Source organism: Nostoc sp. (assembly GCF_036919615.1).
Classification (GTDB): Bacteria; Cyanobacteriota; Cyanobacteriia; order Cyanobacteriales; family Nostocaceae; genus Nostoc.
This window is the reverse complement of record NZ_JBALCN010000102.1, coordinates 1-57,671: the sequence shown is the minus strand read 5'-3', so window position 1 is coordinate 57,671 and position 57,671 is coordinate 1. Positions and strand designations below refer to the sequence as shown.

General features: G+C 43.4%; 58 protein-coding genes and 3 pseudogenes. 38 read left to right on the top strand and 23 right to left on the bottom strand.

Features of this window, described 5'->3' with window-relative positions:
- Positions 1-101: 101 nt before the first annotated feature.
- On the top strand, positions 102-494 hold the full coding sequence (locus V7K48_RS31885) for a hypothetical protein (protein ID WP_335078884.1): 393 nt from the start codon (positions 102-104) through the stop codon (positions 492-494).
- Positions 495-604: 110 nt separating this feature from the next.
- On the opposite strand, the gene V7K48_RS31880 is transcribed toward V7K48_RS31885, so the two are convergent.
- The gene (locus V7K48_RS31880) at positions 605-775 is read right to left on the bottom strand and encodes a hypothetical protein (RefSeq protein WP_335078882.1); all 171 of its coding nucleotides are present in this window, start codon (positions 773-775) and stop codon (positions 605-607) included.
- On the opposite strand from V7K48_RS31880, the gene V7K48_RS31875 reads away from it, so the two are divergent.
- Entirely contained in the window at positions 767-3,979 is a 3,213-nt protein-coding gene (locus V7K48_RS31875) for an nSTAND1 domain-containing NTPase (RefSeq protein WP_335078880.1), read from the top strand. The genes V7K48_RS31880 and V7K48_RS31875 overlap by 9 nt on opposite strands.
- 122 nt (positions 3,980-4,101) lie before the next feature.
- Here the strand turns inward: V7K48_RS31875 and V7K48_RS31870 are convergent, their stop codons facing one another.
- From V7K48_RS31870 to V7K48_RS31860, 3 genes are all read right to left on the bottom strand, one after another.
- Positions 4,102-4,698 carry a molybdenum cofactor guanylyltransferase gene (locus V7K48_RS31870; protein ID WP_335078877.1) on the bottom strand — a complete coding sequence of 199 codons (597 nt, stop codon included), beginning with the start codon at positions 4,696-4,698 and terminating at the stop codon, positions 4,102-4,104.
- 45 nt (positions 4,699-4,743) lie between these two features.
- The gene (locus tag V7K48_RS31865; RefSeq protein ID WP_335078875.1) at positions 4,744-6,798 is read right to left on the bottom strand and encodes a thioredoxin domain-containing protein; all 2,055 of its coding nucleotides are present in this window, start codon (positions 6,796-6,798) and stop codon (positions 4,744-4,746) included.
- A 169-nt stretch (positions 6,799-6,967) separates the two neighbouring features.
- Complete coding sequence (locus V7K48_RS31860) at positions 6,968-7,123, bottom strand: hypothetical protein (protein ID WP_334969608.1); 156 nt, start codon at positions 7,121-7,123, stop codon at positions 6,968-6,970.
- A 477-nt stretch (positions 7,124-7,600) separates the two neighbouring features.
- On the opposite strand from V7K48_RS31860, the gene clpP reads away from it, so the two are divergent.
- Positions 7,601-8,212, top strand: a complete 612-nt coding sequence (gene clpP / locus V7K48_RS31855; protein ID WP_335078873.1) for an ATP-dependent Clp endopeptidase proteolytic subunit ClpP — start codon at positions 7,601-7,603, stop codon at positions 8,210-8,212.
- A 381-nt stretch (positions 8,213-8,593) separates the two neighbouring features.
- A pseudogene (locus V7K48_RS31850) lies at positions 8,594-8,809 on the top strand (IS630 family transposase); the annotation flags it as partial.
- Positions 8,810-8,842: 33 nt separating this feature from the next.
- Here the strand turns inward: V7K48_RS31850 and V7K48_RS31845 are convergent.
- The 4 genes and pseudogenes from V7K48_RS31845 to V7K48_RS35290 form a co-directional block, all read right to left on the bottom strand.
- A complete protein-coding gene (locus tag V7K48_RS31845; RefSeq protein ID WP_335078871.1) occupies positions 8,843-9,370 on the bottom strand; it encodes a hypothetical protein in 528 nt (175 codons plus the stop codon).
- A gap of 210 nt (positions 9,371-9,580) precedes the next feature.
- Positions 9,581-9,652, bottom strand: a pseudogene (locus V7K48_RS35295) (hypothetical protein); the annotation flags it as partial.
- A 349-nt stretch (positions 9,653-10,001) separates the two neighbouring features.
- Positions 10,002-10,889, bottom strand: coding sequence for a hypothetical protein (locus tag V7K48_RS31840; protein ID WP_335078868.1), 888 nt, complete (start codon positions 10,887-10,889; stop codon positions 10,002-10,004).
- A gap of 529 nt (positions 10,890-11,418) precedes the next feature.
- The gene (locus V7K48_RS35290; RefSeq protein WP_442949502.1) at positions 11,419-11,781 is read right to left on the bottom strand and encodes an NmrA family NAD(P)-binding protein; all 363 of its coding nucleotides are present in this window, start codon (positions 11,779-11,781) and stop codon (positions 11,419-11,421) included.
- Between the two features lie 12 nt (positions 11,782-11,793).
- Here V7K48_RS35290 and V7K48_RS35285 point away from each other — a divergent pair, with 12 nt between their 5' ends.
- From V7K48_RS35285 to V7K48_RS31820, 4 genes are all read left to right on the top strand, one after another.
- Positions 11,794-11,970 carry a hypothetical protein gene (locus tag V7K48_RS35285; RefSeq protein ID WP_442949501.1) on the top strand — a complete coding sequence of 59 codons (177 nt, stop codon included), beginning with the start codon at positions 11,794-11,796 and terminating at the stop codon, positions 11,968-11,970.
- 802 nt (positions 11,971-12,772) lie between these two features.
- Positions 12,773-15,127, top strand: a complete 2,355-nt coding sequence (locus V7K48_RS31830; RefSeq protein WP_335078864.1) for a ribonuclease R family protein — start codon at positions 12,773-12,775, stop codon at positions 15,125-15,127.
- A gap of 17 nt (positions 15,128-15,144) precedes the next feature.
- Complete coding sequence (locus V7K48_RS31825; RefSeq protein WP_335078861.1) at positions 15,145-15,765, top strand: flavin prenyltransferase UbiX; 621 nt, start codon at positions 15,145-15,147, stop codon at positions 15,763-15,765.
- Between the two features lie 180 nt (positions 15,766-15,945).
- Positions 15,946-16,647: a LapA family protein gene (locus V7K48_RS31820; protein WP_335078859.1), complete on the top strand. Its 702-nt coding sequence runs from the start codon at positions 15,946-15,948 to the stop codon at positions 16,645-16,647.
- Between the two features lie 127 nt (positions 16,648-16,774).
- Here V7K48_RS31820 and V7K48_RS31815 read toward each other — a convergent pair whose 3' ends face one another.
- The gene (locus V7K48_RS31815; protein WP_334969594.1) at positions 16,775-16,969 is read right to left on the bottom strand and encodes a hypothetical protein; all 195 of its coding nucleotides are present in this window, start codon (positions 16,967-16,969) and stop codon (positions 16,775-16,777) included.
- A gap of 548 nt (positions 16,970-17,517) precedes the next feature.
- Here V7K48_RS31815 and V7K48_RS31810 point away from each other — a divergent pair.
- Positions 17,518-17,753: pseudogene (locus tag V7K48_RS31810) on the top strand (NB-ARC domain-containing protein); the annotation flags it as partial.
- A 203-nt stretch (positions 17,754-17,956) separates the two neighbouring features.
- A complete protein-coding gene (locus V7K48_RS31805) occupies positions 17,957-18,502 on the top strand; it encodes a shikimate kinase (RefSeq protein WP_335078856.1) in 546 nt (181 codons plus the stop codon).
- Between the two features lie 11 nt (positions 18,503-18,513).
- Here V7K48_RS31805 and V7K48_RS31800 read toward each other — a convergent pair whose 3' ends face one another.
- Positions 18,514-19,137, bottom strand: a complete 624-nt coding sequence (locus V7K48_RS31800; protein ID WP_335078854.1) for a Uma2 family endonuclease — start codon at positions 19,135-19,137, stop codon at positions 18,514-18,516.
- Between the two features lie 82 nt (positions 19,138-19,219).
- On the opposite strand from V7K48_RS31800, the gene argB reads away from it, so the two are divergent.
- The gene (argB, locus tag V7K48_RS31795; RefSeq protein WP_335078852.1) at positions 19,220-20,116 is read left to right on the top strand and encodes an acetylglutamate kinase; all 897 of its coding nucleotides are present in this window, start codon (positions 19,220-19,222) and stop codon (positions 20,114-20,116) included.
- 242 nt (positions 20,117-20,358) lie between these two features.
- Here argB and V7K48_RS31790 read toward each other — a convergent pair whose 3' ends face one another.
- Positions 20,359-20,790 carry a hypothetical protein gene (locus V7K48_RS31790; protein ID WP_335078850.1) on the bottom strand — a complete coding sequence of 144 codons (432 nt, stop codon included), beginning with the start codon at positions 20,788-20,790 and terminating at the stop codon, positions 20,359-20,361.
- Positions 20,791-20,959: 169 nt separating this feature from the next.
- Between V7K48_RS31790 and V7K48_RS31785 the strand changes: the two genes are divergently transcribed.
- The 3 genes from V7K48_RS31785 (at position 20,960) to V7K48_RS31775 (ending at position 23,102) form a co-directional block, all read left to right on the top strand.
- Positions 20,960-21,502: a tetratricopeptide repeat protein gene (locus V7K48_RS31785; RefSeq protein WP_335078848.1), complete on the top strand. Its 543-nt coding sequence runs from the start codon at positions 20,960-20,962 to the stop codon at positions 21,500-21,502.
- 176 nt (positions 21,503-21,678) lie between these two features.
- Entirely contained in the window at positions 21,679-22,581 is a 903-nt protein-coding gene (locus V7K48_RS31780; protein ID WP_335078846.1) for a DUF3153 domain-containing protein, read from the top strand.
- Between the two features lie 113 nt (positions 22,582-22,694).
- Positions 22,695-23,102 carry a hypothetical protein gene (locus V7K48_RS31775; RefSeq protein WP_335078844.1) on the top strand — a complete coding sequence of 136 codons (408 nt, stop codon included), beginning with the start codon at positions 22,695-22,697 and terminating at the stop codon, positions 23,100-23,102.
- On the opposite strand, the gene V7K48_RS31770 is transcribed toward V7K48_RS31775, so the two are convergent.
- The gene (locus V7K48_RS31770; RefSeq protein ID WP_335078842.1) at positions 23,099-23,452 is read right to left on the bottom strand and encodes a winged helix-turn-helix transcriptional regulator; all 354 of its coding nucleotides are present in this window, start codon (positions 23,450-23,452) and stop codon (positions 23,099-23,101) included. The genes V7K48_RS31775 and V7K48_RS31770 overlap by 4 nt on opposite strands.
- A 149-nt stretch (positions 23,453-23,601) precedes the next feature.
- On the opposite strand from V7K48_RS31770, the gene V7K48_RS31765 reads away from it, so the two are divergent.
- Positions 23,602-24,222, top strand: a complete 621-nt coding sequence (locus tag V7K48_RS31765; RefSeq protein ID WP_335078840.1) for an FMN-dependent NADH-azoreductase — start codon at positions 23,602-23,604, stop codon at positions 24,220-24,222.
- Between the two features lie 128 nt (positions 24,223-24,350).
- Here the strand turns inward: V7K48_RS31765 and pdxH are convergent, their stop codons facing one another.
- Complete coding sequence (gene pdxH, locus V7K48_RS31760; RefSeq protein ID WP_335078838.1) at positions 24,351-24,995, bottom strand: pyridoxamine 5'-phosphate oxidase; 645 nt, start codon at positions 24,993-24,995, stop codon at positions 24,351-24,353.
- 127 nt (positions 24,996-25,122) lie between these two features.
- On the opposite strand from pdxH, the gene V7K48_RS31755 reads away from it, so the two are divergent.
- The 3 genes from V7K48_RS31755 (at position 25,123) to V7K48_RS31745 (ending at position 28,827) form a co-directional block, all read left to right on the top strand.
- Complete coding sequence (locus V7K48_RS31755) at positions 25,123-26,208, top strand: AI-2E family transporter (RefSeq protein WP_335078836.1); 1,086 nt, start codon at positions 25,123-25,125, stop codon at positions 26,206-26,208.
- Positions 26,209-26,594: 386 nt separating this feature from the next.
- Positions 26,595-27,425, top strand: a complete 831-nt coding sequence (locus V7K48_RS31750; RefSeq protein WP_335078834.1) for a ScpA family protein — start codon at positions 26,595-26,597, stop codon at positions 27,423-27,425.
- Between the two features lie 232 nt (positions 27,426-27,657).
- The gene (locus V7K48_RS31745; protein WP_335078832.1) at positions 27,658-28,827 is read left to right on the top strand and encodes an NDP-sugar synthase; all 1,170 of its coding nucleotides are present in this window, start codon (positions 27,658-27,660) and stop codon (positions 28,825-28,827) included.
- A 227-nt stretch (positions 28,828-29,054) separates the two neighbouring features.
- Here V7K48_RS31745 and speA read toward each other — a convergent pair whose 3' ends face one another.
- Positions 29,055-31,073, bottom strand: a complete 2,019-nt coding sequence (speA, locus tag V7K48_RS31740; RefSeq protein WP_335078830.1) for a biosynthetic arginine decarboxylase — start codon at positions 31,071-31,073, stop codon at positions 29,055-29,057.
- Between the two features lie 394 nt (positions 31,074-31,467).
- On the opposite strand from speA, the gene ndk reads away from it, so the two are divergent.
- Positions 31,468-31,917: a nucleoside-diphosphate kinase gene (ndk, locus tag V7K48_RS31735; protein WP_335020212.1), complete on the top strand. Its 450-nt coding sequence runs from the start codon at positions 31,468-31,470 to the stop codon at positions 31,915-31,917.
- Positions 31,918-32,035: 118 nt separating this feature from the next.
- Here ndk and V7K48_RS31730 read toward each other — a convergent pair whose 3' ends face one another.
- The gene (locus tag V7K48_RS31730) at positions 32,036-32,761 is read right to left on the bottom strand and encodes a TerC family protein (protein WP_335078828.1); all 726 of its coding nucleotides are present in this window, start codon (positions 32,759-32,761) and stop codon (positions 32,036-32,038) included.
- 458 nt (positions 32,762-33,219) lie between these two features.
- On the opposite strand from V7K48_RS31730, the gene V7K48_RS31725 reads away from it, so the two are divergent.
- From V7K48_RS31725 to V7K48_RS31715, 3 genes are all read left to right on the top strand, one after another.
- On the top strand, positions 33,220-33,414 hold the full coding sequence (locus V7K48_RS31725) for a hypothetical protein (RefSeq protein WP_335078826.1): 195 nt from the start codon (positions 33,220-33,222) through the stop codon (positions 33,412-33,414).
- An 84-nt stretch (positions 33,415-33,498) separates the two neighbouring features.
- Complete coding sequence (locus V7K48_RS31720) at positions 33,499-34,572, top strand: hypothetical protein (protein ID WP_335078824.1); 1,074 nt, start codon at positions 33,499-33,501, stop codon at positions 34,570-34,572.
- A gap of 346 nt (positions 34,573-34,918) precedes the next feature.
- Positions 34,919-35,041, top strand: coding sequence for a hypothetical protein (locus V7K48_RS31715; protein WP_335078822.1), 123 nt, complete (start codon positions 34,919-34,921; stop codon positions 35,039-35,041).
- Between the two features lie 256 nt (positions 35,042-35,297).
- On the opposite strand, the gene V7K48_RS31710 is transcribed toward V7K48_RS31715, so the two are convergent.
- The 4 genes from V7K48_RS31710 to V7K48_RS31695 form a co-directional block, all read right to left on the bottom strand.
- The gene (locus tag V7K48_RS31710; protein WP_335078820.1) at positions 35,298-35,741 is read right to left on the bottom strand and encodes a hypothetical protein; all 444 of its coding nucleotides are present in this window, start codon (positions 35,739-35,741) and stop codon (positions 35,298-35,300) included.
- 67 nt (positions 35,742-35,808) lie between these two features.
- Positions 35,809-36,495 (bottom strand): hypothetical protein, encoded by a 687-nt coding sequence (locus tag V7K48_RS31705; protein ID WP_334969545.1) that lies wholly within the window; start codon positions 36,493-36,495, stop codon positions 35,809-35,811.
- A 93-nt stretch (positions 36,496-36,588) separates the two neighbouring features.
- Entirely contained in the window at positions 36,589-37,317 is a 729-nt protein-coding gene (locus V7K48_RS31700; RefSeq protein ID WP_335079182.1) for a Uma2 family endonuclease, read from the bottom strand.
- Between the two features lie 30 nt (positions 37,318-37,347).
- Complete coding sequence (locus tag V7K48_RS31695; RefSeq protein WP_335078818.1) at positions 37,348-37,992, bottom strand: restriction endonuclease subunit R; 645 nt, start codon at positions 37,990-37,992, stop codon at positions 37,348-37,350.
- A 772-nt stretch (positions 37,993-38,764) separates the two neighbouring features.
- On the opposite strand from V7K48_RS31695, the gene acs reads away from it, so the two are divergent.
- Positions 38,765-40,738: an acetate--CoA ligase gene (acs, locus tag V7K48_RS31690; protein ID WP_335078816.1), complete on the top strand. Its 1,974-nt coding sequence runs from the start codon at positions 38,765-38,767 to the stop codon at positions 40,736-40,738.
- Between the two features lie 125 nt (positions 40,739-40,863).
- Positions 40,864-41,550 (top strand): tetratricopeptide repeat protein, encoded by a 687-nt coding sequence (locus V7K48_RS31685; protein ID WP_335078813.1) that lies wholly within the window; start codon positions 40,864-40,866, stop codon positions 41,548-41,550.
- Between the two features lie 91 nt (positions 41,551-41,641).
- Here the strand turns inward: V7K48_RS31685 and V7K48_RS31680 are convergent, their stop codons facing one another.
- On the bottom strand, positions 41,642-43,126 hold the full coding sequence (locus tag V7K48_RS31680; RefSeq protein WP_335078811.1) for a hypothetical protein: 1,485 nt from the start codon (positions 43,124-43,126) through the stop codon (positions 41,642-41,644).
- 63 nt (positions 43,127-43,189) lie between these two features.
- On the opposite strand from V7K48_RS31680, the gene V7K48_RS31675 reads away from it, so the two are divergent.
- Complete coding sequence (locus tag V7K48_RS31675) at positions 43,190-43,969, top strand: Uma2 family endonuclease (RefSeq protein WP_335078809.1); 780 nt, start codon at positions 43,190-43,192, stop codon at positions 43,967-43,969.
- Positions 43,970-44,111: 142 nt separating this feature from the next.
- Positions 44,112-44,372 carry a MoaD/ThiS family protein gene (locus tag V7K48_RS31670; RefSeq protein WP_229483813.1) on the top strand — a complete coding sequence of 87 codons (261 nt, stop codon included), beginning with the start codon at positions 44,112-44,114 and terminating at the stop codon, positions 44,370-44,372.
- A gap of 162 nt (positions 44,373-44,534) precedes the next feature.
- Here V7K48_RS31670 and V7K48_RS31665 read toward each other — a convergent pair whose 3' ends face one another.
- Positions 44,535-44,885, bottom strand: a complete 351-nt coding sequence (locus tag V7K48_RS31665; protein WP_335078806.1) for an ArsR/SmtB family transcription factor — start codon at positions 44,883-44,885, stop codon at positions 44,535-44,537.
- 80 nt (positions 44,886-44,965) lie between these two features.
- Between V7K48_RS31665 and trxA the strand changes: the two genes are divergently transcribed.
- The 10 genes from trxA to V7K48_RS31615 all read left to right on the top strand — a co-directional run bounded on the left by trxA (position 44,966) and on the right by V7K48_RS31615 (position 55,562).
- Positions 44,966-45,289, top strand: coding sequence for a thioredoxin (trxA, locus tag V7K48_RS31660; RefSeq protein ID WP_012412473.1), 324 nt, complete (start codon positions 44,966-44,968; stop codon positions 45,287-45,289).
- Positions 45,290-45,672: 383 nt separating this feature from the next.
- Positions 45,673-46,467, top strand: coding sequence for an SDR family NAD(P)-dependent oxidoreductase (locus V7K48_RS31655; RefSeq protein ID WP_335078804.1), 795 nt, complete (start codon positions 45,673-45,675; stop codon positions 46,465-46,467).
- A gap of 218 nt (positions 46,468-46,685) precedes the next feature.
- Entirely contained in the window at positions 46,686-47,798 is a 1,113-nt protein-coding gene (locus V7K48_RS31650; protein ID WP_335078802.1) for an alkene reductase, read from the top strand.
- A 119-nt stretch (positions 47,799-47,917) separates the two neighbouring features.
- On the top strand, positions 47,918-48,349 hold the full coding sequence (locus V7K48_RS31645) for a YybH family protein (RefSeq protein WP_335078800.1): 432 nt from the start codon (positions 47,918-47,920) through the stop codon (positions 48,347-48,349).
- Between the two features lie 100 nt (positions 48,350-48,449).
- Positions 48,450-49,115, top strand: a complete 666-nt coding sequence (locus V7K48_RS31640) for a nitroreductase family protein (RefSeq protein WP_335078798.1) — start codon at positions 48,450-48,452, stop codon at positions 49,113-49,115.
- A 535-nt stretch (positions 49,116-49,650) separates the two neighbouring features.
- Positions 49,651-50,949 carry an MFS transporter gene (locus tag V7K48_RS31635; RefSeq protein WP_335078795.1) on the top strand — a complete coding sequence of 433 codons (1,299 nt, stop codon included), beginning with the start codon at positions 49,651-49,653 and terminating at the stop codon, positions 50,947-50,949.
- A 326-nt stretch (positions 50,950-51,275) separates the two neighbouring features.
- A complete protein-coding gene (locus V7K48_RS31630) occupies positions 51,276-51,965 on the top strand; it encodes an SDR family NAD(P)-dependent oxidoreductase (RefSeq protein ID WP_335078792.1) in 690 nt (229 codons plus the stop codon).
- A gap of 34 nt (positions 51,966-51,999) precedes the next feature.
- Positions 52,000-52,767, top strand: coding sequence for a class I SAM-dependent methyltransferase (locus tag V7K48_RS31625; RefSeq protein ID WP_335078790.1), 768 nt, complete (start codon positions 52,000-52,002; stop codon positions 52,765-52,767).
- A gap of 113 nt (positions 52,768-52,880) precedes the next feature.
- The gene (locus V7K48_RS31620) at positions 52,881-53,579 is read left to right on the top strand and encodes a glutathione binding-like protein (RefSeq protein ID WP_335078788.1); all 699 of its coding nucleotides are present in this window, start codon (positions 52,881-52,883) and stop codon (positions 53,577-53,579) included.
- A gap of 660 nt (positions 53,580-54,239) precedes the next feature.
- Positions 54,240-55,562: an MFS transporter gene (locus tag V7K48_RS31615; protein ID WP_335078786.1), complete on the top strand. Its 1,323-nt coding sequence runs from the start codon at positions 54,240-54,242 to the stop codon at positions 55,560-55,562.
- On the opposite strand, the gene V7K48_RS31610 is transcribed toward V7K48_RS31615, so the two are convergent.
- Positions 55,559-55,759, bottom strand: coding sequence for a hypothetical protein (locus tag V7K48_RS31610; protein ID WP_335078784.1), 201 nt, complete (start codon positions 55,757-55,759; stop codon positions 55,559-55,561). The genes V7K48_RS31615 and V7K48_RS31610 overlap by 4 nt on opposite strands.
- A 481-nt stretch (positions 55,760-56,240) precedes the next feature.
- Here V7K48_RS31610 and V7K48_RS31605 point away from each other — a divergent pair, with 481 nt between their 5' ends.
- On the top strand, positions 56,241-56,450 hold the full coding sequence (locus V7K48_RS31605) for a hypothetical protein (protein WP_335078782.1): 210 nt from the start codon (positions 56,241-56,243) through the stop codon (positions 56,448-56,450).
- A gap of 9 nt (positions 56,451-56,459) precedes the next feature.
- A complete protein-coding gene (locus tag V7K48_RS31600) occupies positions 56,460-57,308 on the top strand; it encodes a lysophospholipid acyltransferase family protein (RefSeq protein WP_335078780.1) in 849 nt (282 codons plus the stop codon).
- Positions 57,309-57,350: 42 nt separating this feature from the next.
- Here the strand turns inward: V7K48_RS31600 and V7K48_RS31595 are convergent, their stop codons facing one another.
- Positions 57,351-57,473 carry a hypothetical protein gene (locus V7K48_RS31595; protein ID WP_335078778.1) on the bottom strand — a complete coding sequence of 41 codons (123 nt, stop codon included), beginning with the start codon at positions 57,471-57,473 and terminating at the stop codon, positions 57,351-57,353.
- Between the last annotated feature and the right edge of the window lie 198 nt (positions 57,474-57,671).

The window sequence follows — 57,671 nt, the reverse complement described above, 5'->3', positions numbered from 1 at the left end:
TGCTTGGGTGTGCTAAAATGAGAGTAGCAAACCCTTTTGTAATATTCTTTAAACATTGAATAATAACTATTTTAGCTGCTACCAATCATTGAGGATTAACTATGGAGCCTATTTCTATAATTATTGCTGCTTTAGGTGCTGGTGCGATCGCTGCTACTAAAGATACCGCAGGAACAGCTGTTAAAGATGCCTATCAGGGTTTGAAGACTTTGATTAAGCAGAGGTTTGCTGACCAAGGTAAAGAAGATGATAGCAATATCGTAGACAAGCATGAGAAAAAGCTGGATTCAGAAGCAGTTAAAGCATTGCTTCAAGAAGAGTTAGTCAATCTAGGAGTTGATCAGGATGCGGAAATTATTAAGTTAGCACAGGAGTTACTGAAACAGGAAAAGCCAGAAGAGTCAGCAGCAGGTAAATATAACACAGTATTTCAAGGAGAAGTGAAGGGGATTCAGGTTGGCGATCGCAACACACAAGAAAATAAATTTGGCTAAAGCCACTGGAGTTTCTAGATGGCTGAAGAGAGTTCCAAATACCACTCAACTTTTCAAAATAAAGTCAAAGGTGCTGTAGTTGGTGAAGGAAACATTATCTACAACTACTTCTACTCTAGGGAAGAGGTAAAACCTGTTTTCAAAATAAAGTCAAAGGTGCTGTAGTTGGTGAAGGAAACATTATCTACAACTACTTCTACTCTAGGGAAGAGGTAAAACCTGTTGATTCTGCGATCGCTGTTGATGAATATCTCCCTTGTCCTTATCAGGGTTTGTTTCATTTTGGCCCCAATGATGCTGAGTTTTTCTTTGGGCGGGAAATATTTATAGAACAACTTTATAGTGCAACTAAAACCCATAATTTTATACCCGTGTTGGGTGCGTCGGGAAGCGGTAAATCTTCGGTGGTATTAGCGGGATTAGTCCCTAAGTTACAAAAAGAAGGTCACTGGCAGTTTACTCACTTTCGTCCTGGTTCTGACCCTTTTCATGCGATCGCTTTAGCTATTGTCCCGCTTTATACACCGAATTTAAATGAAACCAAACAAATTGCCCAAGCGCGAGAGTTAGCTAGTTACTTGCAAGATGGTGCTATTCCTCTCTTGGACGTTTTTGCTAAAATTCGGCAAAATCACCCTAATCATCGTGTATTACTGATTGCTGACCAATTTGAAGAAATTTACACACTCTGTAACAATCAGGAAATTCGCCGTAAGTTTCTCGACTGCTTATTAGCCAGTTTAGAAACTCCTATTTCTCTGTCTTCATCGGCTACGGTGTTGGTAGCCACGATGCGGGCAGATTTTTTGGGAAATGCTCTCTCCTATCGTCCCTTTTCTGATGTCTTGCAAAATGCTGATGTGAAACTGGGGCCAATGAATCGGGAGGAATTAAAAGAAGTCATTGAAAAACCTGCCCAAAAATTAGGGGTGACATTTGCAGACGGACTGGTAGAACGCATTCTGGATGATGTGGAAGACCAACCTGGAAATTTACCTTTGCTAGAGTTTGCATTAACAGAGTTGTGGAACAAGCGAACGGGTAAACAATTAACTCACAAAATCTATGAAGAAATTGGTCAAGTAGAAGGTGCATTAGCTCGCCATGCTGATGAAAAATATGGCAACTTGACAGATGATGAGAAGGAAAAAGTCCGGCGGATTTTTATTCAATTGGTGCGTCCGGGTGAGGGAGCAGAAGATACCAGACGCATAGCAATGAAAGCGGAATTAGGGGAGCAAAGCTGGTCTTTGGTAAAAAAATTAGCTGATGCTCGGTTGGTGGTGACAAGTCGCAATCTCAGCAGTCAAGAAACGGTCGAAGTAGTCCATGAAGCTCTGATTCGTAATTGGGGAGAACTGCGAGAATGGATGAATACAAACCGCGTTTTTAGAGCTTGGCAAGAGCGATTGCGGTCAGCAAAAAGACAATGGGAAGCAACGAAGCAAGATTCCGGGTCATTATTGCGTGGTGCAGCTTTGGCGGAAGCAGAAGAAAGACTGAAGGAACGCCCAGAAGACTTAATTGATGAGAAAGAATTTATTGAGCAGAGTACCCAAGAACGCGATCGCATCAGGAAGAATGGAATCAGAGCTATGTGGGGGATTGTGGTAAGTTCCCTGGTGGCGGTGGTGGTTAGCAGTGGATTGGGTTTAATCGCTTGGCAAAAGACAAAACAAGCGGAACTCAATCTTGCAGATTCTCTCGGTTCTTCTTCTTTGTCTCTACTCGATAGAAGAAAAGAGTTGGATGCTTTTGTCAAAGCAATTAAAGCGGGAAAAATCCTGCAAAACCAGCACGTATACAACTCAGTGGTAATGAATGCCTTGCAAAAAGCTCTTAATGAGAGCAGCGAACACAATCGCTTGCAAGGGCATGATAATGATGTCTGGAGCGTGAGTTTTAGCCCTGACGGCAAGACTTTGGCTTCTGGCAGTGCTGATGCGACAATCAAACTGTGGAATCTAGAGACAGGGAAGGAAATCCGCACCCTGACTGGGCATGATAACAATGTCAGAAGCGTAAGTTTTAGCCCCGACAGCAAGACTTTGGCTTCTGGCAGTGATGACAAGACAATCAAACTGTGGAATCTAGAGACAGGGAAGGAAATCCGCACCCTGACTGGGCATGATAACTGGGTCTCTAGCGTGAGTTTTAGCCCCGACGGCAAGACTTTGGCTTCTGGCAGTGCTGATGCGACAATCAAACTGTGGAATCTAGAGACAGGGAAGGAAATCCACACCCTGACTGGGCATGATAACTCTGTCTTTAGCGTGAGTTTTAGCCCCGACGGCAAAACTTTGGCTTCTGGCAGTGCTGACAAGACAATCAAACTGTGGAATCTAGAGACAGGGAAGGAAATCCGCACCCTGACTGGGCATGATAACTTTGTCTGGAGTGTGAGTTTTAGCCCCGATGGCAAGACTTTGGCTTCTGGCAGTGATGACAAGACAATCAAACTCTGGAATCTAGAGACAGGGAAGGAAATCCACACCCTGACTGGGCATGATAACTATGTCAGAAGCGTAAGTTTTAGCCCCGACAGCAAGACTTTGGCTTCTGGCAGTGCTGATGCGACAATCAAACTGTGGAATCTAGAGACAGGGAAGGAAATCCGCACCCTGACTGGGCATGATAACTGGGTCTCTAGCGTGAGTTTTAGCCCCGACGGCAAGACTTTGGCTTCTGGCAGTCGTGACAAGACAATCAAACTGTGGAATCTAGAGACAGAGAAGGAAATCCGCACCCTGACTGGGCATGATAACTGGGTCTCTAGCGTGAGTTTTAGCCCCGACGGCAAGATTTTGGCTTCTGGCAGCGGTGACGCGACAATCAAACTCTGGAATCTAGAGACAGAGAAGGAAATCCGCACCCTGACTGGGCATGATAACTTTGTCAATAGCGTGAGTTTTAGCCCCGACGGCAAAACTTTGGCTTCTGGCAGTGCTGACAAGACAATCAAACTGTGGAATCTAGAGACAGGGAAGGAAATCCGCACCCTGACTGGGCATGATAACTTTGTCTGGAGTGTGAGTTTTAGCCCCGATGGCAAGACTTTGGCTTCTGGCAGTGATGACAAGACAATCAAACTCTGGAATCTAGAGACAGGGAAGGAAATCCACACCCTAACTGGGCATGATAACTTTGTCTGGAGTGTGAGTTTTAGCCCTGACGGCAAGACTTTGGCTTCTGGCAGTGAGGACAAGACAGTCAAACTCTGGAATCTAGAGACAGGGAAGGAAATCCACACCTTGACTGGGCATGATAACCCTGTCTATAGCGTGAGTTTTAGCCCTGACGGCAAGACTTTGGCTTCTGGCAGTGTTGACAAGACAATCAAACTCTGGAATCTAGATTTCTGGAATCTAGACTTAGACACTTTAATAGGGCGCAGTTGTGATTGGGTACGCGGTTATTTACAGAATAATCCTAATCTCAGCGAGAGCGATAGGCACTTGTGCGACGGTATTAGCACACAAAAATAAAATAGACAAGTTAGACAAGCCGCAAGATGAGTAGATCCTATTGATGGGGATTATACCCGATCGCAGTTAATCTGCTACAAGCATAAGCTAATTTTAACGTGCGCCTCCGTTGGAGACTGACGTTAACTTAAAGCCAAGTCCTCTGGTGTATTACAGTTAAACAGCATTTCTGGTTCTGCTAAAGGCAAAACTTCTACAGAATATTGCCGCAGCCATTGCTGAAACGATCGCCCCCCTTGGTTGATAAACTCTAGGAGTTGTGGCAAACAGCGACGGCGATAGAAACCACACAGAGGTTCCCAGCCTTTCGGATGATCAGCCAAAGCTGCGATCGCAGCATCTCCCACGCTATCAAGTTTAGTTACCCAATCTTGCAAAACTTCAACCCGCAACCTCGGCAAATCGCAAGCTAGCAGCAGCACCCAATCTGTCTGTGCTTCGGCTAGCCCTTGGGCAAAACCAACTAGAGGCCCGTGGGCGAGAGATTCTCCAGACAAAGCTACTTCCCGAATAAACTGACAACCAGGCAAAAGCAAGTCTTGATAGCGTTCTGGCCAGGGAGTGACTACATAAACAACATCAGCACAGCTTTGAGCAATCCCACAAACTCGCTGCAACAATGGCACCCCTTGAATTGGAATCAGGGCTTTATCTTGACCCATGCGAGAACTCTTGCCGCCTGCTAAGACTATGGCAGTTAATTCGCTACGGGTCGTCATTGTCACTTCACCTAATTCATGGTTATGCGTCTAATCTTGCCAAAATTATCCTCTATTTTGACTTTGCTGCACTTGCTGCAATAAATGCTCTACGCTTTCTGCTGGTGCAAGACACTTCAAACCTTGGCAAACTAATCCAACGCTTCCCTCTGGTAAATCAGATGTTATCGCAAACACAGCCACTGGCAGAAACTTGGGGATCAAAGAGTTTATTTGCTCAGTTGTGCTGCGAATCAAGGTAGAATTCTGATACCAATCCAAAGCTGTAAATAAACTGGGACAAGCTTGGGGAGCGCCATGCATTACACTCCTAAAAGCTTTTAAGCCAAGTTCTGCTAAATCCAAATAATCTAGATTATCGGTGAGTAGGGCTAGACGCACAAGATTAGCGATCGCAATTCCATTGGCTGATGGTGTCGCATTATCCGCGTAACTCCGCTCTCTGACAATTAAATCTTGACTAGAATCAGTAGATGTGTTATTGTAACCACCTGATTCTCCACTCCAAAGAAATTCATTGAATTCATCTTGGATAGCGATCGCTTTTTCTAACCATTGCTTCTGCTCAGGGTTGGAAGCTTGTAAATCCAAGAGAGCTTTAATAAAAAAAGCGTAATCTTCAGACTGCGCTAAAACGGTTGGTTCTCCTTGATAGTTGAGTCGGTGAAAACGCCCATCGACAAACTGATTTTCCCAGATGAAATTCGCCGCTCGTACTGCTAATTCCAAATATGACGGTTGTTGGAAAACTCCAGCAGCCCTAGCCAGCCCAGAAATCATCAAGCTATTCCAAGCGACAATCATTTTCGTATCTGTCACCGAGGGAATGCGACCTGGCCAGTTAGTGGTTTTTGCTTCCTGGTTGTTACGAGCCGGAGGAAAAGTTTCTAGTGACTCAGAACTAACGCCATAACGAGCTGTAAACAGCTTACTTAGTATCGTTTCCAGCCTTGCACTCAGTTGACCTGGATGGCGTCTTTGCAAAACATTACGTCCTTCAAAGTTGCCCTTAAGCGTCACCGTAAACTGTTCTAATTCCGTTAGTTCTTCAAGCGTTAACAGTTGTTGTAGTTCGCTGTAACTCCAGACATAAAAGGTTCCTTCTTCTGGTTCTACTGCTGTGGGATCAGTGAAACTGTCGGCATCTTGAGCAGCATAGAAGTAACCTTCAGGCGCGGTCATTTCCCGCTTTAGCCATAGTACAGTACCAGCAACTGCCCTCTCAAACGCTGGTTCTTGTATTCCTGTACTCCACAAAGAAGCCAGATACTCCACAATCTGTCCATTGTCATAGAGCATCTTTTCAAAATGGGGTACTGTCCAAGTAGGGTCAACAGTATAGCGATGAAAACCACCACCCACATGGTCATAAATGCCCCCTAATGCAAGGTCTAGTCCTCGCTGGGTAGAAACTTGCTTGCCATCATCGCCAGATTCAAAATTCAATCGAGTTCCCCGCAGCGCTAATTCTGCATAGGGAATCATCGGAAAGCTATTGCCAGATTCCCTAGTAGTAATTACACCTGTGCTGGTTTCCCAACCTTGGCGGAGTAATTCATGGTCTTCAAGCTCGGTTGTTGTACCGGATTGCAACACCGCAGACGTGAGCAGAGACTCAATAATTAGGGCTTTGCGTTGCTGTAAGTCTTCTTTTTCTGTATCGTAATAACGGCGAAGGGATTGCAACACCTGCAAAAATCCAGGACGACCATAGCGCGGGTCTAAAGGGAAATAAGTACCAGCGTAAAACGGCACTAAATCTTCTGGGGAAAGAAAAATATTCAAAGGCCAACCCCCTTGACCGCTCATCATCTGCAAAGCCTGCATATAGATGCTATCAAGGTCAGGTCTTTCTTCCCTGTCTACTTTGATCGGAAGATAATTGGCATTCATGTACTGGGCGATCGCAATATCAGAAAAAGCCTCGCCTTCCATGACAGTACACCAGTGGCAACTAGAATAGCCAATCGATAGAAAAATCGGTTTATTTTGCGCCCTTGCAGTTGCAAGTGCTTCGTCACACCAAGGCCACCAATCAATCGGGTTTTCGGCGTGTTTGCGGAGATAGAGGCTCTTAGCTTCAGCAAGGCGATTAGTCATGATTAAACGCAAGTAGTTGCCTTCTTTGCTCAGTCTACCCTGTTCCCAGGAGTGTTAGCCTAGACAGCTATGTATATGCAAGAAACCCTACAAGCGAGTTACCCCTTGGGTAAGAAGTAGTAGTGCATGTCTTTGATATCGCCACACCTGTACAGTTTGGGAAATGTTTTTACTGAAAAGATTGCAATAGCAAGCTAACAATATTTGGTGGCGTTTCAGGCACAGGTGATGCTGTCTTTGTCTGAATTAAAGTATTTGGGCTAAGTCCTGCTATCAAGTGGAGCAAGAAGGTGATGATGGCAGCTTGTATAAGTTTTTCCAGCATGGCACGTCTCTCTCTGAGTGGATAGCATTTCAATTAGGACTGATTATTCTAAATACACCTTGTTTTATCGATTTACCGAATCTAACAAAATAACTTGATAATTGCTGAGGAAAATACTAAAAAAATGTTTAAAATGTTACTGGATATTTAACGTAATTCCCTAAGCAAGTCGGATTTCGGTTCTCGGTCTAATTACCACATCGCCAAGGTTGTACAGCAAAAGCCGAGACATGAGATTGGCGAAAGTTAGGTTTTTTGATTTATTCTTGCCTAAATGGGGATATTCTCTGAGACAGCTTTTGCGGCTAAAAAGTGCCCTTAGCGGTTAAATTTATTGCAAAATCATTTTTTGCACCCTTATTTAGAGAAGAGAAAACGAGAAAGATTCAATTTATCTGCTTGGGAACAGTAGAGATAAACCCCAGTTTCGTGCTGTCACCGATAAAATGTATTTAAAGTAGCCACAAACACGTTTCCATGATTCCTATCGTTATTGAACAATCGGGTCGAGGTGAACGCGCCTTTGACATCTACTCACGGCTGTTACGTGAGCGCATCATCTTTTTGGGACAACAAGTTGACAACAACATTGCTAACTTGATTGTTGCCCAACTGCTGTATTTGGATGCCGAAGACTCGGAGAAAGACATTTATATGTACATCAATTCTCCCGGTGGTTCGGTGACGGCTGGTATGGGCATTTTTGACACTATGAAACACATTCGCCCTGATGTCTGTACAATTTGTACCGGATTGGCGGCGAGTATGGGCGCTTTTCTCCTCAGCGCTGGTGCTAAGGGTAAACGGATGAGTCTACCTCATTCTCGGATTATGATTCATCAACCTTTAGGTGGCGCTCAAGGACAGGCGACTGATATTGAAATTCAGGCGCGGGAAATTTTGTACCACAAGCAGCGGCTAAATGACTATTTAGCTGAACATACAGGTCAACCAATTGAGCGGATTGCTGAAGATACTGAACGTGACTTTTTCATGTCACCAGAGGAAGCGAGGGAATATGGCTTGATTGACCAAGTTATTGACCGTCACGCCGCTGGTAGCCGTCCAGCAGTTGCTGTTCTTAATTAATAGTCACGGGCAAATGGTGATTTACCACTTTTAATTCCCTTAAACCCTAAAAATAACCCCTTTTCAGAAGTGAAGAGGGGTTATTTGATTTCAAAACTCGATTTAGAAGTTCAAAACTCGATTTAGAAGTTCAAAACTTGATTTAGAAGTTCAAAACTCGATTTAGAAGTTCAAAACTTGATTTACGAGTTGGAAATCAAAATCCTACTATTGGGTTCTGACTGGGGTGCATCCCAGTTTTTATTTTTTAATGAGAAAATAATTTTCATTGCGTTCGTGTAGCGTCTCGTAGAGAGAAGGAAGGACGTTCGCGCGGCGTGTCGCAGACAAGCAATCGCATGGACTCGCTCTCTCGTTGGAGGATTTTGTGATTACTTCTTGTGGTTAAAGCGCTTTGCAGAAACTGGAGATTTCCTGGCTAAACCGAATCAGTCGCGTGGTCATAGCCACAAAATCAGCGACTGGGAAAAATTTCGAGACTTTGTGAAAGTGTATGGGGATAAGACTCAAGCCCAGATGGCACAATTATAGGAAGGCAAGATTAGTGCGCGTACCATCTCCCGTGGGTTAGAGAAAATCGGTTTCACGAGAAAAAAAGACCTATTGTTACGCTCCCTTATAAATTTGTAGTTACTTGTGTTTGGGAAAAAACGCTTCCTTAATTGCCTGGGTGATTTGCTCTAGGTCGCTTTCATCCATCGGCAGTGGCGTTGCTCCTTCCTCAGGTTCAAGGGAAATTTCTCGCCATTCACTGACGGGGATCTTTTGTTTCTCCAAGCTCTGTAGCTCATCTAGCGTAGCGAAGACCATCCAAACCGAAAAGTCTGTGATCCGCAGTAACACCTCAGTGTCATTGACTAACTCATAGCTCCATAGTTGCAAAGGATGATAGCAGCTATCTTCCTCAAATTTTCCGCGTTCTCGGATGAGCGTTCTTGCTGCTGGTGTTAAAGTGCCTTCAACAATTATACAGCCCACCATTCCTGACCAAGGTTGTACAGACACTCCCTCAAGCGCTAAAAAATCTGGTCTGCTGCCACTTAACTCCTCTCCTCCTGGAAAGTACGCCCGAAACCTGTCAGCCTTTTTCAGGTAGAAGTCGAGGATGCCCTGCTGAATCTGTGGTGTGTGTTTAACTAGAAAACTTGAACGAGACATAAGAAGTGCTAAATAAGCAATGATGTAGTATAGCAGAAGTGTTGAAAGTTAGATTAAGCGTATGATTTGGTTGATGCGATCGCTATTAAGCGTGTCGCAGGTATTACACATGGTAGACACACCTCCACATTAGGTTATGCTTTAAAATCTTAAATCTTAAATAAGCAAAACCTTTCCCCGCCCCTTATAATTAATAGCGATCGCGGGACTCTACTGGGTGAGTGCTGCAATTAATTGATTCTTGTTCATCTTGCCGTAACCTTTGATTTTCGCTTTTGATGCCTGTTTCTGTAGCTACCTGATTGTCAGAGTACTTAAGGGTGAAGTCATGAAAGGACTGGGGACAGTAGCGTAAGCCTCCCTAATAATCAGCGCTGGCTCTAGTGTGCTGATTACTGGCTAAGTGAGCATTGACAAAGAACATGACAATAGCGGCATGGGAGCAGGTGTATCGGTTTGTACTCGGATTTGCAGCTTTGCAGAAACTGGAGATTTCCAGGCTATTCAATAGCCTACGTCTTTTGTCATTCACCCTTAGCAATTAAAAGGACAAATGACAAAGCGTAAAGTTCTGAGCGGAGGAAACCTCCGCTCAGAACTTTGTAAGAGAGGACAAATGACTAATAACTAATCAAAATCCCGCTAATGGGTCTGGTTCAGATTGGAGGTATTTGAGGAATCCATGCAATTCTTCTTCAGTCAGCAAAGTTCGCCCCCGCTTACCGTAGGTTTTAATCAGATGCTCCCGTCCCTGTTCTGGTGTCCAGCCTAAACGCTGAAGTTCGACATCTGTTTTAGCAATTACATCCGATAAATCCACGGGTTCAGCTTTCTTCTTTCTCTTTCCTGTCACTGACGGGGTGGCGACATTCTCTTGAGGGCTGTAACTCCGAGGTGTAAATGGTGTGACATTATTGGCAGAAATTCCTGGAAAAGTTTGATTTTCCACCTGGTTATCAAAGGTTATTTCCAAGTTTTCAACTGGAGAATCAAATTCTAGCTGGCGATCGCCAGTCACAGGAAAATTTTGATCTAAATCCTGGCTATAGGTATCGCTTTCTAGGGGCGCAGCATCGCTATAGCCGTACTGTTCGTTACTGGTTGTTACTACTTCTGGTTTGATGTTCCGGACTCTGGAAGGCGGGATAGATATTTCTTTGTCGCTGACCACTGACCACTGACTACCAACAAGATCCTCATCTTTTGTAGAGGAGTAGGCAGCCGGCTCATTCAATCCACCTTTAATGTTCAAGGGAGGGTTTAGCTCCGCTGGGGAAATTGGATTTGAGATAAATGCCACTGATTCTGGTGGCGCATTTGTAATACCCAAAACTATCAGCGCCCTAGTTCTGGCTTGGTCTTCTGCTGCTTCTACTGTTTCTGCTGCTGCCATACCCGTAGCACGGGTTACGCCTTCAATTTGCACGCTTGCCCGGACAATATATTTTCCTTGAAAAATTTGCACTAATTCAGAAATCAGACTGCCTTTGGGATACAAGCTCTGGAATTGAGCCAACATAATACTGCTACCAATCTAAATCTTTTTAATAACGGGGTCGATACTGCCTGTATGCTCAAGCAAGATCAGCTGCCCTTACTTTAATTTACATCCACTCGATACTCAGGATGCCTGCCAATCTTGCATTTCTTCTCTACCAGACGCTACGCGAACATTTTTAATTGCTTACCGAAACAGTGCTGAGTCCTGAGTCCTGAGTAAAGAAGTGGGGAATCTCACCTCTTTACTCAGGACTCGGTACTTGGAACTGAATTAACACTCGGCATCAAATTGGTCTAGAGCAAGAACATGGGGCATGAAGAATATTAAGATTTATGTCCTTGATTGCTTGCAACGAGACACAAATCTGACTTTTCACCGGATGTGGAAAAGAAAAATAATTCGCGGCTGTAATTAGCGAACCAACCGTTATGACGTTACCGCTGCAAAAATATCTCACGGCTGTCTGGCTGGACGATCCACCAGGCTTTTCAGGACTGTCTCCAGTTCGACTTCGCCCTTGATCTAGCCGGACTCGCCACTCTCAAACTCAATCCAGCCCTGGTTGAAACCGTTGAGCATCTGAATGCGCGGCTGCGGGTCGGCTGTGCCCTGAGACTTGAACAGCGACCTTGCCCGGACGCGCCGCCGCGATCGCCCGTGTTTCGGGGAAGCCCAGCGATGGCGCGAAGTTCGGCGGCAGCACCACAAAGACACCCTCGGCATCAGCAAAAGCCGCTTTCAGCGCGTTGGCGTCATTCATGTCCGCCAGAGCGACTGCACAGCCCTGTTCTGCCCAAGTGGTTCCTTTGTTGGCATCGCGGATTACAGCCCGTACAGACTGGTTTTCGGTCAGCAATTTGCGGGCGACTGCACTGCCAACCTGACCCGTAATTCCTGTAATAGCGTACATTTCCATCTCCCTGTGAATGGCAAACTACAGATATTGTTTGTACAGCTTTGGATTAATGCGATCGCAAATTCTTCCATCACCTGTACGACTGACTATAATATTCGCGTGCGAGTAGCATTGCTTACAAAATGTCCGCTTCAAGTCTCAGCACTCCAGAATATGTGTGATCAGTTTCTTGGTAGGCAATGAGCAGGTATAACTAACTCTATGCTCCGGCCCATGAAGGTAATATTTTTGCGTTGTCCCGTGTCCCAATTGTAGCAGTAGCTCTTTTTTGACGAAATTTTTGGCTAGTGCTAACTTACCTGGTAGTCTTGCCTGCAATGCTATACTGATTACCCAACTCAATATCTAGAACTATTTTCTGGAAGTGCGCTCTAAATCTACAATAATGAAGATAAGGTTCGCCCTCACTGCTTATTAAACTGCTCACCTAATTGTTACCGATTCTACATGTGGGAAAATTGGGTTCACGGCAGTTCCTCCTAGTTAAAAATCAGAGTCTAATGTCGTAAGATTACCTTCACTCTAGACAATCAAACACCTGTAGTTTCCACGCCACTTGCTCCACTTGGGGAGACCCCTCTGAGCGCAGTGGCTCCCCTGCATAGCCTTTTGGGCAGTATGGATTCTCTAAACCCAGCTTCTCAAAAACCCGTCGCATAATTACTTAGCGGGGCTAGATTTTAATCAGGCGTGCAATCTTAAGTTTGGTTAGGTGAAGAGACTTGAACGCAGGCGAACTCTGAGAGCATCGTGGAGTGAGAAGTTCGTAGACGCCCAGAGTTGTCCGTGGGTCGGCTTCCTTTGCTCGGAACTGCGGGAGTAGTTTCTTGCTCTTGCTGGGTCGGCTTCCTTCCCTTGGAACTTAGGAAGCCTTGCCTCAGTCAGGGCAGTTCGTTTCCAGCTTGTTTCTGTAAGCCGTGAGGGTATACAGGAAAGAACCAGATTAAACAACAAATGATGTTTTGACCAAAGGTCGGTTCACTGCATGGAATTTTCAATCGCTACACTCCTTGCCAATTTCACCGATGATAAATTGGTAGCTCGGAAAGTTTTGGAAAAGAAACTTGGTTGTGAAGATGAAAAAAGTTTACAAAAACTTCACATCGCTTTAGATGTTCTCGAAAAAATCGGTATTTTAGTAAAAGAACGGGGCAAGTACCGCCGTGTCTCAGAAGAGGGAATAATCGAGGCAAAACTCCGTTGTTCTAGTAAAGGTTTTTGCTTTGCTATTCAAGATGTGGAAGGAGCTGAGGATATTTACATCCGCGAAAGTCATCTGAGTAATGCTTGGAATGGCGATCGCGTTTTGGTCAGAGTTCTCAAAGAAGGCAGTCGCCGTCGCTCTCCCGAAGGGGAGGTGAAGCTGATTCTAGAACGTTCCAACCACACGTTACTGGCACGAATTAAGCAGGTAGAAAGCGGTTTCCGGGCTGTGCCCTTAGATGATCGATTGCTGTTTGAACTCAAGATCCAACCTAACGGGGCAAAGTTGGAAGAAGCGATCGATCACCTTGTGCATGTAGAAGTCTTGCGTTACCCATTAGCACAATATCCTCCCCTTGGTCGAGTCGTGCAAATCCTTGGTAGCGATGCCGAAGCCGCTGCTGATATAGATTTAGTTACGTGCAAACACGACCTTTCCCGGACTTTTCCTGATCATGTCCTAGAAGCAGCCGTCAAGTTACCCAAAAAGCTGCTGAAAGCAGACCTGAAAAATCGGTTAGATTTACGTAATTTGTTTACTCTCACCATTGAAGGGGTAAATGGCGATACCAAAGTTATAGAAAACGCTTTTAGTTTAGAAAAAAACTTAGCCGGAAATTGGCTTTTGGGCGTTCATATCACTGATGTTTCTCACTATGTCCAACCTGACGAACCCCTAGATAGAGAAGCACTCAAACGGGGCAAATCAGTGTATCTAGGAGAATTGGTGCTGCCAATCTTGCCTGCAACGGTGGCAGAACGCTGTTCTTTAGTACCTGGGAGCGATCGCTTAACCATCTCTTTTTTAATTACCATTGATCCCCAATCAGGACAAGTGCTGGAATGGGAAATTCAACCCAGTGTGATCAACGTAGAAACTGGACTGAGTACCGCCCAAGCCCAAGCAATTCTCACAGGTGAAGCGCAAGATCAATCCCCACAGGTTTCCCAAATCCTGCAAGACCTCCAAGCCTTGCAAACAGCCGTGAAACAGGTACGCTTGACTCGTGGTAGCCTCCAGTTGAATCTGCCGCCCAGTCAAAACGCCTACTATGATGAGGGGATTCTCGGGGCTGTGGTGGTGAATGATTTACCGGTGCGATCGCTACTCACAGAGTTGGTGCTGCTAGTTAATCAACTGATCGCAACTCATTTAAATGCCCTTGGTGTTCCTGCTATCTGGCGAGTCCAAGGCACACCTGATGTCGAAGATGTCCAGGAAATGCTGAAATTGGCAGTCAATTTAGGCGTTGACCTCACACTAGATCCAGAAGTAGATATCCAACCCTTAGATTATCAACATTTGACCACAGCTTTTGCCGAATCTCCCTCTGAGCAAGTTCTTACCTACTTATTGCAAGATACACTTAAGCCGTCTGCATACAGCACCACCAAAGGGTCTCACTTTGGTCTGGCACTACCGCAATATATCCACTTTAGTGCCCCCTTGCGGCGTTACCCAGATTTGCTCATGCAGAGAGTGTATTACACGCTACTGGAAAACGGACGCGATCGCCGCAATACCCGTGTTAGAGAACGTGTTAACCTGCGCCACTCCTCCAGCCATAAGGAAATTAACTGGAACGTTTTGCCCCCAGAATTACAACAAGAACTGCAAAGCGATTTAACTAGGGTAATTATCCAAATCAACGACCGAGAAAAAGAAGTCCAAGAAGCTGAAGCTGATTTAGCCGGACTGCAAAAAGCCCAACTGATGAAGCAGCGCATTGGTCAGGTATTTCAAGGGGTGATTACTGGTGTTCAGTCCTACGGTTTCTTTGTGGAAATTGAAGTACCAGCAGCCGAGGTGGAGTCTAGTAGTAATCCTGGTGTGCCTTTAAGGGTAGAAGGATTAGTACACGTCAGTTCTCTCAAAGACGATTGGTATGAATATCGCGCCAGACAACAGGCACTGTTTGGTCGCAAAAATCGTGCTTCCTATAGACTAGGCGATCGCGTCGCCGTGCAAGTAAAAAGTGTCGATTACTACCGTCAGCAAATTGATTTGGTAACAGTCGGCAGCGATGGTGTACCCAAAGGTTTAACTGGCAATGGTTCCAATGACGATCTCTTAGACCTATACTTACCAAATGACATTGAGCCTGATGACCTAGACTCTTACTCTGAGGATGAGTAAAATCCACCAAATGTTACGTGTCAAATAACACTAAGCCTTTAATTTTAGGCGTATCAGGCGCATCTGGTCTGATTTACGCTGTTCGCGCGATCAAATTTTTGCTAGAAGCGGAATATAGTATTGAATTGGTTGCCTCTAAATCAACTTACATGGTTTGGCAATCAGAACAGGAAATTCGGATGCCAGCAGAACCAACTGGGCAAGAACAATTCTGGCGAGAGCAAGCTGGAGTTGCGCTTTCCGGAAAACTCCGCTGCCATCCTTGGGGTGATGTTGGAGCCGGGATTGCCAGTGGTTCCTTTGTCACTCTCGGGATGATAATCATTCCATGCAGCATGAGCACAGTGGCAAAGCTAGCAGTTGGCTTGAGTTCCGATTTACTAGAACGGGCAGCAGATGTCCAACTCAAAGAAGGGCGAAAGCTGGTTATTGTCCCTCGTGAAACGCCTTTTAGCCTAATCCACCTACGTAACTTAACCTCTTTAGCAGAAGTTGGAGTGAGAATTGTCCCCGCTATTCCCGCCTGGTATCATAATCCCCAAACCATCGAGGATTTAGTTGATTTTGTAGTTGCTCGTGCTTTAGATCAACTAGATATTGATTGCATCCCAATTCAGCGGTGGCAAGGTCGTCGCTAACGCCCTCAGCGGATTTATCGTAGATTTCACAATAGTCCTAAAAGGGTAATGATAGAGATGGCTGATAGTGTCAGTAGTCAGTGAACAGTAATAAGTGAAGAGTAATCAGACTGATAACTGACAACTGACCACTGACAACTAACCACTGACAACTGACAACTGACAACTGACAAAATTGCTATGGCTGTAATTCGCTTAATTCTATTGGTGGCAGTACTGGGAGGACTAATGCTGTTGTTAGTCCAAAATTGGTCACCTGCCCTATCGCTAGTATTTTTGGGCGTGCGAACTCAACCATTACCACTAGCGATATGGATTTTGTTCAGTATTGCTACAGGTGCTTTCACATCTATATTGATTGCTACCTTGTTTAAATTATCCAATTATTTTGTCGGAGGACAACGCCAAACTCCTGACCGCCGAAGCGCAACTTCGCCTCGTGCGAAGACAACCCAAAGAGAAGAACCTACATCTCGTCCTGCCAGTTCTCCACCACCAGCTAGTAAAAAACAAGAGCCTAGCAGTGATGTATTTGATGATTGGGAGACAAATGGCAGTAGAGATGATGATTGGAACTTTGATGAAAAGTCAGAGGAAGTGCCTACCCCTAATCCTCAAGCTCAACAGTCTAGAGACTCAACAACTTACGAACGTCAATCAGAAGCCAAAAGTAGTTCTAGTTCTGGTTCAGTTTACTCCTACGGTTACCGTGAGCCAAAAAATACGGCTGCGGGAAAAACTGAATCCGTTTACGATGCTGATTACCGGGTAATCATCCCCCCTTATCAGCCGCCGACTACCAATCAAGCGGCTGATGATGATTGGGAATTTTTTGATGATGACGATGATTTTGAGGATGATGATAAACGCTCCCGTCGGTAAGATGTAGCACGCTAGTACGCCACAGCGTAAATAGAGCAACCATTTAAAATCCCTCAAAAGCCCATTCCATAATACTTTTGACTTTTGACTTTTGAATGACTGACTTCCGCCTTGCGGTACTAGGTCTCTACTTGATGCCACACCGCTCTCTAGACTCCTGCTTGACCTTACCAGTCATGGCAGCTTCCTGCAAAGTCATGAAAGCATTAAAATCTTCCAAGTCATATCGGGTAGCCAACAGTTGTCGTAGTTGATTTTCAGCTTCCACTGTCAAATAGCCAGTTGCTAAAGCTTTTTGGACAACGTCACGAATTCGAGTCATAGTTGACACCTCATTCATACTATATTTATTCATTCAGGCTTATTGGGGTGAAATATGCAGTAGTCTTTGTACCAAAACTTCAACTTTGCAAAGCTTTTTTGGGCGATCGTGGTAAAGAAGTCATAATTTACACCTTTATCAGAAACATTTAATTGAGCGAGGCTTGTTATAACTTAACTTTTAGAATAACGAGGTTGTGCTATTAAAAACACAGTATTGTGTATACTTAAAATTAACCACCAGAGTAAAAATCCTGATTATTTAGATAGACAGCAATTGTTTGAATAAAGTTTCAAACAAGCTATGTTAATTTTTTCATTAAGCATCGCAATCGCTATGCAGCAATTACCAAGTTACTTTCGGAAATGTTACTACATTCCTGAGAAATTCATCGTTTATTATTTATAGTAATTTCACAGAAAAATCGTTAATCTATTACAGAAGTTACTTTAAATACATTAATAACAGTAATAACAGCAGTTGATTAAACTCAAATAGAAGATGAATTTGTAGAAGATATAAATAATTAGGAGTTATAAAAGTTATAAGTAAATTTGATATCCGTAAAGGAAAAAGCCTTAAAAACCATTGAAAAGAAATTGATTAGAGGTTTACTTTGTGGTTCTAGTCCTGCGGAAATTTCTAATGGAGTTTATCAAAGTCGTAGTAGTATTACTGTTAGAGTTTATCTTTCTAATTGATTAATAAATACATAGAATAAATGCTGAGTAACCAAGTCAGATACTCAGTCAAGATAAAAAACTGGAGTTGCGTGACTCACTTATCCTCAGCAGTAATTTCCCAAGCTATGATTTAATACCAATTTTCTAAAATCCGGCAACAGATAGAGCATCAAGTATATACCTGTACCCAACAATTGATGCAATCAGAGCGGGAGCATCCCAAACTTAAACTCAGAAATTTAAAGTAGAGTAAAAAGTTAGGATTTAGAAGTTAAGAAAATTCATAATTGGAGCGAAGGGACTGGTGAGCAGCTTATTACAAGGAGTGAACTTGTACTTAATTGGTATTATGGGTGTTGGTAAAACGACAGTAGGGCGCTTACTGGCAAAGGAATTGGGTTATGGGTTTGTGGATACCGATAATGTCATTGCCCAAGCAACAGGTAAATCCATCAATCAGTTATTTGCACAAGTTGGTGAAGTAGGGTTTCGCCAGGTAGAAAGTGACGTGCTTTCAAAAGTTTGTGCTTTTACAAAATTGACTATAGCAACCGGTGGAGGCATTGTAATGCGGCGAGAAAATTGGGGTTACTTGCACCACGGTTTGATAGTGTGGCTAGATGCGCCAGTGGAGATAATTTACAGCCGTTTAGCTGAGGATACCACAAGGCCACTGCTGCGAGATGTTGATCCTAAAGGCAAATTGCGATCACTCCTCGAACAACGAACACCATTTTACTCTCAAGCCGATTTGCACATCACCGAGCGAGAGGGAGATACACCTGAAGACATTGCCAATCGAGTAATTGAGGCAATTCCTAGTGTTCTCAAAACACAAGTTTCTCATTAAGAAGACTCAAGTTACCAAATTTTGGCCATGCGTAGGACAAACCCTGGTAATTCAGGATTGCCAGTAACTGCTTCCGGATTTTCCAAAATTTCAACTTCTCGATTAGTCCGGTAAATGTAGACTTTTTGATTCTGCCGATCAATTAACCAGGCTAGTGATGCACCGTTATCGATGTACTCCTGCATTTTGTCTTGTAATTTTATCAGGCGATGTCTACGACGGGCTACGCCTACGCTAGAGGAGCGTAACTCAATCACAAAGCTGGGACAAATTGGTGCAAATGAGGCTTTTTGTGCATCTGTTAAGGCGTTCCAACGCTCCAGTTCAATCCAAGAAGCATCAGGGGAACGCATCACTCCATTGGGTAGTGTAAAACCTGCACTGGAGTCAAAGCCTATGCCAGTGCCATCTTGTTCAGTCCAATTCCCAAGCTGTGCAGCAATGTTAAAGTTACGGTTGCCCGTATCTGAAAAAGCTGGTGGCATAATGATGACTTCCCCATTGGCAGTACGCTCAATTCGTAAATCTCCATTGGCTTGACAAAATTCGTAGAACTGCTCATTTGTCATCTGCACAAGGGAGGGGAAATTTACCGTTAGGGGTGTGCTTTCAGTTTGAATTAGCAGTGTGGTCATTGGCAGCTATAAGATATTGTTACGGGTTACAAAGTCTTCTACACTGACTGAAATAGGTTTTAACTCTCAACGGCGGCTCCTCATGACGGTCAACGATTCTGAATACATCAGGCAAGCTGAAGCCACTCGTGTGCGTGTACTAAGCGAAGCACTACCTTATATTCAACAATTCGCCGGTCGCACTGTTGTTGTCAAATATGGTGGCGCAGCCATGAAAGACAGCACACTCAAACACAAAGTTATGCGCGACATTGTATTCTTATCTTGCGTGGGCTTGCGTCCAATTGTAGTCCACGGCGGTGGCCCAGAAATTAACAGTTGGTTAGATAAGCTGGGAATCGAACCACAATTTAAGAATGGTCTGCGAGTCACTGATGCCCCCACAATGGATGTGGTGGAAATGGTTTTAGTCGGTCGAGTCAATAAAGAAATTGTCTCCTTAATTAACCAAGCTGGTGGATTGGCTGTAGGACTTTGCGGTAAAGACGGTAATCTATTTACAGCCCGTCCCCAAGGTCAAGAAGGTATCGGTTTTGTGGGAGAAGTCAGCAATGTGAATATCAAGATTTTGGACACCCTGGCTAGCAATGGCTATATTCCGGTAGTGTCCAGCGTCGCCGCAGACGAGACAGGACAAGCTTATAACATTAACGCCGATACTGTAGCTGGAGAAATCGCTGCGGCACTAGGAGCAGAAAAGTTAATTTTACTGACTGACACTAGTGGAATTTTAAAAGATTACAAAGACCAATCTACTTTGATTCCAAAAGTAGATATTCGCGAAGCCCGCGAGTTGATTGTCAATGGTATAGTTAGCGGTGGGATGATTCCAAAAGTGAATTGCTGTGTGCGATCGCTTGCTCAAGGAGTTCGTGCAGCACACATTATTGATGGTCGCATTCCTCACTCTCTATTACTAGAAATCTTTACTGATGTTGGGATTGGAACGATGATTCTCGGTTCGCAGTTTACCTCATAGGAGTGAGGAGTAGAGACGCGATTAATCGCGTCTGTACAGGAGTGAGGAGTTCTGCCCCCCTGCTTCCCTGCCCCTCTGCTTTATTAGCGGGGATAGGTAATAATAACCCGCGATCATTCACTGATAAATGGTGTATGACGCCATGAATTATTTATAATCACCGGATTAACTACAGTTGAGTCTCGAATTGTCGGATTAATCAAAGTTGGATTAATTAGGGTGGAATTATCTCACGTTCTGCCTTACCTGGGAAAGTAAGAATCGGGCTGCCTTACCTGGGGAAAGTAAGAATCGGGCTGCCTTACCTGGGGAAAGTAAGAATCGGGCTGCCTTACCTGAGGATAGTAAGAATCGCGCTGCCTTACCTGAGGATAGTAAGAATCGCGCTGCCTTGCATGGGGATAATAAGAATCGCGCTGCCTTACCTGGGGATAGTAAGAATCGGGGAAATTACTGCGTTGTGGCATTAGTCCCGTTGCTGGGTCTACAGGCATAGGTGTGGGAATCGGACTACCATAAATAAAGGAACCGACAGCAGGCGATTGCCTGACTCCATAACCACCATCAATTACTCTCACACGCTGGGCAGAAGCTGGAGCAATGCTTACACCCATAACTGCTAAAGTCATCCCTGCTAGGAGCCAATTTAGTTGCGAATGCTTGATTTTCAACATATTTTGCTCACCTGTATTTGATACCGGAATTTTTAATCAGAAAATAGTCGCAGCTACTTAGTTAAAATTTTAGAAGTTTATCCACTTTCAGATCGTCAGCTTTTAAAAAGATTTCAAAAAGATTGCTGGCATTGGCAAAATAAAAACAGTGCTGATTTGTGTATAAGACGTGAGTGCAGAAAGTTTAGAAATTGCTAAAACCCGCTACCAGACGGGGAAAGTTGCCTTTGAAAATGGGCAATACCGCGAAGCCATAGAAAATTTAGAAAAGGCCAGCGCCCTGTTAGCTCGTAATTCTCGCCTTGGGGGCGAAGTAGAAATTCATCTAGTGACAGCTTATGAAGCGGCTGGACGAACGGATGATGCGATCGCTCTTTGCGAAAGACTCAAACGCCATCCCTATTTTGAAACCAGCAAACAAGCGCGACAGATGCTTTACATCTTAAAAGCACCAAAGCTGAAAAGACCCAGCGAATGGATGACCCAAATCCCTGATTTGGGCATACTACCCGATAATGAACTCAAAATTACTGTTGCTGCTAAACCTACTAAATCTTCTGTGCAGCAGAAGCCTAAACCTACGGAGCCAGAATTTGTTGACCTCAGTCAGGTCAATACCAGAGATAATCGCTTTATCTGGGTGGCGCTAATTGCCATTGGTTTAACCATCTCGTACTTGGTTTGGTTGAGTTTTTCAGGAACCCCTAGCTGATACCAATTTTGGATTTTAGATTTTGGACTTTCCTGCGGAACGCTACGCGAACGGCTTCGCTCAGTCGAACGATTTTGGATTAAAATTCTTTACCAAAACGGTGTTCCAGGAATCTCAAACAATACGAAGAAGTCAAGATTGGTTAAAAACTTTGACTTTTGGGGAGATTTATAGTTATGAATTCTTCAATTTTTGGAAAGATTTTCTTGTGGTTAATCAGACCATTTAGCTTTGTGTTGGCAAAGATGAAATTTCTCTCACCACTGAATGGTCGAAATCGAATCAACCGCGTTTTTCGCATCCGAAATCCTATTCTGTGGTTAGTGCTGTTAACATCCCTGCTACTGTCTGGCTGTGTTAAGTACGATGTGGGGCTTAACTTTGACAACTCAAATAGTGGTGAACTAGTACAGCATATTAAGTTGGGAGAACGGCTAACTAGTTTTAGTGGCGATTATGTATATGAATGGTTAAATACCATAGAGCGCCGCGCCCGTAAACTTGAGGGTAAAGCACAGCGAGTTTCCACTGAAGAAATCATCGTCACAATTCCTTTTAGCAGTGGTAGGGAATTGCAAGAGAAGTTCAACGAATTTTTTAACTCCCGTGCGAATCAATCATCTGAGTCTGTGCAGAGCAAATCTGACTCAGAACTGCCGAAAATTGAATCAAACGTCCTCTTCGAGGAGAACAATTTTTTACTTTTAGTCCGAAATCGGTTGATTTATGATTTGGATTTGCGATCGCTATCTCTAATTTCCAGTAAAGGTAACGTCCTGGCTAATGCTGGTTCAATTCTCGATTTGGAATTTAGCTTAAAGACTCCTTGGGGAGCTAAAAATATTCGACTAACTGAAACTGCGATCGCGCCAGAAAAAAATGGCAATCAACTAGTGTGGAAACTCCAGCCTGGTGAGTTAAACCACATAGAAGCTGTTTTCTGGCTTCCTAGTCCCCTTGGTATTGGGGCGTTGTTAATTATCCTGTTTGTCTGGGGAGGATTGTACTTGAGATACAATTTCATGCCAGATCCGAGAATTCAGTTCCATCCCAAAGCAACAGCTATCCAGGAACAGTAGACTATTCATCTGTTCAATATTGTCAGCAAAGCCGATGGAGAATGCATCGGCTTTTTTACACTTTCCTCAGCTTTTTGCAAAATTGAGTAACGTTATTCTAAGGCACGCCTTCTATGCAGGAACAACACATCGAGAAGATCAATGAGATTCTGCTTGGCTACTTCTGTGGTGGTACATTACTTGACATTAACTCGACCAAGGACAATATTCCTCTGGTTGCTGCCAACGTCCAAAAATCGACGCATTCTTTTTCGGAAGGTCAATTGCTGTACATCTACAATGTATTCTGGGGTATGAATAAAAAGGCTTTAGTTGTTGGTCGCCATCGCCGCAAGCATCGACTGATCCTCGGTGTCTGCCCGATTGCGTCATTGAGCAATTTCCGACCAAAACTAGTCTACGAACCGACTGTCATCCGCAAACTGCACGGGAGACATATTCATGTCGGTATCTTTATTAGATTCTTTGATCTACCTGGTGAGTTTATTGATCTCAGAGATTACATTCAAGCAATCAGTTAAACATTACTGTTGCTATGTTCCTGTTGCTCGTTGCCATACCAACGTTCAGCAAGTGCATTGAGTTTATTAAGTACCTCAATTAATTCTTGACCACGTTCTGTCAGACCGTAAGTTACTTGAGGTGGCACAGTTGGTTCATAGTGGCGATAAATAATTTCTGCTGCCTCAAGCATTCTCAGTCTTTCCGTCAAAACTTTGGTTGAGATGCCCTCGACTAGATGCTTCAATGCACCAAAGCGAGTAGGCCCACTATTACACAACACCCACAGTATATACATTGTCCAGGGCCCTGATAGTAAAGACATCAGAATACTGACAGGGCAAGCATCATGATTTTTAGAGACAGACATCGATAAGTTCGCCAAAATTGTCCAACAGTTACTTTATGGTAACTACTTTACTTTAGTAACTAGTTACTTTTAGTATAGGATGAAATGCTTTGAAATTTAGACTCAAAAAAAGTCAAAGCAGTAAATCCTAGCTAATCAGGAGATATTTGGTGGTAAACATTTTACATATTGATTCCAGCCCCCGTGCTGAACGATCGCACTCAAGAGAACTATCTAAAGAATTTGTTAGTGGTTGGAGGGCAGCGCATCCTGAAGACGCGATCGCTTATCGAGATTTAGGGCATTACCCAGTTCCTCACGTTGATGAACCTTGGATTGCAGCTGCATTTTCACCACCAGAAACCCATACCCCAGAATTAACTGAGGCAATTAGAATTTCTGACGAGTTAGTAGATGAATTTTTAGCTGCCGATCGCTACGTCTTTGGAGTGCCAATGTATAACTTTAATATACCTTCCACTTTCAAAGCTTACATTGACCAAATCGTTCGGATTAACCGGACTTTTGCTTTAAATGATCAAGGTTTTAGAGGATTAGTCGAGGGTAAAAAGGCAGTGATCATTACAGCTAGCGGCGCTGACTATAGTGCAACATCCCCTGCTGCTGCCTATAACTTCCAAGAACCATACCTGCGGGCGATTTTCGGGTTTATTGGGGTTACAGACATTCAATTTATTAACGCTTATAGCATGAACAATAGTGATGATGCCCGTACCCAATCTCTATCAGAAGCACGGGCAGCAATTCAAGATGCGATCGCCCAGTGGTGATGTGATGCGGGGCATTGGGCATTGAGCATTGGGCATGGGAAAGAAACAAGGAAAAAAGAAACTTGTTCTATAATTCTCCCTTGTCCCCCTCATTTCCCCCTGCCTACCCTGCTCCCCCTGCCTCTTCTTCAAGGTGACAACCGCTCAATTTTCCAAGTGCCATTATCTAAACGGCTATAGAGTAAGCGATCGTGCAGACGACTAGGGCGTCCTTGCCAAAACTCAATTTCTGTGGGGATCACTCGTAAGCCTCCCCAATGAGGCGGTCGAGGAATCTCCTCATTTTCATATTTGCTCTTAAACGCCTGCAAGCGTCGCTCAAGAACTTCCCAGCTTTCTATCACCTCGCTTTGATTAGATACCCACGCACCCAAGCGACTGTTGGCAGGACGACTGTGAAAATAGTGGTCAGACTCAGTTTTGGAAACTTTCTCCACATACCCACTAATCCGGACTTGACGCTCCAGTTCTGCCCACCAGAAGACTAAAGCCGCCTGGGGATTTTCTGCCAGTTCTTGTCCTTTATGACTGTTGTAGTTGGTAAATAAGACAAAGCCCCGTTCATCAAAATCCTTGAGTAACACCATTCTGGCTGAAGGCTTACCGTCTGGTGTGGCAGTGGCAATGGTCATGGCATTGGGTTCAGGAAGTTGTGCTGCTAGTGCCTGATCAAACCATTTTTTGAATTGGATAAAAGGATTGAGGTCTACTTCTAGTTCGCTCAAACCTTCCAAGGTGTAGTCCTTGCGAAGGTCAGCTATAGTTTTGTCCATTTTGATTTGGTTCCTTGCTATCAGATACGCTTATACATGTCTTTGTCAAAAATATCTATGATGATGATCAGTGCCATCAAGAATTTTACAAATTCTCTCAAGGAATATCTAAAATAGGTTGCATAAGATGCGCCGTTCGGCCTCCCTTCAACGTTTGTTAATTTATGGTCTAAGCGGTCCGATTATCGCTCTCAATGTCTGGCTGCTGTCTGTACTTTTTCGCTATTTCCAGCATCCCATTACCGTCTTGAGCATTGCGGCGATTCTGGCTTTTCTCCTAAATTACCTAGTTAAGTTCTTTGAACGTGCTCGGATCACCCGCACTCAGGCGGTGAGTATAGTTTTACTTGCAACGTTAACCCTGCTTGGAATTCTAGGCGTTACCCTAGTGCCGTTGATCATTGAGCAAACAATTCAACTGTTAAATAAGATCCCTGATTGGTTAGCCGCCAGTCAAGCCAACCTAGAGCAGTTTGAGATGCTGGCAAAGCAACGACGTTTGCCAATTGATATAAGGGTTGTGAGCAGTCAAATCAATGCCAACATTCAGAATGTGGTACAACAACTAGCTTCTGGTGCAGTGGGGTTTGCTGGGACACTGCTATCAGGATTACTTGACTTAGTGTTAGTCATTGTGCTTGCATTTTATATGCTTTTATATGGCGATCGCGTCTGGTATGGTCTGATCAATCTTTTGCCCTCTAATATTGGAGATCCTCTTACCACATCTTTGCGCCTAAATTTCCAAAACTTCTTCCTCAGCCAGTTGTTGCTAGGACTGTTCATGGTGCTAACCCTGACGCCAATTTTCTTAGTGATCAAGGTGCCCTTTGCCCTGTTGTTTGCCATATTAATTGGTATTTCAGAACTTATTCCCTTTATCGGGGCGTCTCTCGGCATTGGTCTGGTAACAATTTTAGTACTGCTGCAAAATTGGTGGTTGGCAGTTCAAGTTGCCATAGCGGCGATTCTCATGCAGCAGCTTAAAGATAACCTGTTAGCTCCCAGGTTACTCGGCAACTTTATTGGACTGAATCCCATCTGGATTTTTGTGGCTATTTTGATGGGATTTGAGATTGCTGGGTTGTTGGGGACACTTGTTGCTGTTCCTATTGCTGGTACTATTAAAGGCACTTTCGATGCGATCAAGAGCGGCAAGCCAAGTAACTTTGTCTCAACTGTCACTATTGCCCGTGACTCGCCCCCTGATTAAGATGGCAGGGGGCAGGGGGCAGGGGAAGCAGGGGAAGCAGGGGAAGCAGGGGAGGCAAGGGAGGCAGGGGAGGCAGGGGAGGCAGGAGGAGATGAGAGGACAAGGGGAAATTATTGAATAAGTCTCTCCCTTGTCTTCCCTCTGTTCCTTGTCTCCTTTGTCTCTTCCCAATGTCCAATGCCCAAAGTCAAAAGTTGCACATTCTGATCTCACAATTCACAATGGTGATTGATCACAAATTTCAGGGGATACTACCAGCCAGCAGGCGATTTCTGAATAAAAGAAGTAGAAGGGAATACATAGAATACATGCTTTGCCAATAGGCAATGAGTTTACTGTTGAATTTACGGACTTTTGATTCTCATTAATTAACTTAGAACCCGTTGATGGAAGCTTCCGAGCTGTTAGAAACAATCACACTCTTGATTTACCAAGCCCAGCAGGGGGAAATTGACCCTTGGGATGTCAAAGTGATTGAGGTGATTGACCGTTACTTAGAACTGATGGCACCGGAGGAAATAGGAAGAGGCTATGAAGCGGACTTGTCTCAATCTGGACAGGCATTTTTGTCAGCATCAATGCTGGTATTATTTAAAGCAAATACATTGATGCGATTGTCAACAGTAGAAGAGGGACAGAATGGTGTAATAGATGATGCTATGTTAGAAGGTGAAGCCAGTGTATCACACCAAGGTCATCGTCTACCATTAGAACGGCAATTGCGTCGTCGTCCAGCGGCAATGCCGCCACCAAAACGCCGAGTGACTCTGCAAGAGTTAATCAAGCAATTGCAGATCATGGCCAACCAACTGAAACTGGTAGAAAAAGTCAGCAAACCTATCCGTCCCAGGCGTCAACCTAGCGTCCAAAGTATGCGGGAGGCGCTGGAGTTAGCTCACCAGGAAAATCTGACAGAAGTCGCTAGGGAACTGGAGCAGGTGTTGAATTTGTCGGCAACAGAGCTGAGTTTAGAACAAAATTGGTTGAATTTAGAACAACTTGTAGAGTTGTGGACTCAGACAAAGCTTCTCAACCAAAATGGCTCTGGACATGAGTCTAAACACAGTCATCTAGTTAGCGTTTTCTGGGCGCTACTACTACTCTCGGCTCAATCGAAAGTAGAGCTATTTCAAGAGGAGTTTTACGATGAGATTAAAATTCGCTTACTTAGAGATTCAGCTAACTCCTGTAAACCCTTTGAGCAGCCGATGAACTAAGAAAGCCAAATAGTAGCCCTACAGATAATTACAGATTTGTGCTTCAGCCCCAAAATCCGAGTAAATTGAAAATATAAGCGATCGCTTGTCATCTAAGTATACCTATGGTTGCAATAACCACTAAATTACTGTTATCCCTGTCTTGAGGGATAACTTAGAGCATAAATAAAAACTGATGATTAAGTATCACTCGATGAAAGTAAACTGGCTTGTGGTTGAGGAATAAATTTTTATGAAAGCGATGATTCTGGCAGCGGGCAAGGGTACTCGCGTGCTTCCGATTACTTATACAACTCCCAAACCGATGATTCCCATCCTGCAAAAGCCAGTGATGGAGTTCTTGCTGGAAGTGTTACGCCAACATGGATTTGACCAGATTATGGTCAACGTTAGTCATTTGGCTGAAGAAATAGAAAACTATTTTCGTGACGGTCAACGGTTTGGGGTACAGATTGCCTATTCGTTTGAAGGGAAAATTGATGACGACGGTAAACTGGTAGGGGAAGCAATCGGTTCAGCTGGAGGGATGCGCCGCATCCAAGACTTCTCACCGTTTTTTGATGATACCTTTGTGGTTTTGTGCGGTGATGCTTTGATTGACTTGGATTTAACTGCGGCGGTTAAATGGCATAGAGCTAAAGGGGCGATCGCTACTATTATTACGAAATCTGTCCCCAAGGAAGAAGTTTCTAGCTACGGTGTGGTTGTCACTGACGAAGAGGGTCGTGTTAAAGCTTTCCAAGAAAAACCTTCAACTGAAGAAGCCCTCAGCACCAACATCAACACAGGTATTTACATCTTTGAGCCAGAGGTTTTTAACTATATTCCCTCTGGTGTCGAATATGACATTGGTAGCCAATTGTTTCCCAAATTGGTAGAAATCAAAGCCCCCTTTTACGCCATTCCTATGGACTTTGAATGGGTAGATATTGGTAAAGTACCAGACTATTGGCGGGCGATTCGCGGTGTACTACTGCGTGAAATCAAAAATGTGCAAATCCCCGGTCATGAAGTCGCCCCTGGTATCTACATTGGCTTAAATGTCGCCGTCAATTGGGACAAAGTGGATATCACAGGCCCAGTTTACATTGGTGGCATGACGAGAATAGAAGATGGAGCTAAAATTGTCGGCCCAGCGATGATTGGCCCCAATTGTTGGATATGTAGTGGCGCAACAGTAGAAAACAGCGTGATTTTTGAATGGTCGCGCCTGGGACCAGGAGTCCGTTTAGTCGATAAGCTGGTGTTTGGACGTTATTGCGTGGATAAAACTGGCGCTGCGATCGATGTTCAAGCGGCTGCTTTAGACTGGCTGATTACCGATGCCCGTCAGACACCGCCATCACATACCCCTGTTGAACAACAAGCAATAGAGGAATTGCTGGGGACAAACGCAAATTAAAGTTAAGAGTAGAGACGCGATTCATCGCGTCTACAGGAGTTAGGAGTCATTCAATTTTGGATTTTAGATAATAGATTTTTTCTTCAATCCCTTCGGCTTGGTGCAGTCACTCCTACGGTAGGTGCTAGCCTCTCACGAATGGGAGAAGACCGCGCTGCTTCACCAAAATCCAAAATTGACAGAGTTAGGGGTTATCACCTTTATTCTTAACTCTTCACTCCTAACTCCTAACTATTTAAGTACGTATATCTTCTGAGACTCTGCTCGTAGGTTTGCAGCAGTCGCTGAGATTCCGCTAGGGTGATGCGTTTTTCTTCTAATGCTTTCTCGCAACGCTGGCGAATGTTTTCTACCATATCTTCAGAGTCATACTGAACGTAGCTCACTACTTCGCTCATGGTGTCACCTTTGACAACGTGTTCTATCTGGTAGCCTTTGGGCGTTAATTGGATGTGAACAGCGTTGGTGTCGCCAAATAGGTTGTGCAAATTGCCCATGATTTCCTGGTAAGCTCCATTCAAGAACATCCCCAAATAATAGGGTTCTCCAGGCTTGTAGGTGTGCAACTCTAAAACCGATTTGACATCGCGCAGGTCAATAAAGCGGTCTATCTTACCATCACTGTCGCAGGTGAGGTCTGCTAAAATCCCCCGCCGCGTTGGTTCTTCATCCAAGCGGTGGATTGGCATAATTGGGAATAGCTGATCGATCGCCCAGCAATCTGGTGCCGATTGAAACACTGACATGTTGACGTAGTAGATGGAAGCCATAATTTTCTCTAGGTCTTCCAGTTCATCGGGCACGTATTCTTGCTGTCTAGTGATGTTGAGAATTTTTTGACAACAAGCCCAGTAGAGGCGTTCGGCCTTGGCTCGTTCTCTGAGGCGTAAAATTCCTAAGTTGAAGCGGCTGATCGCTTCTTCTTTGAATTGTGCAGCGTCGTGGTACAACTCTTGGTAATTCTCTTGGTTGATGGATTGGAAGCTTTCCCAAAGATAATTAATAATTGGGGATTCTCCCTCTTGTGGAGGTTCTGGGGCGTCGAGGGGGACATCGCTAGTACTGAGAACATCAAAAATCAGGAGCGACTGATGGGAAGCCAGCGCTCGTCCACTTTCGCTAATCAGTGTTGGTACGGTAATCTGCCGTTCAGCACAGGTATCTTTTAACTCTGCCACGATGTCGTTGGCATAGTTCTGCATGTTGTAATTTTTCGATGCATAGAAGTTGGTTTGGGAGCCATCATAATCTACACCCAAGCCGCCACCTACATCAAGGTATTTCATATCTGCCCCCAGCATCGCCAATTCCACATAAATGCGGCTAGCTTCTTGGATGGCATCTTTAATCACATTAATGGCAGAGATTTGTGAGCCGATGTGGAAGTGCATCAACTGCAAAGAATCGAGCAGATTAGCTTCCCGTAACTTGTCAACAGCCTCAATTACCTCAGGCATTGTCAAACCAAATTTAGCGCGATCGCCACTAGAGGCTCCCCAACGTCCCATGCCTTGGGTACTGAGTTTAGCACGAACACCTAATATCGGCTTGATACCTAATTGGCGATTGGCATTAATCACCAAATCAACCTCTTCAATCTGTTCTAGGACGATGATTGGTGTTTGCCCTAGTCTTTGGGCTAACATTGCCGTTTCGATGTATTCCCGGTCTTTGTAGCCGTTGCAAACTAACAATGCTCCTGGTGTATCCAGGATAGCCAGAGCAATCATTAATTCTGGCTTGGAACCGGCTTCTAAACCAAATTGATGAGGTTTGCCAAATTTCACTAAATCCTCAATCAAATGCCGCTCTTGATTGCATTTGACGGGAAATACACCCCGGTAGACGCCAGGATAGTTGTAGCGGGCGATCGCTTTAGCAAAACAAGCATTCAATCGCTCAATCCGGTCTTCCAAAATATCAGAAAAGCGAATCAACATGGGAAGTCCCAAGTTGCGCTGTTTCATGGCGTTGACCAATTCAAACAAGTCAAGAGATCCCCCGCGATCGCCCTTGGGTGCAACAGTAACGTGTCCAGCAGCGTTAATCGAAAAATAGGGTTGTCCCCAACCTTCAATCCGGTATAAGGCTTCGCTATCCTCAATTTTCCAGGAGTGAGGTAAATCTCCTGTGGTAGTAATAGGTGGTAATAGCTTTTTCTGTTTATGATTTTTCACTTCAGATTTATGTTCATTGGCCGGTACTTGTACCACCTCGTCAGATGTAGCAGTTGGCTCAACACCCATTTCTTCCTAACCTCAGTTTTTCTACCCACGAGTTAACAATTTAGCGCATTCATCTGAGAACGGATATGCACCCAAAGATAAATTCTGAGATAAACTCTGATTGGTCAACAGTCATACGTCATTAGTCATTAGTGCAAAACCCTTAGACTCAAGACCAGGATGAAGAACAAATGACAAAGGAGAAGTCTGAGCGGAGGCTTCCGACGCTCGCGGACTCGCTCTAAGCGAACGCAAGAGCGTCTCTAAGAGTTGCCATGCCGCAGGCTTTACGCTGCGCTATCCGTGACGCAAAGCGCAAAGCCGGAGACGCTCCGCCTCCGGGCTTGTCGTTAGACATCAGAACTTCAGGGATAATTGACCAGATAAAAAATTCATTAAGTTTTTGGAGATAGCAATGGAGCGCACATTCTTAGCAATTAAGCCTGATGGAGTACAGCGGGGATTAGTGGGGGAAATTATCCGTCGCTTTGAAACTAAAGGTTTTACCCTAGTTGGTTTAAAGTTCCTGAAAGTCAGTCGGGATTTGGCGGAACAACACTATGACGTTCACCGAGAACGTCCCTTTTTTGGTGGTCTAGTCGAATTTATCACTTCTAGCCCAGTGGTGGCGATGGTATGGGAAGGTGATGGCGTCGTTGGATCTGCCAGAAATATTATTGGTGCGACGAACCCCTTAACAGCAGAGCCAGGAACGATTCGGGGCGATTTTGGACTAAATATTGGTCGCAACTTAATCCACGGTTCTGATGCTCAAGAAACCGCGCAACGGGAAATAGCTCTATGGTTTAAGGATGAAGAATTAGTCAATTGGCAACCACACTTAACACCTTGGTTGCACGAGTGATCGAGAGTTAGGAGTTAGAAATGAAGAGTTAGGAGTTAAAAATTTATAACTCCTGTACAGACGTGATTAATCGCGTCTCTACTCCTAACTCCTGTACAGACGCGATTAATCGCGTCTCTTACTTCGAGACTTCGCTCTTTTCCGGTTCTACTGGTTGAGGCAATTCAGTGCCAACACGCTTGGAAAATCCCCAGCCTAAAATTAGGAAGATAGCAGGAATCATTATCCATTCTGGTGGAACTAAACTATCGTTCACCACTTTCAACAACAAGCGCAAGCCTACCAACGCTACAGTTATATAGCCTGCGTCTTCTAGGTTTTCATATTCGTCTAGCCAACGGATAAACAATCCCGCCATGAATCGCAGCGTAATAATACCAATTGTTGCACCCGTCAGCACCAGCCATTTTTCTTGAGAAACTGCGATCGCAGTTGTCACGCTATCTAAAGAAAATGCCAAATCTGTAAATGCAATCACGGGTATTGCTTGCAACAACGAACTAAAACGCGGTTCGTGATGCTGCTCGTCTTCACTTTGTTGAGAGGTAAAGTGTTGGAATACCAACCACAGTAGGTAAGCAGCACCCAATAATTCAAATTGCCAGAATTGTTGCACCCAAGTAGCCGTGAGAATCAGGGTGATTCGCAGCACATAAGCAACAACTAAACCAAAGTTGAGGGCCTTACGCTCAAGTTCTTTGTCTTCCAGCCCTTGAGCGATCGCAGCCAGAGCGATCGCATTGTCGGCAGATAACACCGCCTCTAAAAATATCAGGATCAGCAGAACTATTGGGGCTTCAACGCTGAAATGAAAGTTGAGGTAATCAAAAATTTGGTCTAGCATTCCGGGTTTCTCAAGCAGAAAAAATTAAAATTTGACAGAAACAGTGATTTTCATGTTAAAAAGCGCAATAAATTGCTACTTTAATCCAGCTTAACGTGATTGTGATGGATTTTGAAGGGGGTTGACATGTGTGCGATCGCCGTACAACTGGGGTGTATTGTGTGTTTATTCAATACACCAAAACTTTTAGCATTTAGCTCAATGCGATCGCATTCGAGAAAGACTTAGGCACAACTTGGATAATTTATTTCTTGCAGTTCCCTTAATCATTAAACGAATCATGGCAACATAAATAAATGCTTTGGTAGTTTCAGGCAGTACCTCATAATCTTTGCTCAGTCGGCGTCACCCGAAGGGTGTCGCTCCTTCGTCGCTAATGCCAGTCGCTACAACGGGGAGAACCCCCGCAACACGCTGACTCACCAGTTGAACCAACTAAATGTCCTTTCAACAAGCTAATGCTTAGGCAGGATAACAAACCCCTTCTGTTCTTCGTGGCGGGTGACAACGCTCAAAATCCAACGGTAGACATCAATGATCCAATGGATAAAATCCTTGCCACGGTATCCTCCGTCAATCCAAATTTAAATCAAACGATGAAAGCGATATATTTTTTTTTAGAAGCTTTGCACAGAGTCGGTTTTGCAGATTGAATGGCGGCTCGTTACAGCGTCGTTCCCTTTATGCAAAAATAAAGGTTTCAGTGGTTTGATGGGTGACAGTGTGAAGGAAAAATTATGTTCTCAGTAATTAGAACAGGTATAGTTGCAGTAATCACTGTAGCGTTGATCGGACCCCCACTGGCGGCTAGGGCAGCAGATTTGACCTACGTTACCTCTTTTGGTGCTACTTATGGCAATGGTAACGGGCAGTTTAAAGCTCCATTTGGCGTGGCAGTAGATTCTGTTGGCAACGTCTATGTGGCAGATGATTCTAGCAATCAGGTAGACAGGTTTAATCCCAGTAATTTTAGCGGTACATTCATCTCTTTTGGCACTGGTGGCAATGGTAACGGGCAGTTTGCTGGCCCAGACGGCGTAACAGTAGACTCTTCTGGCAACGTCTACGTAGCAGATACTGGTAACTACCGGATCGTCCGGTTTAATCCCAGTAATTTTAGCGGTACATTCACCTCTTTTGGTTGCACTTTTGGCGGCGGTAACGGGCAGTTCGCTAGTCCACGTAATGTAGCAATAGACTCTTCTGGCTTAGTCTATGTAACAGATTTGCCTAATGGGCGGATTGTCCGGTTTGATCCCAGTAATTTTAGCGGTACATTCACCTCTTTTGGCACTCCTGGCGTTGGTAATGGGCGGTTCGCTGCTCCATATGGCGTAGCAGTAGACTCTTCTGGCTTAGTCTATGTGGTAGATAGGGGTGCTAACCAGATTGTCCGGTTTGATCCCAGTAATTTTAGCGGTACATTTACCTCTTTTGGCACTGGTGGTTCTGGTAACGGGCAGTTCACTAGTCCAAATGGTTTAGCAGTAGACTCTTCTGGCAACGTCTACGTGGCAGATACTTATAACGGTAGCCGGCTTGTCCAGTTTAATCCCAGTAATTTTAGCGGTACATTTACCTCTTTTGGCACTCAAGGCAATGGTAACGGGCAGTTCTATGTTCCATTTGGCGTAGCAGTAGACTCTTCTAGCAACGTCTATGTGGCAGATACTGGTAACTACCGAATTGTCCAGTTAAAAAATGGCATTACCTCATCAATACAAGTACCTGAACCATCAGACGTGTTAGGCATTCTCGCTTTAGGTGTCATCGGTTTAGTTGCCAAATTTAAGCGCTTACCTTGCTCCTAGTTAGATGCCTAAGCTCGACTTTATGGATAAAGTCGAGCTTAGAGGATGTCTGAAAAGTGTACGAAAGGTATAATTTATCATTCTGAGCATAACGAAGTGGAGTGTACCCCTCCGGGGAAGCAAGCTAGGCGTAGCGTCTCGTAAAGCCTGCGGCATAGCTACGCTTAGGGCGCAGCCTCTCGTAGAGAAGAGAAGAATCGCAATTTACTGTGGGTTGATGAGATGCTTCACATTCAGCATGACATTTTTAACTTTTTAGACATCCTCTTATTTTTGCATTAGGGGGTCAAGTAGCAACAGTAAAAATTGCCAGTGCAATTCAGGATGTGGCGCGTTTGTGTAAACTATGAACCATAAAGATGATTATTTAATATTTTATAGTCCAATTGCAGTGGGAATTAAAATTGTGCGAGTAGTGAGTAGCTACCGCAATTTAGAAGCGCTATTTTTAGATGATGATTCAAGGTAATAATTTTCAACGTTATTAACCAAAGTTTTAACGTGAGTTACAATTGCTTGATTATTGATAAGAAAAATTTAACGTTTGCAACAAATGCTTAAACGTTTCTTATAAATGCTTTAACGTGAGTCACAACTGCTTGATAATTGATAAGAAAAAATTTAACGTTTGCAACAAATGCTCAAACTTTCTTATAAATGCTTCAACGTGAGGAATAAATGTAAATAGCCTCTGCAAGCAATTTATTACAACATAATTTCAAATTTCACAAAATTTCTGCCAGCTTTACCAGCAAAACATTTGCTAAATCCAATAACCTAATATCATCTGTATCAACACTATTTTCTTCACCAGCTAACAAGTTTTTCACAGCAGACAACCTGTCATTGGTTTCAGAAATTCTCCAAGATTCTTCTAAGTTTACTGCGAAATCAAACAGCGATCGCTCTCCTAAATCCTGTCTTATCTTCACAGCTACATTATCATTACTTACCAAAAATTCTTTAATAGCATCTAATCGAGAATTACTTAATATTTCGTCATGTCCCCACGTTTCCAGCCAGTCTCCATCCACATCATCAACGTAAAAATTGACAAAATCAATCCCGTAAGTTAGCCAGTTTTGCTGCATTTGTCGCGCTGTTGCTAAAGCTTCAGCAAATGTATCTACTTGATTGTTGCGGCTGTGAGTTTCTCTTTTATTAGCCATAAAAGCTGTTATTGGCACGTAAGTATATAGGCTATAACACAAATTTGGAATATCAAATTCCAGAAAATCACGAAAATTTTAAATATTTACCACCAGAAAGGTAATCACTGTTATACAGTGCCACGTTGACTAACTGGTTGACAAAATTAGCATCCTTGGGATTGTAACTTAAGAACAGTCCTCTCTCTATTTCCCACGATCGCAGTGTGTTTTGCCAAGCTTCGTACTTTTGGTGATTAAGTTCTTCAGAGACACTGGTAACTTGAATACACAGTGGTTGATTGTTACGACTAACAATTAAATCTGTTGCCATAGAAAGGTCGGCAATATAACGCTGCCAAAAACTACCTTCTCGCTGAACAATATCTTGGGCTATTGACTTAATGATATCATGATCAACCTGATTAAATTCGCCTGCCATCAATTTTTGTTTCCAAATATAAAACTTGGAGTCACTTGCATTGAACCATCTGGGAAAGAGATAACCATACCAATATCTCTCAATCGGCGTCATTTGCTCAAACTTTGCTTTTTGTTCTTCTGAAGGTAATGATTTGATTATCAGCCAAATTGTCGAATCCGTAATTACCTCTAGGAGAAAGGCAAGGACAAAAGGTTTTGCAGTCAGGGAACCTGGCTTAATATCCTTTACCCAACGATTGATTTCATCTAATCTTCTCGCTAAATTATGATCTATCGAGGAGGCTTGCTCGATAAGGGACTTTAGCTTCTCCTTAATCTCTTTAGCTTGCAAACGATGCCCTACTTTCAGAAGATAATGCTTTTTTTACACACTTGTAACTAGATTTTAACTTGAAAAATGTCTTTAGTTAATTTCCTCATCCTATCAAATATTCTCAGGCTCTATGCCCTGTGTACGTAAAACCTCCCGCAGTCGAGTGATTTCTTCCTCTGCTTGTTGGGCACGTTCTTCTGCCTGTTGGGCACGTAAACGTTCTTGTTCAGCTAATTCTTCAGATGATAATATCAATTGATTTTCAGTAGTGAAGAATCTTAATTTACCTTCATAAACTCCCAAATAAAGTTCTAACTGCTGACTCCATAAACGTCCATCAGTGGTTAATATAATTTCTTGATACTCACCATCAACTAGATGAAATCCCTGAAACTCCATTGTTACAGAATCAAACCAGAAATAATCTTGTGTACGGAAAGTATCCTGATAAACTTGTTTTTTTAAACCTTTATCTGCTGCTGCCGTTGAACTTGACAAAATTTTCACAATCAGGTTAGGATAATTACCGTCTTCTTGCCAAACTACCCAACTCTTACGATCTTTTTTCTGAGTTCCCAAAACTACAAAAAAGTCTGATCCACGGAACTTTTCTGATTTTTTCTGATTAGGACTGTAGTAAATCGTCAAATTGCCAAAAGCATAGAAATCTTGCCTTTCTCGCCACCACAATTTTAGTATGCGAATCGGCAAATCGATTTGGTCACGGTGCAGGTCACTTTCTAAGGGTAGTTTGTCACTAAGTATATCACCATGAGGAAATACAACTTCGTCCTCTGAAATACCATTAAATATGAATTCTAAGGTAGCAGGTTCAGACATCAGCGATCGCCCCGCGATTTCCATTCATTGTTACTGAAAATTTGGTAACTTGCAGATGCTTTTAAGAACTTGTAATAACTCAGTTGCACCTGGAGATTCATTCAAATTTAATAATGGCATTAACTGATAGGTTGGTTGCTGGTCACATCTTAAATAAACAAATTGATAACGCAATCCGTTAGTTACCAGTCCCCAAACAGATAATTGTTGATTTAAACTTTTAAAAGCATAAGTCAGTAATTGAGGTAAACCCTCACCCACTTCGATCGCACTGTTTTTCGTTTCAATTACTAAAATCCAAAAAAGCGGCGCAATATTACTTTGAGGACTGTTGATTGCTAAAATATCCATCCGTCCAGTAATTCTTCTGTCTTCATCTTCGACTGCGATCGCAATGCTATCTTCCATTGTCAATCGAATCGGTACATCGTAAAAACCAGCTAATCGCATTAATGGTGCGATCGTTAAGAATTTTACCAAACCCTCAGAAATTTTACGTGCATTTAAGTAACGCTCAAAGTCGCTTCTGATTCGCAATAAATCCTGCTGTTCAAACTCAGAGAGTGGTTTTAGACTTAAGAAGTCTGTAAATGAAGCATTTGAAAGCTTTTCTAGTTTAAGAAAGCGATGAACATCGTTGAGAGATAGGCTGCTAGCTTCGACGGTGAGTGTCATAGTTTCAGGCGTTGTTTGTGAAGACTATTTACATTTTGCAACATTATCAGTAGAGATGTTGCAATGTAACATCTTGATATTTAAATCCAATATACAAGGGGCATTCCTAGTTTATAGCTCAAAAAAGAAGATTTATAGCAGTCCTAAATTATTTATAAAAATAAATTAACCGCAGAGGCACAGAGAGCGCAGAGAGAGGAATTAGAGATTTTCACGACTCATTTAGGATTGCTATATTTCCTATTACTCCTTACTTTATAGGTGTTACAGACAAGCTTTTACTCTTTAACAACCTGTCAAATATTTAAAGCTTATTGAGGAGGAATAAAGCCACGGATTCGGATGCCGACTGCTTCAGATTCACAGTAGGATTCTAATAAAGATTTAGTCATAACTTTTGCCTCAATAATGGATTCTATTTGAATTTATCCAATTTGTTTAAATTGATAAACTCTCAGGGGATGACAAGATAACTTCTTCTCAATTAAATCGAGGTGAAAGTCTGATTCTGGCAATAATAGCGGCTTACGTACCTTATTATCAACTATAAGGGGTATAATATGTGCTTTGCACTACACTTATATCTTTTCATGGCAAAATACTCTCAGGCTCAATGACCTGTAGATATTACACCTTTTTTATTGCTTGGTTTTGGTTGGTGTAAGCTAAGTAACCTTGCAATTTCTATTCAGCTTCAGGAAAATCTAAACACTGTCTGGCACAACTAAGCTAAAAATAGTTTTCAGTAACAATAGCGTTTGCAAATGTAATTATGTCTCAACCAAGTATAGAATCAATCCCACAAGAGAACCGCCTCTTTCATCCTGCCTCGGAATTCTCACAGAATGCCCATATCAAAAGCCTGGATGACTATCAGCATCTCTATGCTAAAGCCAAAGCCGATCCGCAGCAATTTTGGGCAGATTTGGCTACAACAGAATTAGAATGGTTCCAAAAATGGGATACAGTATTAGACTGGCAACCACCTTTTGCTAAATGGTTCGTTGGCGGTAAGATTAATATTTCTTACAACTGCCTTGACAGACATCTCACTACTTGGCGTAAGAATAAAGCAGCGTTGATTTGGGAAGGAGAACCAGGAGATTCGCGTACCCTCACCTATGCTCAACTGCACCGGGAAGTTTGCCAGTTCGCCAATGTATTGAAGCAACTGGGTGTACAAAAAGGCGATCGCATTGGTATTTATATGCCGATGATTCCGGAAGCTGCGATCGCCATGTTAGCTTGTGCCAGAATTGGCGCACCCCACAGTGTGGTATTTGGTGGTTTTAGTGCCGAAGCTTTGCGCGATCGCTTAATTGACATTAAAGCTAAACTGGTAATTACAGCTGATGGTGGTTGGCGCAAAGATGCGATCGTTCCTCTCAAGGAACAGGTAGATAAAGCCTTAGATAATGGTGCTGTTCCCAGTGTAGAAAATGTCATAGTTGTCAAGCGCACCGGACAAGAAACTTATATGCAGTTGGGCGGACGCGATCATTGGTGGCATGATTTGCAAAAAGGAGTATCAGCAGATTGTCCCGCCGAACCAATGGACAGCGAAGATATGCTGTTTATCCTCTACACTTCAGGTAGCACTGGCAAACCGAAGGGGATAGTGCATACAACTGCTGGTTATAATTTATATACCCACATTACCACCAAGTGGATATTCGACCTGCAAGATACAGATGTATACTGGTGTACCGCCGATGTAGGTTGGATTACTGGACACAGCTACATTGTCTACGGCCCTCTTTCCAACGGTGCAACGAGCCTGATGTATGAAGGTGCGCCCCGTGCTTCTAATCCTGGTTGTACATGGGATGTGATTGAAAAATACGGTGTTAATATTTTTTATACTGCACCTACGGCAATTCGAGCATTTATTAAGATGGGAGAACAACATCCGAATGCGCGAAACCTGTCTTCGTTGCGTTTGCTAGGAACCGTCGGCGAACCGATTAACCCGGAGCCTTGGGTGTGGTATCACAAAGTAATTGGTGGTGAGCGTTGTCCAATTGTTGATACCTGGTGGCAAACGGAAACAGGCGGAATCATGATTACACCGTTACCAGGAGCAATTCCCACCAAACCGGGTTCAGCAACTCTTCCCTTCCCAGGAATTATCGCAGATATCGTAGATTTAGAAGGAAACACCGTACCCAATAACGAAAGCGGTTATTTGGCGGTGCGACATCCTTGGCCAGGAATGATGCGGACAGTCTACGGTGATCCAGAACGCTTCCGCCGCACCTACTGGGAACACATCCCGCCCAAAGATGGTAACTATACTTACTTTGCTGGTGATGGCGCCAGACGCGATGAGGATGGTTACTTTTGGATAACGGGTCGTGTGGATGACGTACTGAATGTGTCAGGACATCGGCTCGGTACAATGGAAGTAGAATCAGCCTTGGTTTCTCACCCAGCGGTTACAGAAGCGGCGGTAGTGGGTAAACCAGATGAACTTAAGGGTGAAGAAGTAGTTGCTTTTGTGACTTTAGAAGGCAGTTATCAGGGAAGTGAGGAACTGAGTAAAGAACTCAAACAGCACGTTGTCAAACAAATTGGTGCGATCGCTCGTCCGGGAGAAATTCGCTTTACCGATGCTTTGCCGAAAACGCGATCGGGTAAGATTATGCGTCGATTGCTGCGGAATCTAGCTGCGGGTGAAGAGGTATCTGGGGATATTTCGACATTGGAAGATAAAAGCGTGTTGGATAAATTACGGCAAGGTACGTAAATAATTTCATGAGCCTAGTAGGGGCGCACATATATGCGCTCCGCCTGTCTTGTGATCCATTACGCGTTAACGCACCTCAATTTATTATATATAAAGATTAGAACATTATTGAGGCACTGAGGGCGATGAAGTTGAAGCACAAACCTAAATCAGCATTTGTTCAATCTTTTAGCGGTATGACGCTGAGTATCATCACTGTAATGGGGATATCACCATTAGTGTTAGCGGTTCCGGCAAAAGTTTCTTTGCATTCGCCTGAACAGTTTGCACAGAGACAACCACAAAAACTAGCACAGTCTCAAGCTCCAGACACAGGATCAACAGAGCGATCGCAGATGATGCAACAAGCCAATGCTTCATTTAATCAGGGAGACTTAACAGGTGCAGAGGAAAATTTACGCAAGTTAATTAAAAAATTCCCAGACGATGCCTTTGGACGCTTTCAATTGGGAAATGTGCTTTTTCGGCAAAAGAAATCAGAAGAAGCAATTAGCTCTTATCGAGAAGCCATTCGCATCCAGCCAAAATATGCTCTAGCCTACAATGCGATCGGTATTGTTTATGCTAGCGAAAGTCGCTGGGAAGAAGCCATTACTGAATATAAAAAAGCTCTAGAAATTAATCCTAATTATGGCGAGGGGCTGACTAATTTTGCACTAGCATTGTGGCAAACAAATAAAAAAGATGAGGCACTATCTTCTCTACAAAAAGCTTTAAATATTTTTAAAGCACAGAATAGAGGTGAAAAAGTTAACCAAGTCGAACGAATCTTGCGAGAGATCAAAACTGGTGATCAGCCTAGTGTTTCATGAAAATCAGTAGATAGATCAATGGTGTCAGATATCGTAATAGGTAGGGTGTGTTGCTAAAATTGAACTCACCCTATATTGTTATTTACTTCTTTTACCAAATAATTTTTCGCATATTATCAACTTTTTTCTTAAAATTTGATTGCTCTCTCAACCTATGTAATGGACCTTTATATTTTTCAATTTCATCTATTAGTTCCTTAACAGCTGGAGCCGAAACTTTTAATTTCATCATGTTTAAAAGTTCACGATACTTAGTTTGACATAAGTCATGCTGAAGTTTACTAGCAATCATTGTGTTATTGAAAGACAAAATTACTATAACTGCTTGAGTTGTGCCGAATCGCTCAATTAGAGACTTATAACTAGTTTCAGCATTGCGGGAAATTCCATTTCCATTAGTAATAAAAACTTCTACTAGCCCCAAAACATACTTTTCACGTATTTGAAGAGGAACTTGTCCCCTGTCGTTAATAAGTATCTCTAATGCTTTTGCAAATGGTGGCTCATTATGGAAGTTATCCCACCCACGATGAGCATTAAGTAAGTTATCAACAGCAGTATCTATTTCTGCGGATAAAAGAGTTTCAGGAATATATGATTTGCCTGAAACTATCTCTAGAAACTCAAGGGCAAGCTTTGCTTCTATTTGATCATTATTTGCAACAAACCTGCCATACTTAATCCCAAATTGTTGACGTGCCTGCTCATCGACTCTATCCCATAAATAAGGTATTAGCCTATGAAGATTTTGCCTTGTCTGTGGTGTTGTATCTAAGCGCGTATATATGCCAAATAATCCTGATGCTAAATTGTTAGTTTGTTCTTGGTTAAGCTCTATAAAAAATGCTGCTATTTGTCTAGCATCCGATTCAGAAATATTATGTTTTTTAATATTTTTGAGAAATTTCTGTATTTCTATTGTTCCATTGGACAAAGGTAAAGAAATAACTTCTTTAACACAGGTTTCTAACCAATAAATTAGGTTTAACCCCGTAATCTCGTTCTGATTTGGATGAGCGGCACTCACCCAATTACGCATATATCTGATTGTGTCTAAATGCTTGTATCCAATCTCTGAAATTAATCCTATTTTTCTGCCACCCTCAATTAATTCGCTATCATTTACTTTAACTAAATCATCCTCTGAATTCAGATTTTTACGCTTTTCTGGACTATTTACGGCATTATCATAAAAATATGAAATATCATATTGAGATACCCGCTTTCTTAACTCTAAAATTGTTTCGTCCCACAAGTAATTTAATGCTGCATCAAATAAACCTGATGCTACAGCAGCAATATATTTAGAGATGTATACAGAACGGGGCTTCTGCTCATCATTAATCTTTGATAATACATCGGTGAGATTTTTAAAAACAATTACACGCTCATTTACTGAAACTAATACAGAGTCAGTTGGTAAACCTTGTTCTTTTAAAAAATCTAACACACCTGCTTCAAAGTTATTTAACTGGGAACTATAGCTTTGCTGTGTAATGATGTCCGATGAGTCCATTTTTTTACTTGGATTACTTTTATCAGATGTATTATAAACGTAGTACAAAAGAAATGCCAACTTTCAGTGGTATACAAAATCATAATTTACAATGAAAATCATAGAAACCTTCGGTTAAAGCCTATGACTTCCGTATCGGCATTAACTTTACCTGATCACACCCAGTTACCAGACTCAGATGGTACGTTCGTGAAAAACTGGCAAGAGCATCCCCAAAGTATTTTACTTACTGACTCAATTACACTTGTCCTAGAGGAACTTCATCTTGATAGTCAATATTGTATTGGACAAGATTTAGGTATCTACTGGCGATTGACAGATCCTCCTGAGAAGGGGGCTGAGGCACCAGACTGGTTTTATGTACCCAATGTACCACCGACTCTTGAAGGTAAAATACGGCGTTCTTATGTACTGTGGAAGGAGTATGTCGCGCCCTTGATTGTGTTGGAATTTGTCTCTGGAGATGGTTCGGAAGAACGAGATAACACACCACCATCTCAAGGCGAAGGTGGAAATGTTGGTAAATTTTGGGTTTATGAGCAAGCAATTCGAGTGCCTTATTATGGGATTTATGAAGTAGCAAAAGCGCAGGTGGAAGTTTACCACCTAGTCGATAATACTTATCAACTGATGAAATCCAATGAACGCGGACATTACCCAATTGCTCCTATTGGGGTAGAGTTGGGAATCTGGCAAGGATTTTATCAGAATGCAGAGTTACCTTGGTTACGCTGGTGGGATGCACAAGGAGATTTATTGTTAACAGGTTATGAACGCACTGAAGTTGAGCGACAAAGGGCTGAAGTTGAGCGACAAAAGCGGGAGAGAATTGTAGAGAAATTGCGATCGCTCTCTGCTGAACAACTCAACGCTTTAGGAATTGACCCAGAAATGTTGGATTAAAAAATATTATCGTCTACATCAGGCAATTTTTTTTAGCTATGAACTTGTGAAATCATCTACTTAGTAATGTACAATTAACACCAAAAGTTCAGGGTGCTTGTCAAGTATTAAACTACTTGCTTGTGCTGCCAAAGCATGTTGTATGTCTAAATCTGCAATCACCGTTACCGTCAAACTGTTCGCCGCTTATCAAGAAGCCTTTAGGGTTTCGGAACTGGTGCTGGAATTTCCCAATAGTATGCCAGTCAAAGCAGTATGCGATCGCCTCATAGCTGAACACCCCGAACTCTCCCAATGGCGTGACATCACCCGCTTTGGAATTAATTTAATATTTGTCGAACCAGATACCCTACTACAAGATGGGGATGAAGTCGTGCTGATTCCACCAGTTAGCGGCGGCTAGCAAAATAGTTATGAGTACAGACGCGATTAATCGCGTCTGTACAGGAGTTATGAGTTAAAGATTCAAAACTTTTAAATTATAGGTTCCGTTTAAGGTGCCATCTGGCTTGTAACGACAAAAAGAAAAACGAGAAGATTCTTAAACAGGTAGCGCCTCAAGCTCCTAGATTCTTGAGGCTGTTTGTTTAGTACTGGCAGGGTCAACAGGCAATGGTTGAGCGGCTTTCAATACCGCATCCAGCAACCCTGGAAACAGCACCTCTAAATCTTCACGCCGCAGGATGTTAATGTGCTGTGTCCCTTCTTTCCGTGTAAAGACTATCCCCGACTCCCGCAAAATCTTGAAGTGATTGGACATGGTAGACTTAGCGATCGCAAAATCAAACCTGGCACAGCATTGTTCCCCCTCAGTCGCCAACAGCCGCACAATCTCTAGCCGCACTGGATCGCCCAATGCATACAGGACTCCCGGTAAAGAAATATTTTTTCTATCTGGATGATAAAGAAATCTCATAGTTGCATTATCTCATCAAGTGGCATATATTTTTATTATTCGATATTATCGAATTATAGAATTAATTAGGAAGGCAATTTATGTCATCCATTACAAATGTCACAGAAGCCACATTCAAGCAAGAAGTCTTGGAAAGTGAAATTCCGGTCTTAGTGGACTTTTGGGCACCGTGGTGCGGTCCTTGCCGGATGGTGGGCCCAGTCGTCGATGAAGTTGCTGCTGAATATGAAGGACAGGTGAAATTTGTGAAGCTGAACACAGATCAAAATCCTACTGTCGCCAGCCACTATGGAATTCGCAGCATTCCGACGCTGATGGTTTTTAAAGGAGGTCGGCAAGTCGATACTGTCGTAGGGGCAGTCCCAAAAACTACCTTGAATAAGACCTTAGCACAGCATCTTTAATCTAGGTACTATTGTGAGATGCATTTAGGTTGCAGTCTTCTTTAGTCAGTCAAAGAAGAGTGCAGGGGAAGCAGTGCCAGAAGAGGAGATGTTCTTGAGCAAACCCCATACATAAATGTAGGGCTGCTGAAAACTGGACACTTTGTTGGGACGCGCTGCACGTCTCAACAAATTCCATAGATAAATGTATTGGCTGTGCAACCACCTACAGAGGGTATTCTCCCCCTGCACAAGACCGACCCTCCTTTTCGGTCAGAATACAATATGACTTTTAACACCTGTACAGACGCGATTAAATCGCATCTACTCCTAACACCTGTACAGACGCGATTAATCGCGTCTCTACTCCTAAATTCTGTTTCAACTAACGGGGAAAGAGCGAAATGGACTTGAAATTGCATGGTAAATCCGCGCTGGTGAGTGGCTCAACCGCAGGTATTGGTTTGGCGATCGCTCTTGGGCTAGCTCAAGAAGGTGCATCAGTGATTGTCAATGGTCGATCTGAAGAACGAGTAGCTCAAGCGATCGACAAAATTAAGCAAAGTACACCTGATGCGAAAGTTTCTGGTGTTGTTGCTGACGCAGGCACTGCATCAGGGGTAGAGCAACTGTTTCAAAAAGTTCCTCACGTTGATATCCTCATTAACAATGTGGGTATTTATGAGCCAAAAACTTTCTTTAATATTACTGATGAAGACTGGTTAAAGATATTTGAGGTTAACGTCCTCAGCGGAGTCCGTTTGAGTCGGCAATATCTGCAAAAGCAGCTAGAGCAAAACTGGGGGCGGATAATTTTTATTTCCAGCGAATCTGCTATTCAGATTCCAGTAGAAATGATTCACTATGGCACAACTAAGACAGCCCAGCTAGCCATTGCCCGAGGTCTAGCAGAAATCACTGTCGGGACTGGAGTCACGGTAAACTCCGTCCTACCAGGGCCAACCCGCTCAGAAGGAGTTGAGGACTATATTTCCCAGCTAGGACAGGAACGCAGTATTAGTCCAGTGGAAGTTGAGGCTGAGTTTTTCCAAAATGTGCGCCCAACTTCCCTAATCAAACGCTTTGCAGCTAATGAAGAAGTAGCAGCGATTGTAGTTTACCTTTCTAGTCCTGTAGCTTCAGCAACTAATGGTGCAGCTTTGCGGGTAGATGGTGGCGTTATTCGGTCGATTGTTTAGTTAATGCGCTTTGCATAGGGCTGGGGAGTAAGAATTTTAGATTTTGGATTTTGGATTTTAGATTGAATGCCCAATACTTCTCTACCAGAGGCTAGGCCTTAAGCGTTGGCGCAGCCTAAGAAGAGAAGCTATGCCGCAGGCTTTACGGCTTCTCTACGAGACGCTCTTGCTTCGCTCAGTACAACTGCCCAATCTTCACTAATTTGGAAATACAATCAATGACTACTGATATCAACTTATTCTCTCCCTACCAATTAGGGAATCTGGAACTACCTAACCGGATAGTAATGGCTCCCTTAACCCGAAACAGGGCAGGTGAGGGAAACGTACCATACCAACTGAATGCTACCTACTACGTCCAACGTGCTTCCGCCGGACTGATTATTGCTGAAGCAACACAGGTGACTCCTGAAGGACAGGGCTATCCCGCTACACCAGGAATTCATTCACCAGAACAGGTGGAGGGATGGAAGTTAGTTACCGATGCTGTGCATCAGCAGGGAGGGAGAATTTTTCTGCAACTATGGCACGTAGGCAGGATTTCTCACCCAGACTTACAACCGAATGGAGCTTTACCTGTGGCACCTTCTGCCATTGCTCCTAAAGGTGAAGCCTCAACTTATCAGGGGCCAAAACCCTTTGTTACTCCCCGTGCTTTAGAAACTTCGGAAATACCGCAAATAGTAGAACAGTACCGTCAAGGAGCAGCAAATGCTTTAGCAGCTGGGTTTGATGGGGTGGAAATTCACGCAGCTAATGGTTATTTAATAGATCAGTTTCTCCGCGATCGCACCAATCAACGTACAGATAAATATGGGGGTTCGATTGAGAATCGCGCCCGATTCCTGTTAGAGGTGACAGAGGCAATAACTAGTGTGTGGGATTCTAACCGAGTCGGGGTACGTTTATCTCCTAGTGGGACTTTTAACGATATGCATGACTCCAATCCCCTGGAGACATTCGGTTATGCGGCTCAAGCGTTGAACCAGTTTAATTTGGCATATCTGCATCTTTTTGAGGCAATAGAGGCAGATATCAGACATGGCGCGACAATTGTACCCACCAGTCATATACGCGATCGCTTTACAGGTACACTGATTGTCAACGGTGGTTATACTCGTGAAAAAGGCGATGCTGTACTGGCAAACAAAGCAGCAGATTTAGTTGCTTTTGGCACATTATTTATCTCAAATCCAGATTTACCCCGGCGCTTTGCTTTGAATGCACCACTAAATGAAGCAGATCAAGCAAGCTTTTATGGTGGCGATGAACACGGATATACAGACTATCCATTTTGGTCAGCTGCTAACGAGCAGGCGGTCAATGCCTAATTCTTCTCATCTGAATAATTAAAACCCACTTTCTTGCACTTTAAAGTATCAAATCAAACTGAGGAGTTTGAGATTTTTCCAATATACAACAAAATAGTTGTGTAAATTGGTTGTTAACTATGAAAGATACTTTAGAAGAAACGGAAATCAAAGAACGCGTTAACAATTGGCTAGCTGCGTTTAGTGCAGGCAATAAACCATTTGATTTTTCTGTCCTAGACAATCTCTACTGGCAAGATGAACAATTGCTCGCCTTCGATACCCTCTCACCGCAAACCACTCGAATTCAAGGATGGCAATCGTATGAGGAGATATGGAAGCCCTTCATGACAGCAATAACACAGTGGCAAGTTAAATCAGTTGGGGATATTCAGATATTTACAGGTGATAACATTACCGTCTCGGCTCTGATTTTTGAGAGTACGGTAGCCACTATAGCGAATGAGGCTGTTAAAATTACGGCTCATGCGACGCTTGTATGGGAGAAGCGACAGGGACAATGGCGCATTATCCACGAGCACATTTCTAATCCGGTTAACATTGCCAATTAGAGAGAAACACATTACATTGCCCTGCTCTTTAACACTATTAATCACTCTCAGCAGAGTAAAATCCGAAACCCTCTCATAACTCAACTATCAGGAGAATCTCATGATTTCCATTACTCAAACCCAACCTTTAGATGTACCCAGTGCGATCGCTCAACGTCGTTCCATCAAAACTTTTAAAACAGACCCCATCACCCCAGAACTGCTTAAGCAACTGGTAGAGTTAACCGTGGCTGCACCCAGCAGCTATAATCTCCAGGACTGGCAAATTATTCTTGTGCAAGATGAAGCGCAAAAGGCAGCATTGTCAGCAGCATCTTTTAATCAACAGCAAATTGTCCAAGCACCTGTAACCTTTGTCTTTGCCGCCGATCCTAACGCAGGCGAACAAAACTTGGGCCGAATTATAGAGCAGGGACTCGAAACTGGGGCATGGAACGAAGGCACGGTAAACTACTTTAAAACCGCTGTCCCACAATTTCAAGCAACGCTAGGCGAGAAGCGACGCGAATATGCCATTAAAGATGCCATTATTGCCGCTACGCATTTGGTGTTAGCAGCAGAAAGTCTGGGATTATCCACATGTTTTATGAATGGTTGGATTGAGGATCAGGTAAAGGAAGTGATTGGGGCTGGGGATAATCCAAATTTAGCGATCGCTGTTTTAGTTCCTGTTGGCTATGCAGCCGAACCACGCTTAAATCCAGGTCGTTTGCCATTCTCCTCCAATGTCTCTGTGGATAGAATTGGTAACCCTTATGCAGAGTAGCTTTTCCTAAATTAAAAATGAGGCATTGGGCATTGGGGATGAGTCTTTGATACTCGTGAATAAGTCTTTGATACTCGCTGATGAGTCTTTGAACTCCGTCAACGAGTCTTTGATACTCATGAACGAGTCTTTGGGGACTTCCAAGAAATAAATATATCCAAATAAACGTAGACACGCAGTGGCTTGCCGCAGGCTACCACAGAGACACAGAGAACACAGAGAGAGGAGAAATGATATCATGTCCGCCAAATTACCCATAATAAAAGAACCCCACCCCCAACCCCTCCCCGCAGGCGGGGAGGGGAGCTAAAGCGCAGCTTTGGCGGGGTGGGGTTCCGGGTATTATGCTTAATTGCCCAGACATGATATGAGAGGGTTTTTGCATCAGTTTTGGGACATTTTTTTATTTGGAAGTCCCTTGAAATCCGTCAACGAGTCTTTGATACTCATGAATGAGTGCTTTTAACTCCACTCCCCTGCCCCTCTGCCCCTCTGCCCCTCTGCCCCCCACTCCTGCATCTACCCATTCCCCACCATGTCTTTAGCCTCCTTCTTAGCGCGTCGTTCGTTCCACTATGGCTGGCTCGTTGCAGGCTTAACATTCTTAGCCTTGCTGGTGGCGGCCGGAATTCGCTCTGCTCCTGGAGTTTTTATAGTGCCTCTCGAACAAGAGTTTGGCTGGAGTAGAGCAACTATATCTTTGGCAATCTCCATTAACTTAGTACTTTACGGGCTGATTGGCCCTTTTGCCGCCACAGTCATGGAGCGGATCGGCATTCGCCGGATGATGGTGTTCTCACTTGCTGTCATTGCTCTCGGTGTCGGTTTAACCACTTTGATGTCAGCATCTTGGCAGCTAGTCTTGCTGTGGGGTGTAGTTGTCGGCTGTGGTAGCGGAGTTATCGCCCTAGTTTTAGGTGCTATTGTCGTAAATCGCTGGTTTTTTGAGAAGCGGGGTTTAGTTCTCGGCATCTTAACCGCCAGTACAGCTACTGGGCAACTGGTGTTTCTGCCCATGCTGGCCTCAGTAAGCGATCGCTTTGGGTGGCGAACTGCGGCTCTGGCTCTTAGTGGTGCAGCACTTCTAATTATTCCAGCGATCGCAGTCTTTATGCGCGATCGTCCGACAGATGTCGGTTTGCGACCCTTTGGCGATAAGAGTGAAACGGTGGAAGTCTCACAGCCGAGAGTGAATTCCATCACCTCCACCCTCAATGCCCTCTGGCTGGGAATGTGTAAGCGCGACTTCTGGCTGTTATTTGGTAGCTTTTTTATCTGTGGTGCAAGCACAAATGGATTAATTGGAACTCACCTTATACCTGCTTGTATTGACCACGGTATCCCTGAAGTCAAGGCTGCGGGTCTTTTGGCAATCATGGGACTATTCGATTTTTTTGGAACTACTATGTCCGGTTGGCTATCTGACCGCTGGAACAATCGCTACCTATTATTCTGGTACTACGGACTGCGGGGTTTGTCTTTGATTTTTTTACCCTTCAGTTTCGACTTTTCTTTCTATGGACTTTCCATTTTCGCCGTCTTCTATGGACTTGATTGGATTGCCACTGTACCACCGACAGTACGTCTTGTTGCTAACGTCTTTGGTAAAGAAAATATCGGCGTGATGTTCGGTTGGATTGTCGCAGGACACCAGCTCGGTGCAGCCACAGCAGCATTCGGAGCCGGAGTGTTAAGAACTTGGACGGGTAGTTATTTACAAGCGTTTATTTTATCAGGCGTTCTCTGTTTGATTGCCGCAGTTTGTGTACTGCAAATTGGTCAAAGTCCGACTAAGGGCAATTCACGGTTATCTTCAGTCACGCTCAATTCTTAATATTATGAATGTATTAATCGAAGGTTTTAGAGTTGTGCTTAATTATTAATAGGCTAACTAATTTTTTGGGAATCTTCTAAGCGTCTCTATTATATTGATGATAATCAATATATAGGATTCATATTTGATTTTTGAAATACACGTAGGGTATATATTCGCCGGGAGTACAGCACCAAAACCTTCGGGTGGTGCGTTACGCAAGCTGTAACACACCCTACAGATACTTAGATTTTTTCAAAAATCAAATCGGATTGCTAGATTAAATATTTCTCTAGCTATTCTGCTTCCTCTGTTAATCGTTTATCCTAACTAGGAAAATTAAATTTATGGCAACAACAGCTTTAATTGTCGGTGCAGGTAGTGGACTGAGCGCTTCTTTAGCCCGTCTATTTGCCAAAGAAGGATTCACCGTAGCTTTAGCGGCTCGTCAAATTGAAAAACTCACTCAATTGAGTAGTGAAATTGACGCAGTTAGTTTCGCTGCTGATGTCTCAAAGCCAGATGAAGTCAAACAGTTATTTATTGATGTTGATAATAAAGTCGGTTCCCCAAATATTGTCGTTTACAATCCCAGTTTTCGGGTCGTGGGGCCTCTTGTTGATTTAGACCCTGGTGAAGTGGCAAAAACCCTAGATGTAACTGCCTATGGTGGCTTTCTCGTAGCCCAAGCTGCTACCAAAAGGTTTTTGCAACTTGGCGGCGGTGCTATATTTTTTACTGGAGCCTCAGCGAGTGTCAAGGGTTATCCTCTGTCTGCTCCCTTTGCAATGGGTAAATTTGCACTGCGCGGTTTGGCTCAGAGTATTGCTAGAGAATTAGCACCAAAGAATATCCATGTGGCGCATTTCGTAATTGATGGTGGAATCCGTTCAGCAGACCGCCAAGATCCAGCAGATAAACCAGATAGTACCCTTGACCCGGATGCGATCGCTCAAACTTATCTCAGTATTCTCCGCCAACCCCGTAGTGCTTGGACATGGGAAATAGAACTACGTCCGTGGGTAGAGACCTTCTAGCCTAGACAACTGTTAAAAAGATAGTTTTGCAGGTATGAGAATTGATTTTGGTGCAACTGCTACTGATTATGCAAAACACCGCGCTGGCTTTCCGAGTTCATTATTTAACAAACTGTCTGAATATGGTATAGGTTTACCAGGGCAAAACATTGTTGACCTTGGTACAGGAACAGGAACACTAGCGCGGGGCTTTGCGGATAGAGGTGCTTACGTGATTGGCATAGACCGATCACTATCACTTTTAGAACAAGCAAGCCAGTTAAGCGAATCTGTCCGACTCAAAGTAGATTATCGAGTCGCAACTGCTGAAAATACCGAGTTACCAGACGCAAGTGCGGATGTGGTAACTGCTGGACAGTGTTGGCATTGGTTTGACCGTCCGCGTGTCGTCGAGGAAATTACTCGCATATTGAGAAGAAATGGCTCGATTGCGATCGCTCATTTTGATTGGATACCCTTAAAAGGTAATGTAGTTCAAGCAACAGAACAATTGATCAAGGCTCATAATCCAGTGTGGAATCTGGACGGTAGTAATGGATTGTATCCCCTGTGGTTACAAGAGATTGGCGAAGGAGGATTTCGAGAAATCCGCACATTTTCTTACGATGTATTTGTGTCTTATACACACGAAGATTGGCGAGGGCAAATTCGTGCTAGTTCTGGCGTGGGAGCCAGTTTGACACCAGAAAAAGTAGAAGTATTTGACCAGGAATTGGCAACATTACTTGAAGCAAAATATCCCACACCAATTCTTCAGGTTCACCATAGAGTTTGGGCAGCGATCGCAAAATCACCGCAATAAATTCATAGCGAAACCTCTACGCCCCTTTACGTGAACCTTTGCGTTCCTACCCTACGGGAAGGCGAAGCACCTATGCGTTTAAATTCTAACCCTCAATATAAGGAAAAATAACCATGATTGAACTTTACTATTGGACAACCCCAAACGGTCATAAAATCACAATTTTCTTGGAAGAAGTCCGATTACCTTACACCATAATTCCTGTGAATATTGGGGCTGGGGAGCAATTTAAGCCAGAATTTCTGAAGATTTCTCCTAACAATCGGATGCCTGCGATCGTTGACCACGAACCAGGAGATGAAGGTGCGCCGATTTCGATATTTGAGTCTGGTGCAATCTTACTATATTTAGCAGAAAAAACCGGCAAATTAATCCCCCAAGATTTACGCGATCGCACTCAAGTTTTAGAATGGTTGTTTTGGCAAATGGCAGGGCTGGGGCCAATGGCGGGACAAAATCATCACTTTAGCACCTATGCTCCTGAAAAGATTGAATATGCCATTAACCGCTATGTGAATGAGACGGGACGCTTATATGCAGTGCTGAATAAGCAACTAGCAGATAGGGAATTTGTGGCTGGCGATTATTCTATCGCCGATATTGCTGCCTATCCCTGGATTGTGCCCCATGAACTCCAAAGTCAGAATCTAGAGGATTTTCCTCACCTCAAGCGGTGGTTTGAGACAATTAAGGCCCGTCCAGCAACAATTCGCGCCTACGAGAAAGCAAAAGCATTGAAAACTCAAGCGCTTGATCCAGATAAGTTACGAGATATGTTGTTTAACCAGTCGGCAAAGACTATTCAGCCTTGAAACTTTTGAATTGTCTTGTGACCGAATTTACGATGTTTAAATTTTGGATTTTGGAAAAGAAGATTCAAAAGCGTTCGACTGAGCGTCTGGCAGGAAAGTCCAAAATTTAATGCATGTTTGAGACTTATCAAATTTAAACATGAAAATAATTCTATTATCCAAAATCCAAAATTAATTGACTTTTCAAGTGACTTGATTGCTATGCTTCAATTCTTTAATCTAAAATCGTTCGACTGAGCGACTTGCCTTGAGCGTCCCTTGTGCGTCTCTAAGATTTGCCGAAAGGAGCCGAAATCTAAAATCCAAAATTGCTTGACTGGGGCATATACTAAGTTAGCTCTAGAACACCGATTCAGTAATCGGAATCATGACAAAAAAACCAGGTTTCGTTGGGTTGCAACAAGGAATGTTTGGTTGTAAAAGACGTTTAAACAGGGTTTATCAGTCTTGTGTTTTATTAATGATATGATGTCCGGGCAATTAAGCATAATATCCGGAATCCCACCCCACCAAAGCTGCGCTTTAGCTCCCCTACCCGTGTACTTCATTTACCTGCAATACGCTGTATATAGATTTCTGCTAGATTTTGCTTTGTAGATATATAGAAGTAAAAACCATACCTATATTGAATTTGTTTGTTTTAGCTGAAGATAATGTCCGTTGGACAACATAGCTTCTAAAAAGTTAGGTTTTCACAGTCAGGGTGTACTGAAACAGTATGGTTTCTTCAAAGGGCAGTTTCACGATCTGGAGCAATTTGTGCTTCATAAAGAGGAGAACATAACAGTGGGCAGGTTAGCAAAAGATGTAGCAGGCAAAACACCTGTCTCATTAGGACTGTTGGGCGCTGCTGCCTTCATGGTGATTGCTGATGCACGGGTGATTGACCCCCTACTGCACATCATTGCTGACGAGTTTAAAGTCGGTGTTGGCAGTGCTGCGGTGATTATCTCCGCATACACGATTCCCTACGGGCTATTTCAGTTAGTTTATGGGCCACTAGGCGATCGCATCGGCAAACTCAAGGTAATTACACTAGCACTGGCGGCATTTGCTGTGGGTACTGCTGGTTGTGCCTTTATGTCAAATATCGTCTTACTTACCTTACTGCGGTTTCTCACAGGGATGGCTGCTGCTGGGGTGATTCCCGTCACCCTAGCTTATATTGGTGACAACTTTCCTTATGAAAAACGCCAAGCTGCGATCGCCAAGTATCTAAGTGCCCTGATGCTAGGTCAAATTCTCGGTGGTAGTTTGGGCGGCATCTTTGGGGAATATATCAGCTGGCGTGACATCTTTCTCATATTTGGGATTGTCTCTCTTACCATTGCTGGACTTTTATGGCGGGGGACGCGCCACCTTAGCGATAGTCAACGTCCCCAAAGTCGCGTAGGTAGAATAACATTTCGACCTTATTACCAACTATTGACCCAACCGATCGCTCGGACTGTAATTATCGGAGTATTTGTGGAAGGCTTTTGCGTGTTTGGGGCATTTGCTTACATCGGCGCATTTTTGCGCGATCGCTATAGTCTAAGTTATCTAACGATCGGGTTTATGCTCAGTGGTTTTGGATTGGGTGGACTGATTTACAGTCGCTCAGTTAAATGGTTAGTCAGGCGACTGGGTGAAATTGGTTTAATGGGGGTGGGAGGGGGTTTGATGTGTATCAGCTTCTTAGCAATCGCATTATTCTATAACTGGATGCTGTTTATCCCCTTAAATATTTTAATGGGATTGGGCTTTTATATGATGCACAGCACCCTCCAGACCCAAGCCACTGAGCTAACACCTGAAGCACGAGGCACAGCTGTTTCGCTGTTCGCCTTCAACCTGTTTGTCGGCCAGGGCATTGGCGCAGCAGTTTTTGGTAGGATTGTGGATAACTTCGATTACATTTATTGTTTTATTGTGGTTGGTGTTGCGATCGCTCTGCTCGCTATTTGGCTAGTCAAGCAGAAGCAAAACAGCAATGAAAGCTAAGTACAGCATTTGATTAATTCATCGCGAATAAATTTAGCAATACCCTGCAATACCAATGCGTCGGCTAACAATGCCAATGCGTCGGCTGACAATGCCAATGTGTCGGCTGACAATGCCAATGCGTCGGCTAACAATGCCAATGTGTCAACTGACAATGCCAATGCGTCGGCTAACAATGCCAATGTGTTCCCCTGCATTAAAAACCCTACCAGGACTTACGCAATCAAAGCTTGAAACTTCGATCCCCCCTAACCCCCCTTAAAAAAGGGAGAACTTGAAAGCCCCCTTTTTAAGGGGGTTGGGGGATCTCTTCTGCGTAAGTCCTACCTACGAATTAATGCAAAGCTGTACTTAGTACAGCATTTGATTAATTTGTAGCGAATTAAATTTGGCAATACCCTGCAAGAATACGCTTGGGTTAAAGAAATTTATCCGTTGAGGGAGGTAGGGGGAGAGAAAAAGGCTTATCCCAAGCGTATTGGCTATGATATTACTTGAGGAGAGTAACTACGTCTATCCTCCAGGATGTAATTGTGCCAATTAGATGATTATATCCTAATGTAATGAGCTTTTTAGTGTTAATCAGGCAGGCAGGAAAAACCCAAACTATGTAAAAATAAATAGGGAAAATTTATCTACTAAGGTAACTTAAATATGGAAGCTCTTTTAAGGAGATTCTTGACTAGTAAGCAAGACCGAACTTTATTAAACCTTAGAAAACCACATGGAGCACAGAAAGTCATAGACCGAGCAGAAGTAATTAAGTTGAAATTAGCTGCTGCTAGAGAAGAAATTGACTTAAAGTATTTAGACGAATCAGGTTTTGTGCATGGAGCGAACCTGATTGTATCTAACAAAGGATTGTTTGACCTTTACCAATCCTGTTAGAATGCATCGATGTCAAAAAAGCAACATCCCTTAAACAAAAAACCCGGTTGGTCTTTGGATGAGCGAGATCCAAAGTTCATAGAATTTCTGATGCCTCTAATGGGCTTTTTCTATCACTACTATTTCCGAGTTCAAACTAGTGGCTGGGATAATATTCCACCCCAACAAAAAGTCCTATTTGTCGGTTCGCATAACGGGGGACTCGCGGCTCCCGATATGACGATGGTGATGTACGACTGGTTTCGACGGTTTGGTGTGGAGCAACCCGTTTATGGTTTGATGCATCCCAAGGCTTGGCAGGTTAGCCCGCCACTAGCGCAACTGGTTGTCAAGGCTGGAGCAATCATTGCTCATCCAAAAATGGCTTACGCTGCCTTACACTCTGGAGCTAGTGTGCTAGTTTATCCTGGTGGAGCGCAAGATATCTTCCGACCGCATTATTTACGTAACAAAATCTACCTTGCAGGGCGGCAAGGATTTATTAAGTTAGCGTTGCGGGAAAATGTGCCGATTGTGCCTGTGATTTCCTGGGGTGCTCACGATACGCTGATTATACTGGCTGACTGCTACAAAATTGTGCAGCAACTCCATGAATGGGGGATGCCTTGGCTGTTTGGGATTGACCCGGAAGTTTTTCCTATCTATCTTGGACTGCCTTGGGGATTAGGAATTGGCCCGTTGCCTAACATTCCATTACCTGTGCCTATGTACACGCGGGTTTGTCCGCCAATTGTATTTGAACGCTACGGCCCTGAAGCAGCCAACGATCGCCACTATGTCAATGAATGTTATGAATTAGTTGTTAGTCAGATGCAGCAAGAGTTAGATCACTTAGTGAAGCTAGCTGCTAAGTCCTAAAGCTATCCAACAGAAGCAATAAAATCACTAAAAGTTGGACATTCATTCGTTTTCTATTTGGGTGTAGCTAGCAATGTCTACAAAATCTTTACGCATAAAGACATCACGATCGCTACTGTCAATTCGACGAGTGATTCTATCTTCTACTGTGTTAGGGGTTTTCATCTTTTTAGCCTCCCCTGACGAGGATTAAGTGAAGTAGTAAAGGCTTACTGAGAGGTTTAATGGCTTTTATTGGCTCACAACATAATGATAAAGCAGGTTTGTTGAATTACAGCAGTTTGCGATCAAAAAAACCACAAAAATAACTATCGAATAGGCTCAAAAAATAGACCACAATGATTAAACCAATTTAGAGCGTTT

Coding starts and splice junctions, on each gene's coding strand:
- V7K48_RS31885 (WP_335078884.1), top strand. CDS start 102: ATGGAGCCTATTTCTATAATTATTGCTGCTTTAGGTGCTGGTGCGATC.
- V7K48_RS31880 (WP_335078882.1), bottom strand. CDS start 775: ATGAAACAAACCCTGATAAGGACAAGGGAGATATTCATCAACAGCGAT.
- V7K48_RS31870 (WP_335078877.1), bottom strand. CDS start 4,698: ATGACGACCCGTAGCGAATTAACTGCCATAGTCTTAGCAGGCGGCAAG.
- V7K48_RS31865 (WP_335078875.1), bottom strand. CDS start 6,798: ATGACTAATCGCCTTGCTGAAGCTAAGAGCCTCTATCTCCGCAAACAC.
- V7K48_RS31860 (WP_334969608.1), bottom strand. CDS start 7,123: ATGCTGGAAAAACTTATACAAGCTGCCATCATCACCTTCTTGCTCCAC.
- clpP (WP_335078873.1), top strand. CDS start 7,601: ATGATTCCTATCGTTATTGAACAATCGGGTCGAGGTGAACGCGCCTTT.
- V7K48_RS31845 (WP_335078871.1), bottom strand. CDS start 9,370: ATGTCTCGTTCAAGTTTTCTAGTTAAACACACACCACAGATTCAGCAG.
- V7K48_RS31840 (WP_335078868.1), bottom strand. CDS start 10,889: ATGTTGGCTCAATTCCAGAGCTTGTATCCCAAAGGCAGTCTGATTTCT.
- V7K48_RS35290 (WP_442949502.1), bottom strand. CDS start 11,781: ATGTACGCTATTACAGGAATTACGGGTCAGGTTGGCAGTGCAGTCGCC.
- V7K48_RS31830 (WP_335078864.1), top strand. CDS start 12,773: ATGGAATTTTCAATCGCTACACTCCTTGCCAATTTCACCGATGATAAA.
- V7K48_RS31820 (WP_335078859.1), top strand. CDS start 15,946: ATGGCTGTAATTCGCTTAATTCTATTGGTGGCAGTACTGGGAGGACTA.
- V7K48_RS31815 (WP_334969594.1), bottom strand. CDS start 16,969: ATGACTCGAATTCGTGACGTTGTCCAAAAAGCTTTAGCAACTGGCTAT.
- V7K48_RS31800 (WP_335078854.1), bottom strand. CDS start 19,137: ATGACCACACTGCTAATTCAAACTGAAAGCACACCCCTAACGGTAAAT.
- argB (WP_335078852.1), top strand. CDS start 19,220: ATGACGGTCAACGATTCTGAATACATCAGGCAAGCTGAAGCCACTCGT.
- V7K48_RS31790 (WP_335078850.1), bottom strand. CDS start 20,790: ATGTTGAAAATCAAGCATTCGCAACTAAATTGGCTCCTAGCAGGGATG.
- V7K48_RS31780 (WP_335078846.1), top strand. CDS start 21,679: ATGAATTCTTCAATTTTTGGAAAGATTTTCTTGTGGTTAATCAGACCA.
- V7K48_RS31775 (WP_335078844.1), top strand. CDS start 22,695: ATGCAGGAACAACACATCGAGAAGATCAATGAGATTCTGCTTGGCTAC.
- V7K48_RS31770 (WP_335078842.1), bottom strand. CDS start 23,452: ATGTCTGTCTCTAAAAATCATGATGCTTGCCCTGTCAGTATTCTGATG.
- pdxH (WP_335078838.1), bottom strand. CDS start 24,995: ATGGACAAAACTATAGCTGACCTTCGCAAGGACTACACCTTGGAAGGT.
- V7K48_RS31755 (WP_335078836.1), top strand. CDS start 25,123: ATGCGCCGTTCGGCCTCCCTTCAACGTTTGTTAATTTATGGTCTAAGC.
- V7K48_RS31750 (WP_335078834.1), top strand. CDS start 26,595: ATGGAAGCTTCCGAGCTGTTAGAAACAATCACACTCTTGATTTACCAA.
- V7K48_RS31745 (WP_335078832.1), top strand. CDS start 27,658: ATGAAAGCGATGATTCTGGCAGCGGGCAAGGGTACTCGCGTGCTTCCG.
- speA (WP_335078830.1), bottom strand. CDS start 31,073: ATGGGTGTTGAGCCAACTGCTACATCTGACGAGGTGGTACAAGTACCG.
- ndk (WP_335020212.1), top strand. CDS start 31,468: ATGGAGCGCACATTCTTAGCAATTAAGCCTGATGGAGTACAGCGGGGA.
- V7K48_RS31730 (WP_335078828.1), bottom strand. CDS start 32,761: ATGCTAGACCAAATTTTTGATTACCTCAACTTTCATTTCAGCGTTGAA.
- V7K48_RS31725 (WP_335078826.1), top strand. CDS start 33,220: ATGCTTAGGCAGGATAACAAACCCCTTCTGTTCTTCGTGGCGGGTGAC.
- V7K48_RS31720 (WP_335078824.1), top strand. CDS start 33,499: ATGTTCTCAGTAATTAGAACAGGTATAGTTGCAGTAATCACTGTAGCG.
- V7K48_RS31715 (WP_335078822.1), top strand. CDS start 34,919: ATGAACCATAAAGATGATTATTTAATATTTTATAGTCCAATTGCAGTG.
- V7K48_RS31710 (WP_335078820.1), bottom strand. CDS start 35,741: ATGGCTAATAAAAGAGAAACTCACAGCCGCAACAATCAAGTAGATACA.
- V7K48_RS31700 (WP_335079182.1), bottom strand. CDS start 37,317: ATGTCTGAACCTGCTACCTTAGAATTCATATTTAATGGTATTTCAGAG.
- V7K48_RS31695 (WP_335078818.1), bottom strand. CDS start 37,992: ATGACACTCACCGTCGAAGCTAGCAGCCTATCTCTCAACGATGTTCAT.
- acs (WP_335078816.1), top strand. CDS start 38,765: ATGTCTCAACCAAGTATAGAATCAATCCCACAAGAGAACCGCCTCTTT.
- V7K48_RS31685 (WP_335078813.1), top strand. CDS start 40,864: ATGAAGTTGAAGCACAAACCTAAATCAGCATTTGTTCAATCTTTTAGC.
- V7K48_RS31675 (WP_335078809.1), top strand. CDS start 43,190: ATGACTTCCGTATCGGCATTAACTTTACCTGATCACACCCAGTTACCA.
- V7K48_RS31670 (WP_229483813.1), top strand. CDS start 44,112: ATGTCTAAATCTGCAATCACCGTTACCGTCAAACTGTTCGCCGCTTAT.
- V7K48_RS31665 (WP_335078806.1), bottom strand. CDS start 44,885: ATGAGATTTCTTTATCATCCAGATAGAAAAAATATTTCTTTACCGGGA.
- trxA (WP_012412473.1), top strand. CDS start 44,966: ATGTCATCCATTACAAATGTCACAGAAGCCACATTCAAGCAAGAAGTC.
- V7K48_RS31655 (WP_335078804.1), top strand. CDS start 45,673: ATGGACTTGAAATTGCATGGTAAATCCGCGCTGGTGAGTGGCTCAACC.
- V7K48_RS31650 (WP_335078802.1), top strand. CDS start 46,686: ATGACTACTGATATCAACTTATTCTCTCCCTACCAATTAGGGAATCTG.
- V7K48_RS31645 (WP_335078800.1), top strand. CDS start 47,918: ATGAAAGATACTTTAGAAGAAACGGAAATCAAAGAACGCGTTAACAAT.
- V7K48_RS31640 (WP_335078798.1), top strand. CDS start 48,450: ATGATTTCCATTACTCAAACCCAACCTTTAGATGTACCCAGTGCGATC.
- V7K48_RS31635 (WP_335078795.1), top strand. CDS start 49,651: ATGTCTTTAGCCTCCTTCTTAGCGCGTCGTTCGTTCCACTATGGCTGG.
- V7K48_RS31630 (WP_335078792.1), top strand. CDS start 51,276: ATGGCAACAACAGCTTTAATTGTCGGTGCAGGTAGTGGACTGAGCGCT.
- V7K48_RS31625 (WP_335078790.1), top strand. CDS start 52,000: ATGAGAATTGATTTTGGTGCAACTGCTACTGATTATGCAAAACACCGC.
- V7K48_RS31620 (WP_335078788.1), top strand. CDS start 52,881: ATGATTGAACTTTACTATTGGACAACCCCAAACGGTCATAAAATCACA.
- V7K48_RS31610 (WP_335078784.1), bottom strand. CDS start 55,759: ATGCAGGGGAACACATTGGCATTGTTAGCCGACGCATTGGCATTGTCA.
- V7K48_RS31600 (WP_335078780.1), top strand. CDS start 56,460: ATGTCAAAAAAGCAACATCCCTTAAACAAAAAACCCGGTTGGTCTTTG.
- V7K48_RS31595 (WP_335078778.1), bottom strand. CDS start 57,473: ATGAAAACCCCTAACACAGTAGAAGATAGAATCACTCGTCGAATTGAC.